Here is a 55,879-nt window from a genome sequence, read left to right on the forward strand (position 1 = left end):
CCGCTCCACCACCAGTTGCCCGATCTTGGCGTGCAACTTCTCTACCTCGCTCTCGCTGGCAGCCTTGACCGCATCGCCGGCTCCGGAGAACGTGCTTGCCATCCCGTCAATGGCCTGCCGCTTCCACGCCGCGATCATCATGTGGTGGACGCCATGCTTGGCTGCCAACTCCGCCAGCGTCAGGTCACCCCGGATCGCTTCCAGCGCCACCTTGGCTTTGAAATCGGCGCTATAGCGCTTTCTCGTCGTCTTCATTCCCGTACCAATCCATCAGGTCGGGATTAACTTAGCATCCTGTCCAGAAAAGCGGGACCACCTCAGACCACCTCAATGGTGCGGCTGAAGGCGGAGGCCGATTGCCTACAGGTCCGCATGGATAAGCTGTATGTTGACCACCTCGAGGGGAGGATTCCTGTGGCCATGTACGACCGGCTAGCCTCTGAATGGCGGGACGAGCGTATGCAGAGCTTGGAGCGGCTGGAAGGATTTCGCGAGGTTGATGATGCCTTGATAGGCGATGGCATCGAACTGCTGGATTTGGCTCGAAAGGCCCATAGAACCTTCGTTTTGCAGTCTCCAAGTGACAAAATCAACGTTCTGAAACTGCTACTTTCGAACTGTACATGGGCCAACGGCGAACTCACCGTCGAGTTCCGTGAACCTTTTGCAATGCTTGAGAAAATTTCCCCTGGAGCATCGGCTTTCAGCGCCCCCACCGGGGGCTCTGAAGCTGGTTGTCCAAATTGGCTCCCCGAGTAGGATTCGAACCTACGGCCATTCGATTAACAGTCGAATGCTCTACCGCTGAGCTATCGGGGAGCGACCCGGCTTCCGCTGGGCAGGCCGCGCCTATAGCAGCGCTTTTCCGAAGATGGCAAGCGCCAATTGATGGAAATTTATGCGATGAACTGTTCGGCAGCGATGCGGTCGTCCAGCGTGTGTTCGGGATCGAACAACAGGGTCAGCGGGGTCGCGCGGTCGATGCCGACATCCACCTGCGCTACGTCGCGCACTTCGCGTTGGTCAGCTACGGCGCTGACCGGACGCTTGACCGGATCAAGCACGGTGAAGCGGATGGCGGTATTTTCAGGCAGGATCGCGCCGCGCCAGCGGCGCGGGCGGAAAGGACTGATCGGCGTCAGGGCGACCAGCGCTGATCCCAATGGCAGGATCGGCCCATGAGCGGACAAATTATAGGCGGTCGATCCGGCCGGAGTGGCGACCAGCACGCCGTCGCACACCAGTTCGGGCAGCACCGGGCGACCATTGACCTGTACTTCCAGCTTGGCGGTCTGGCGGGTTTCGCGCAGCAGCGACACTTCGTTGATCGCGGGGATGGAGAATCGCTCGCCGTCGACCGTGTCGACCGTCATGCGCAGCGGATTGACCTTGAAGCTCTTGGCCTTTTCCAGCCGTTGCTCCAGCCGCTCCAGCCGCCATTCGTTCATCAGGAAGCCGACGGTGCCCAGGTTCATGCCGAACACGGGAACGATCCGTCGTCCCTCCAGCATGGAGTGGAGCGTCTGAAGCATGAAGCCGTCGCCGCCCAGCGCTATGATCATGTCCGCCTGATCGACGGGCACGAAATCATAGGAGGCGCGCAGCCGCTCTTCCGCCGCCCGTGCGGCTTGGGTGGGGGACGCGACCAAGGCGCGCCGGGGTTCGTCATTCATCCGCCGGTGACACTCATATGACGATGGGTGGCAGCGCGGGCGCCCGCGCCGATGCGGAAATCATGGGCGGCGGGTTTCAGGCGCAGCGCTCGATCGATCAACGGTTGAACAGCGGCCAGGCCGCCATTGCGCAGCGCTTCCTTGAAATCGACATGATCCTCATGGCCCAGGCACATGAAGATCTTGCCCTCGCAGGTCATGCGGATGCGGTTGCAATCGGCGCAGAAATTGCGGGTGAGCGGCGTAATCAGACCCAGTTTAGCGGCCATGCCTTCCACCGCGAAATAGCGGGAAGGGCCGCCGGTGCGATAGTCGATCGGCGCCAGGGCATGGTGGGCGCCGATCTGGGCGGCGACGTCCGTCAGCGGCAGATAATGGTCGGTGCGATCCTCGCCGGTTTCGCCCAGTGGCATGGTTTCGATCAGGGTGAGGTCGAAACCCTGATCATTGCACCAGTGCAGCATGGGGATGATTTCATCCTCGTTCACACCTTTGAGCGCTACCATGTTGATCTTGACCGCGAGGCCTGCCTTTTGTGCGGCGTCGAGGCCACGGAGCACCTGATCGATCTGGCCGCCTCGAGTGATGTGCGCAAAGCGATCGGCATCGCGGCTGTCCAGGCTGACATTGATCCGGCGGACTCCGGCATCGACCAGCATCTCGGCATGCTCGGTCAGGCGTGTGCCGTTGGTGGTGAGCGTGAGTTCGCGCAGCCCGTTGCCCAGATGGCGACCGATCCGGTGAACCAGATCGCCGATATCACGTCGGACAAGCGGCTCGCCGCCGGTCAGGCGGATTTTGTCGATACCCCGTGCAATGAAGAGATCGGCTAGCAACGCGATCTCTTCCAGCGTCAGAACCTGATTCTTCGGCAGGAACTGCATCCGCTCGGCCATGCAATAGCGGCAACGCAGATCGCATCGGTCGGTGACCGATATGCGCAGATAGCTGATCCGGCGGCCCAGGCCGTCAGTCATCAGCATATGCTCAGGATCGGCCATGACCATGACGCTTAGCTAGGCGATGGACATGGCCTGTGCAAGCGCCCCCGTTGCAGCGAAGGCAAGAGGTCGGTAACGCCTTGTTGTTAAGGCGATGCAATGCGCCGCGCCGGGGAACGAAATTTGTGAGTGGGGATCAGAGCACCGATGGGCAGCGGAGCCTGTTCATCCTGTCGCCGGGGGACCGGGACGGGCTGCGTCAGGCTGCGCAGCGCGTGGGCTGGCGGGCCATCGGTGCGCGGCGCGCCAAGGATGCGCCGCAACGCTATCTGAACAGCGAGGCGCAGGTGGCGCTGGTGGATCTGCGCAAAGGCGGTGCGGCGGAATTGCTGGCGCCTTTGGTGCCGGCAATGGAGGCGGGTGGTGGCGCCTTGCTGGTGCTGATCGATCCGCAGGATGAAGCGCATATCCCCACGTTGATGACGGCGGGGGCAACCCATTATCTGGTCGCGCCGGTTAGTGACGCACGGCTGGGTGCGGCGCTGGCCTCCGCCTATCGACTGGTGGAGCGATTGGGCGGCGGCGCCCAGCATAGCCAGCGGGCGCAGCGCATCCGGCGCGGTGACGCGCTTTATTGGGATCTTGCGCGCGGTCATCGCCTGTTGCGGTTGAGTGACAATCTGGCGCGGCATCTGGGGCTTGCGAATGTCCAGGTTGCGCCATCGACGCTGCTGCGGCGTTTGCCCCGGTCCGAGCGGCGCAGCATATTGACCGCATTGAAGGCGATGCGCAGCACCGGGCATCCTGCCGCGCTGGCGCATAGTGTGCCGGGACGACCGGGCCAGCGACTCGTCCACCATTTGCGCGCGGGGACAGGGGCCATCGCCGCTGATGTGGAATGGCTGTCCGATGGGCATGAGCAGGAAGGCGCGAACCGGGATTATCTGACCGGCCTGCGATCGCGGCAGGCGGCGCTCGAATGGCTGGATCGGCGGGTGGGATTGCCGACTACGATCCTGCTGCTGTCGATCAGCCAGTTCGACCGGATGAATGCGGCCTATGGGCAGGTTGTGGGCGACGCGCTGCTGGGCCGGATCGCCCGGCGGATCGAGCGGATGGTCGACGATGTCGCGCCCGGCGCCATGGTCGCCCGCATCGCCGGGACGGAGTTTCTGATCGGCCTGACTGGCGAGACGGCGGGCAGCGACCGGGCGACCTTTCTGGCGCGACAATTGATCGGCGCGGTGGGGCAACCGTTCAGCGCCGGCGACCATCTGATTCGCCTGACCGCCCGTTGCGGCATTGCGCAGGCACGCACCGAGGATGACGCTACCCAATTGCTGCGGCGGGCCGGGACGGCTTTGTCCGATGCACGACAAGGTGGCGGGGAGGGCATCCGCATCCTTTCCGCCGAGCGACAGAGTCGGCAGGTCGATGGCGACCGGCTGGAAACCGACCTGCGCCTCGCGCTGGATCGGGGCGAGATCGGCATCGTGTTCCAGCCGCAATATCCGGTCGATAGCGACAAGATCAGCGGTGTCGAGGCGCTCGCCCGGTGGAATCACCCCCATTATGGGCCGCTGGGCGCGGGTATCTTGTTCGCTACGGCGGAACGGTCCGACTATATGTTGCCGCTGTCGGCGCATATTCAGGCGGAGGCCTTGCGACAGGCAGCTGCCTGGCCGGGTGCCTTGTCGGACCTGCGCCTGTCGATCAACGTTACAGCGGCGGACATTGCCCAGCCCGGTTTCATGGGCAATTTGCTGGGGCTGGTCGACGGCAGCGGCTTTCCCCGGTCACGCCTGACGGTGGAGATTACCGAGAGCGGGCTGATCGAAGATGTCGGCGCGGCCGGTGCGCTGTTGACGGCGCTGCGGGCCGAGGGGCTGGCGGTAGCGATCGACGATTTCGGCACGGGCTATTCCAGTCTCGCTTATCTGAAAAGCCTGCCGCTCGACTATCTCAAGATCGATAGCGGGCTGGCGCAGGATATTGCCGGAACGGCGCGGGACCGGATCATCGTGCGCGGCGTCATTCACATGGCCAAGTCGCTGGGCCTGAAGGTGATTGCCGAAGGCGTCGAGACGGAAGAGCAACTCGACCTGCTGGCGCGGGAAGGGTGCGATTATTATCAGGGCTTCCTGCGATCGGCAGGGGTCGCTTCCGCCGACCTGATCAATCTGGTGCTGCGGGGTTAGAAACCCAGCAGCGGCCAGAGCGCGATCAACAGACCGACGAGGCTGGCCATGAACATGATCGTGCGGACGACGGGCACGCCAGCGGCATAGAGCGGCAGATAGACGATCCGCGCGCCGAGCCAGATCCAGCCGCCGAGCGCCGTCCATTCGCTCGTCTTGCCGGCCAGCACCACGCCGATCAGCGCGACGATCGCGATGGGCAGGGTTTCCTTATAATTGGCTTCCGCACGCGAGAGGCGACCCGCTATGGGGTTCAGCGGCGGCAAATGCGCGTCGCGCGCGCCCATATTCCATTTCGCGCCATATTGCTTGGTCTTCACATGGGCGGCGGCAAAGATATGGACGAGGAGCAGGATCATGCCCCAGGCTAGGATTTTGATTTCGACGGGCATGATCATGTTCTCCCCTTTGACGGACTGATTAGCAAATCCGCATGGGATAGGACAGGGCTGCCTATAGGGTGAAGCCGACCCGCGCTATCAGGCTGGCACCGGCATGGGTGTTATCGGCCGCATCGATATCCGTGTCGGCGTAGCGCAGCCCAGCGGACCAGCGCCCGCGATACCAGTCGATCGCGACGCCATGGTCCCAATAGCTGCCGCCTGGACGCAGGCGCGCAGCCTGAACGGGATCGCTTACGTCGCCCGACGAATGACCGACATGGGCGGACAGGGTGAAGGGCGTGGCCGGTATGGCAAAGGCGCCGCTGGCCGAGAGATAGAGATTATCGCCGCCGATTGCGGACTGGCGCGGGGCATAGCGGGCGCCAAGATCGACATTGGCCGGGCCGAGGGCAAAACCGGCGATGGCGCCGACCTCTCCATAGCCCTGTCCGGCAGCGCCGGGGAACAGATGGTAGCGGCCCTCTGCGGTCAGGCGCCAGCCGCCCAGTTGCTTCGCATAGGTGGCGCCAAGGTCCAGCACGGCGTCTGCGCCGCCATGCCGATCGCTGCCCCAAAGCGTCGTGGCGGTGCCGTCAAGACTGAGGCCTTCCGTAAGGGGCACGGACAGACTGCCGCGCAGGACGGGATCGCCATCGCTCCAGCTAAGGCCACGGCGGCGTTCGTCGCTGGCGGCTTCGAGCGTGACGGTCGTGCCGGCGGCATATTGGGCGGTGGCCGGAACGGCATGGCCAGCGAGCAGCAATGCTCCCAGCCATGCCACGCGGCAGAGACGATCAGTTGGATGCAAGATTACGTACCGAGTCCAGTTCAGCGAGAAGGGGCGCACGATCGGCCTGTGCCACCGCGACCAGATGCGCTTCTATCTTTTTCTGATGCTGGGCAAGGTTGCGGGCGCCCGAATTGCGGCCGGGCGTGCAGGCACCGGCTTCGCTGCCCGAAAAACGCTTGTCGGTGGCGATGGTGCGAGCGAGCGCCGGACCATGGTCCAGCTTGCGGTCGACGACGACGGTCGCGGTCCACTGGCAACGCTGGCCATCCATGCGGTTGGGCGTCTTGGCGCCGATCGTCTTTGTGCGCATTTCGGCGCGGGCGGTGTAGGTGGCGCCGAGTTGCTGGCCGTGATGCTCGACAGTGACGCTGTGGGTCGCGGCGGCCGCCGCGAGGGCGATGATCAAACTCATTTGCATTCTCCTGCTTGTGACGCCGGACTTTGCTGCCCGGTCGTCTTCGCTGGATTTAGGTTTCCACTGTTGCTGCTTGTTTGCTGGTTGATGAGGAATGGCGACATGGAGGTCGGGTGGTAGGGTCACGCCAGCGCGTCTACGGCGAAGTTCACACCGTCGCTGGAGGCCAGTTTTCTGGATTTTTCGGGCATGATGCGCCTGTGACGCGTCAGCAAAGTTCCTGTGGCGAAACAGGGACGCGCTGATGGCGCACCGTCGGGTCATCCTGACGCGCCGCCCACGCGCCTTGCAGGTCATGGTCCGGTCACGGATTGGACGTGCTGGGCGGGCGAATGAGGGGCGGCGGAGCGGGGGCATCCAACAGGATAGATCAGACAAAGACGGAATAGGACAGCGGAAGTTCGCTGCGCTCGCTACCCACCCCTGACCCCTCCCGTAAAGGGAGGGGATAATGTGGCGTCATCCCGCCGCCTTCATCAGTCCCTTCGATAGTTGCAGCGCGCCGTTGAGGCGGGCCTGCGGGTCGGGCCAGGCGCGTTCGACCACGATCTTGCTGTCGGGGCGCAGGCGAGCGACGCCGTTGAGTTTCTGGACATAGGCGACGAGGCCGACGGGCTTGGGGAAGCGATCCTCGAAGAAGCTGACCAGCGCGCCCTTTGGCCCGACGTCGATTTTCGAAATGTTCGCGATCAGGCAGTTCTGCTTGATCTCGATGATCTTGAGCAGGTTTTGCGTGGGCAGGGGCAACTTGCCGAAACGGTCGATCAGTTCGGCGGCGAACGCCTCCAGACCCTGACGATCCTCAAGCTCGTTGATGCGGCGATAGAGGCCCATGCGCAGGTCAAGGTCCGGCACATAATCGTCGGGGATCAGGATCGGCGCGTCGACGGTGATCTGGGGCGAGAAGCTGTCGCTGCGCCGCTCGATGCCGACGCCGCCGGCCTTGGCGTCCATGATCGCGTCTTCCAGCATCGACTGGTAGAGTTCGAAGCCGACTTCCTTGATATGGCCCGATTGTTCGTCGCCGACAAGATTGCCTGCGCCGCGAATGTCGAGGTCGTGGCTGGCGAGTTGGAAGCCTGCGCCGAGCGTGTCGAGGTCGGACAGGACCTTCAGACGCTTTTCCGCCGTTTCGGTGATGATGCGATTGGCTGGCGTGGTGAAATAGGCATAGGCGCGCGTCTTGGAACGTCCCACGCGGCCGCGCAGCTGGTAGAGCTGGGCAAGGCCGAAGCGATCGGCGCGGTGGATGATCAGCGTGTTGGCGCTGGGGATGTCGAGACCGGATTCCACGATCGTCGTGGAGAGCAGCACATCGTAGCGTTTGTCGTAGAAGGCGGACATGCGTTCTTCGACATCGGTGGCCGACATCTGGCCATGGGCGACGATGGGTTTGATTTCGGGGACTTCGGTGCGCAGGAATTCCTCGACTTCGGTGAGGTCGGCGATGCGTGGCACGACGAAGAAGCTCTGGCCGCCGCGATAATGTTCGCGCAGCAGGGCTTCGCGGATGACGACGCCGTCCCATGGCATGATGTAGGTGCGCACGGCGAGGCGATCGACCGGCGGGGTCTGAATGACGGACAGTTCGCGCAGGCCCGACATCGCCATTTGCAGCGTCCGCGGGATGGGCGTGGCGGTGAGCGTCAGGACATGAACGTCGGTCTTTAGTGACTTCAAGCGTTCCTTGTGGGTGACGCCGAAACGCTGTTCTTCGTCGACGATGACCAGGCCGAGGCGCTTGAATTCCAGCCCCTTGGCCAGCAGCGCGTGGGTGCCCACGACGATATCGACGGTGCCGTCGGCAAGGCCGGCCTTGGTCGCCTTTGCTTCCTTGTCGGGGACGAGGCGGGAGAGGCGGCCGATATTGACCGGGAAGCCGCGGAAACGCTCCTCGAAATTCATGTGATGCTGGCGCGCGAGCAGCGTGGTGGGGCAGATGACCACGACCTGCATTCCCGCCATGGCGGCCACGAAGGCGGCGCGCAGGGCCACTTCGGTCTTGCCGAAGCCGACGTCGCCGCAGACGAGCCGGTCCATCGGTTTGCCCGCGCCCAGATCCTCCACCACGTCGCTGATGGCGCGGTCCTGATCCTCGGTTTCCTGATAGGGGAAGCGATCGACGAAGGCAGGATAGCCCGCCTGATCCGGCTCCGCCACGGTGGCGTTGCGCAGGGCGCGTTCAGCGGCGGTCTTGAGCAATTCACCCGCGATTTCGCGGATGCGCTCCTTCATTTTCGCCTTGCGCCGCTGCCAGGCTTCGCCGCCCAGCTTGTCGAGGCTTACGCCGTCGCTGTCGCTGCCATAGCGGGAGAGGACTTCGAGATTTTCGACCGGGACATAGAGCTTGTCGCCCCCGGCATAGGAGAGGGCGACGCAGTCATGCGGGGCTTTCGCCACCGGAATCTGCATCAGCCCTTCATAACGGCCGATGCCGTGATCCATATGGACGACAAGGTCGCCGGGCGAGAGGGTGGCCAGTTCCTGGAGGAAGGCGTCCGCGCTCTTCTTGCGCTTGGCGCGGCGGACGAGGCGGTCGCCCAGCATATCCTGTTCGGTGAGGACGGCGACGTCGGGCGCGGTGAAACCATGGTCGAGCGGCAGGACGGTGAGCGTGACGCTGCCGCCCGCCGCGATGCCAAGCGCTTCCTGCCAATTGTCCGCGGCGGCGAGACGGGACACGCCATGGTCAGCGAGCAGGCCCGACAGGCGTTCGCGCGCGCCGCCGGAATAGCTGGCGATGACTACCTTTTTCTTGTCGCGGCGGAGCGTGGCGATGTGCTTGCCGACGGCTTCGTAGATGTTCGTGTTCTGCGCGCGTTCGGGGGCGAAGTCGCGGGGGCCATCCACCGCGAAGTCGAGGACGGTCGCGCTGTCGGGTTCGTGGAAGGGCGTCGTGCCGTGCATGGGGAGCGTCGCGACGGCGGCGTCCCATTCGGCGGCGTTCAGGTAGAGCGCGTCGGGTTTCAACGGGCGATAGGAGCCGGGGTCGGACGACTTTGCCTGCACCCGGTTGGCGTGATAGTCGCGGATCGCCTCGAACCGGCTCTCCGCCGCGCCGGCGACGCCATGGTCGCGGATGAGGACGGTGCCTTCGCCGAGGTGATCGGTCAGGGGAACCAGCTTTTCCTCGAACAAGGGCAGCCAATGTTCCATGCCGGCCAGGCGGCGGCCATCGCTGACCGCCTGATAGAGCGGGTCGCCGGTCGCGGTCGCGCCGAATGTCTCACGATAGCGGCCACGGAAGCGCTTGATCGTGTCTTCGTCCAGCAGGGCTTCGGACGCGGGGAGGAGGGTGAAGCCGTCGACATTCTCGATCGTGCGCTGGTCGGACGGGTCGAAGCGGCGGACCGTCTCGATCTCGTCGCCGAAGAAGTCGAGGCGCAACGGCATCTCCTCGCCGCCGGGGAAGAGGTCCACGATGCCGCCGCGAATGGCGAACTCGCCCCGGTCATGTACCGTGTCGGTGCGGACATAGCCGTTCGCTTGCAGCATTTCGGCCAGCTTCTGGATGGCGATCCGTTCTTTGGGTGCGAGCTTCGCGACCAACTGGCGCACGCGGAAGGGCGTCAGGGTACGCTGGGTCATCGCCGCCAGCGTGGTGACGACCAGTTGCGGGCCTTTGGGCTTGGCCTGCAACGCGTGGAGGCCTGCGAGTCGGGCGGAGGCAGCGCGGAGCGAGGGGCTGGCCCGGTCATAGGGCAGGCAGTCCCAGGCGGGGATTTCGATGATCTCGATCTCCGGCGCGAAATAATGCGCGGTGTCCGCGACGGCACGCATCAACTGCTCGTCCGATGCGATGAAGACCGCGCGGCCACCCGCAGCGCCTGCCGCGCGGGCGATGTCTGCCAGCAGCCATGGCTGGAAACCGGCGGGCACGCCCGACAGGGTGAGCGGCGCCTTCGCCTTCAGGATTTTCTGGAGATCGGTCATCTTGCTACTCATCCCCCTCCCGCTTGCGGGAGGGGTTAGGGGTGGGCCTTATGCAACAGAGGTGGCGCAGGCCCACCCCCGGCCCCTCCCGCCTACGGGAGGGGGGATTTTGTCAGTTCTCGATCTTCACGAAATCGAGTTTCAGGAACTTGTCCATCATCGGGCCTTTCCACTCTTCGGGCACCGGGATGGTGCCGACTGCCCAGCCGATGATGTCGGCATCCTGTTCGTCCATGAATTTTTCGAACCAGGCGATTTCTTCGTCATTCCATTGCGCATGATAGCGTTCGAAGAAACCGCCGACCGTATAGTCCGCTTCCCGCGTGCCGCGATGCCAGGCCCGGAATTTGATGCGGCGCATCTGGGGATTGTCGTTGGTCGTCATCAAGAAAATCCGTTCGTCCTGAGTAGCCGTTGAGCCTGTCGAAACGGCGTATCGAAGGATCAGGCGAAGCGCGGATGCTTCGATACGGGCCTTCGACAAGCTCAGTCCCTACTCAGCACGAACGGTGAAAATGAGCATGGCCATTCAACCGATCAGGTGTTTGAACCACCGTCCCGGTTGGTCTAGATGCCGTCAGATAGCCATGCGACCCGATATTCTCAATCCGCTCTTTGCCGAAATATCCCTGTTCAAGGGGATCGGCCCCGCGCTTGCCCGTCCGCTGGAGCGGCTCGGGCTGGCGCGCGCGGTCGATGTGGCCTTCCATATCCCGCTCAGCTGGGTGGACCGGCACCTGACCGACGAACTGGATATGGCGGATGCGGGGCGGGTGATCGGCACGATGCTGACGCCGGTGGATTATCGCGCCAGCAGCAGCCCGCGCGCGCCCTTTCGGGTGCAGGCGATCGACGGGCGGGCGAACGTCGTCTCCCTCGTTTACTTCGGAAAGAATAGCGGCTGGCCGCGCAAGCTGCTGCCGCTCAACGAACCCAAATTCGTGTCGGGCAAGCTGGAGGCCTATGGCGACAATCTCCAGATGGTGCATCCCGACTATGTGCTGCCGCCCGAAGAAGCGGACACGGTGCCGGCGCGCGAATCGGTCTATGGATTGTCGGAAGGGCTGACCAACAACCGGATGCGCGATATTGCGGCGCAGGCTTTGGCGCGGGCGCCGGAACTGCCGGAGTGGATCGAGCCAAGCCTGCTGGCGCGCAAGCAATGGCCCGCGTGGCGTGAGGCGCTGGGGCGGGTGCATGCGGATCCGTCCGACGCAAAGGCGCGCGAGCGGCTGGCCTATGACGAGATTTTCGCAGGCCAATTGGCGCTGATGCTGGTGCGGCAATCATCGCGGCGGCGGCGGGGCGTGTCGATCCAGGGCGATGGGCGGCTGCGCGATATGCTCAAGCTGCCCTTCGCGCCGACGGGTGCGCAGCGGCGGTCGATCGGTGAGATCGAGGGGGACATGGCGCAGGCGACGCCGATGTTGCGCCTGCTTCAGGGCGATGTCGGGTCGGGCAAGACTTTGGTGGCGCTGATGGCGCTGCTGAACGCGGTCGAGGCGGGGATGCAGGGCGCGATGCTGGCGCCGACCGAAATCCTGGCGCGGCAACATTATGAGACGTTGCGGAAAATGGCGTCGGGCCTGCCAATCGAGATTGCGGTCCTGACGGGCCGCGAGAAGGGCAAGGTGCGCGAAGCGACGCTGATGGGGTTGGCGGACGGGAGCATCGACATTCTCGTCGGCACCCACGCCATTTTTCAGGAAGCGGTGCAATATAAGGCGCTTGGTCTGGCGGTGATCGACGAACAGCATCGCTTCGGCGTGGCGCAGCGCATGATGCTGGCGAGCAAGGCGGAGCGATCGCCGCATCTGCTGGTGATGACGGCGACGCCGATCCCGCGCACGCTGACGCTGACCTATTATGGCGAGATGGACGTCTCGCGGCTGGACGAGATGCCGCCGGGCCGTCAGCCGATCCAGACCTTGGTGATGGCCGCAAGCCGGCTGGACGAGGTGGTCGATGCGCTGGCCCGCCATGTCGAGGGCGGGGGGCAGGCCTATTGGGTGTGCCCGTTGGTCGAGGAGAGCGAAACCAGCGATCAGGCGGCGGCCGAGATGCGGGCCGAGACGCTGCGTCAACGCTTCGGCGACCGGGTCGGGCTGGTGCATGGCAAGATGAAGGGGACGGACAAGGATGCGGCGATGGAGGCCTTCGCCGCCAATCGCACGCAGATATTGGTCGCGACCACGGTGATCGAAGTGGGCGTGGACGTGCCCAACTCCAGCCTGATCATCATCGAGGGGGCGGACCGGTTCGGCCTCGCCCAGTTGCACCAGTTGCGCGGACGGGTGGGGCGCGGCGACAAGCCGTCGACCTGTTTGCTGCTGCGCGGCAATTCGCTGGGCGAGACATCGCGGGCGCGGCTGGCGCTGATGCGGGAGACGAATGATGGTTTCCGCATCGCCGAGGAGGATTTGAAGCTGCGCGGCGCGGGCGAAGTGCTGGGCACGCGCCAGTCCGGCGAGGCGGAACTGAAGGTCGCCACGCCGGAGCATGTCGCGGCTTTGGTGGACGCGGCGCGGGACGATGCGCATTTACTGATCGAGCGGGATGGCGGGCTGGACAGCGCGCGCGGGCAGGCGGCGCGGACCTGCCTCTATTTGTTCGAGAAGGATGCGGCGGTGGGGTTGCTAAGGGGGGGATGAGTGGTTGCGGTCAGATGGGGGCTTATGGCCTCGAATTTGCATCAGCCGACATCAGCCTCAGGCTGATGACTTTGTCGGCGATTATTTCATGGTCAAACGCCCCCATATGCCCGTATTTTCCTTTATGAACTGTTTGTTTGCCTACAAATTCAATTGCGTAAAGGCCGTCATCATTCCCCACGTAAACCGGAGCCTTTCCTGAGAGCCAGATACGATCGCCATCTGTTTCATAAGAGCAAGCAGAGGCCGGGGCAGGACAAAAGCGAGAAACTTCGAACGCCTTGCGCCATATCCCTTTCCACCTTTTTTCAGTGGTCATTTCAAAGCATTGATCCGTTTCGGGCATAGCTAGGATGCCTCCATATTTAATCGTCTCAAGACATTGCTCGCTAATGCCGGGCATCCCCAGCCTCAATTCTTGTATTAGATTGTCTGGTAGAGAGGCTGGTTGTCGTTGGCATGCCTGTGTCATAAGAAGTATGGCAGGAAAGAGTTTGATTAGGTGGTAGCGCATGATGCGATGATGGTCGCACGAGTGGCTGTCTGCAACGTCTACTTACCAACCTGTCCCACGGTGAGCAGGCCTTCCACTTCCCACCCTATGCCGTCATTCGTACAGAGAAGGGAGTCTATCTCCTGACCCAGCAGCAAGGGGAAATGTCGGGAGATGGGTCCCCGCCTTCGCGGGGATGACGGTGAGGATTGGGCGGCGTATGGCGTTTCTAGCCCTCCCCAAAAACATCTCGCACTTGCGAAACAAAACCGCGCTTGCCCGCGTTGCCCCCGCATGTCCGATATCAGCCTGACCCACATCACGCCGATGGCGGTGATGTCGATCGCCATTTCGGTGGCTGCCGCTTTCCTGATCCACTGGGCGCTCTACTGGATTGCGCTGCGGGTTGCGAAACATTCCCGGATCGAGCCTGTGCTGCTGCCCGCCATCTATCAGCCGACGCGATGGCTGGTGGTGTTGCTGGCGCTGGGCGCTGGCCTCAAGTCCATCGAACTGGGCGATCAGGTCGAGGATATCTGGTCGATCGGGGCGCGGATGGTCTTTGCGCTGCTGGTCGGCTGGCTGATCCTGCGGGTGATGCATGCGGGCAAGGCGATGATGGAGGCGCGGGCCGACATCAGTGTCGAGGATAATCTGAAGGCCCGGCGGCATCGCACCAGGATCAGCATCCTGTATCGCATCTGCCAATGTATCGTCGGCTTTCTGGTGATCGCGATGATGCTGATTGCCATTCCGGGTGTGCGGACGATCGGCGTGTCGCTGATGGCGTCGGCCGGCCTGGCGGCACTAGCGGTGGGTGCGGCGGCGCAGCCTGCGCTCAAAAATCTGATCGCGGGCATCCAGATGGCCTTTTCCGAACCGATCCGGCTGGACGATGTCGTCATCATCGAGGGCGAGTGGGGGCGGATCGAGGAGATCAAGCTGACCTATGTGATCGTGCGCATCTGGGACGATCGACGGATGGTGGTGCCGGTATCCTATTTTCTGGAAAAGCCGTTCCAGAACTGGACCACGAAGACGTCGGACCTGCTGGGCACAGTCTTCTTCCATGTCGATCCAGCCGCCGATGTGGCGCGTATCCGGGCCAAATTTGTCGAGGCGGTGCAGGCCAACAGCCGCTGGGACGGGCGGGTGGCGATATTGCAGGTGACGGAGCATCGGCCCGAGGCGCTGGAACTGCGCGGGCTGCTATCCGCGCGCAATGCGGGTATCGCCTTCGACCTGCGCTGCGAAGTGCGCGAGGTGGTGATGGATTTCCTGCGTACCGACATGCCCGATGCGCTGGTGCGCGTGCGGCAGCGTCTGGAGGCTGGGGAAGGCTTTACCAGGCTGTCCGACGCGGCGGAATGAGGGCCAGCATCGCATCATAGACATGGGGCGTGATGGGCTCGGCAAATTCCATGCCGATGCGGCCATCCTGCACCCAGCGGATATCGGCCGCATAGTCCTGCACGACCGGCAGCCAGATGCTGACCCGTGTGCCGGGCGTCAGCGGCGCGTCGCTGCGGCACATGAGGCCGAGGATGGAGATGTTGATGATCTGCGCGGCGTGGCTGCGATCCTGCGCGGTAATGTGGCTCACCATGTCGACCAGATCGCGGCGTGCGCGGCGCTGTTCGACCGAAGGATCGCGCGAGCGCAGAACATGGCCGAGATTGGCAAAGACCGAGGGGGACATGGCCCCGAGTCTAGAGCGCCGAAGATGGACGCTTTGTTAGGAGGGAGCGTTAATCGGTCGCTAACGCTCCCTTCTAAGGATCAGTCGATGACCAGACCGTGCTTCTTCGCGCCGAAGCTGAGCTTGTCGCCGGGCTTGAGCGTGACGTTGGGATCGGTGACGGTTTCGCCATTCACCTTGATCGCGCCTTCGGTCAGCTTGCGACGCACTTCCTTGTTGGAGGTGGCGAAGCCCAGGCCCGTGGTGGCCTGCACCACGGTCAGGCCTTCGGCGCCCAGACTGACGGTCGGCAGATTGGCGTCCGACGCGCCTTCCTCGAAGGTCAGCCTCGCGGTTTCGGCCGATGCCGTTGCAGCGTCGAGGCCACGGCAGAGCGCGGTGGCTTCATTGGCGAGGATCTTCTTGGCTTCGTTGATCTCCGCGCCTTCCAGCGCAGCGAGACGGGCAACTTCATCCATCGGCAGGTCGGTGAAGAGGCGCAGGCGATTGGCGACGTCGGCGTCGGCGGTGTTCCGCCAGAATTGCCAATAGTCGTAATGCGACAACTGGTCTTCGTTCAGCCAGACGGCGCCGCCCACGGTCTTGCCCATCTTCGTGCCGTCGGCATTGGTGAGCAGGGGCGTGGTGAGGCCGAAGACCTGCTGGCCGTCGACCCGGCGGGCGAGTTCGACGCCGTTGACGATATTGCCCCACTGATCCGATCCGCCCATCTGGAGACGGCAGGCCGAACGGCGCGACAGTTCCAGAAAGTCATAGGCCTGAAGGATCATATAGTTGAATTCGAGGAAGCTGAGCGACTGCTCGCGGTCGAGACGCAGCTTCACCGAATCGAAGCTGAGCATCCGATTGACCGAGAAATGCTGGCCGATGTCGCGCAGGAAGGGGATATATTCCAGCTTGTCGAGCCATTCGGCATTGTCGAGCATGATCGCGTCGCTGGGGCCGTCACCGAAGGTCAGAAAGCGTTCGAACACGCGCTTGATGCTCGCCACATTCTCCTGAATGAGGTCGTGGGTCAGCAGCTTGCGGGCTTCGTCCTTGAAGCTGGGATCGCCGATCTTGCCGGTGCCACCGCCCATCAGGACGATCGGCTTGTGCCCGGCCTTCTGCAACTGGCGCAGCATCATGATCGACACGAGATGACCGACATGCAGCGAGGGCGCCGTCGGATCGAAGCCGATATAGCCTGGCACCACCTGGCTTTTGGCGAGGGTATCGAGCCCTTCCGCATCGGTCAGCTGGTGGATGAAGCCGCGCGCTTCGAGCAGGCGCAGGAGATCGGACTGATAGTTGCTCATGGCGCGCGCCTGTAGCATTGGGACAGCCAGTGTAAAAGAGGTGGAGTTTTCGATCATGTTAGCAATCGGCCTGATGTCCGGCACATCGCGCGACGGGATCGACGCGGCCCTGATCGAGACGGATGGCGAGGGGCAGGTCGAGGCGGTCGCTTTCCATGCCATGGAATATGATGATGGCTTTCGCCTGCGGCTGGCCGAGGCGTGCCAGCGGGCGATGGCGATGGACAAGCCGGGGTTCGAGCCGCTGATCGCATCGGTCGAGGCGGAACTGACCGAACGGCATGTGCAGGCGGTGGCGGACCTGCTGGGGCGCAGCGGGCATATTGCCGAGGATGTGGGCGTGATCGGCTTCCATGGCCATACCGTCGCGCATCGGCCCGAATGGGGATGGACCTGGCAGATTGGCGATGGCGCGGGGCTGGCCGGGGCGTTCGGCATCGATGTGGTGGCGGACCTGCGCAGCGCGGATGTGGCGGCGGGCGGGCAGGGCGCACCGCTGATGCCGGTCTATCATCGCGCGCTGGCCGATGCGCTGGTGAAGCCGGCGGCGATACTCAATCTGGGCGGGGTGGCGAATATCACCTTCATCGGGGCGGACGGAACGCTGATTGCGTTCGACACCGGCATGGCGAGCGGGCTGATCGATAACTGGATGCAGACGCATGGGGATGCGGCCTATGATGCCGGGGGCGCCTGTGCTGCGCGGGGGCAGGTGGATGAAGCGCGGCTGGCGACGATGATGGCCGATCCCTGGTTTGCCGCGCCGCCGCCCAAGAGCATCGACCGCGAGCAGTTCAGTATCGAGGCGGTGCGAGGGCTGTCTCTGGAGGATGGCGCGGCGACGCTGACAGCCTTCACGGCGGCAGCGGTGGCGCGGGGCGTGGACCATTTGCCGGAGCGGCCTGCGCAAATCCATGTCGCGGGCGGCGGTCGGCATAATGGGACGCTGATGGCGATGCTGGCGCAGCGGACCGGCGCGGAAGTGCTGAGCGTCGATCGGCTGGGATGGGATGGCGATGCGCTGGAGGCGCAGGGTTTCGCCTATATGGCTGTGCGGCATCTCAAGGGGCTGCCGATCAGCTTTCCGGGGACGACCGGGGTGCCGGAGGCGATGATGGGCGGCGTGCTGTTCCGCGCTTAACTTCGCATATTTCCCGCAAGTTTCGACATTTTATTGCGCTGGCCTGATCCTATCGGAAAGGCACGAGCGCAGAATAGCAAGGCGGTCCGCCATAGGATAGCGGGCCGCCCTTTCGGCGTTACCAGCGGCGATGCTGGCCATCATGCTTCTGAACCTTAACCCGTGCGCTGAGCGCATCGAAGCGGCGGTCGAGATCGGCGCGTTCGCGGTAGCTGAGGCCACCCGACCGGCGATAGTCGGCTTCGCGGGCGGACAAAGCGCGGAAATCGGAGCGCAGGCGATAGGCCTCATTCCGGTTGAGCGCGCCGGAGCGGATGCCCTGATCGATGCGGGCGTCGATGCGCGCCTGACGGGCATTGATGGTCTGCCAGGGAGCGGCGCTGGCAGCCATCGGCGTGGCAACGGCCAGCGTGGCGGCGGCAGCGGCGACCAGGGTGGTGATCCGGTTCATGGCGACTTCTCCTTCTTACTCTTTCGATGGACCAAGGAGTAAAAGCCGCCTGTCGCAGGATTGTGCCACGGCGGGGGCGATTTTGTCGCGAAATGTATCCTGTTCGAATCAGGCGATATTCAGGGGACGCCGATCACCGCTTCGGGCTGTGCGGGATATTGGCGCAGCAGCGCATTGCACAGGTCGGCTGCGGTAGTGCCGGGGGTTGCGGCCGATCGGACGGTGAGGGCGGTGCCGTGCCAGACGATCTCTTCCGAGCCGCGCTTACGCAATGTCATGTCGAGTTGGGTGCGCTCCAGCGCGACGAGGCGGGATTTACCCGAGGGCATGGGAATGTTGAACGCCGATCCCACGGCACCGGACACGCCGCCCTTTGCGACCTTCGAACCGGAGGTCGCGACCTGTGCCTCTCCGGTTCCGGCTTCGGACGTGGAAACAGCCAGTTGCATCGTGAAGGCGGCATGACCGGCGCCTTCCAACAGGGTGAAGCCCTTGTCCGCCAGAGCGCTGGCGGCGGCGTCGCGGTAAATGTCGGGGGACGGTGCTGATCCGCCGTCGACCGTGGTGGCTTCGACCGACATGGTGCCTTCGACCGGAGGCGTGGCGGCCAGCGCGATAGTCGGCAGGATCAGGGTGATCGCCAGCGTCAGACGCGGGATGATCGTGCCGGCCTGTTTGGCCATAAGTGACAGGCGCGGGCCATGCGGCGCAGTTGTGCGGGAAGACGTGGCGATGCTCCTATGGGCTATGGTGCCAGCGAAGCTAGGCCATCGAGCGGCGTTCAGCCAGCCCCTTACTATCGCTTCCGCGTCAGTTCCCGCATGGCCGCGTCGATGCCTTCGATCGTCAGCGGGTACATGCGGTCGCTGATCAGGTCGCGGATCATCTTCGTCGACTGGCTATAGCCCCAATGGGCCTGGGATGCCGGATTGAGCCAGACGGCGGCAGGATAGGTCTGGAAGGCGCGCTGGAGCCAGACGGCGCCCGCCTCCTCATTCATATGTTCGACCGATCCACCGGGCTGGATGATTTCATAAGGGCTCATGGCGGCGTCGCCGACGAAGATCAGCTTATAGTCATGGCCATATTTGTGGAGGATATCCCAGGTGGGGATACGTTCGGAAAAGCGGCGGCGATTATCCTTCCACACGCCTTCATAAAGGCAGTTATGGAAGTAGAAAAATTCCATATTCTTGAATTCGCCGGTTGCGGCGGAGAAGAGTTCCTCGCACAGCCGGATATAGGGATCCATCGATCCGCCGACGTCGAGGAAAAGCAGCAGCTTGACCGCGTTATGCCGTTCGGGCCGCATGCGGATATCTAGCCAGCCCTGTCGCGCGGTGCCACGGATGGTTTCATCGAGGTCCAGTTCGTCGGCCGCGCCCTCCCGCGCGAAGCGGCGCAGGCGGCGCAGCGCGACCTTGATATTGCGGGTGCCCAGTTCCCGGCTGTTGTCCAGATTGGCGAATTCGCGCTTTTCCCAGACCTTGATCGCGCGCTTGTGACGGCTTTCCCCGCCGATACGGACGCCCTCGGGATTATAGCCGCCATGACCGAAGGGCGAGGTGCCGCCCGTGCCGATCCATTTGTTGCCGCCCTGATGCCGTTCCTTCTGTTCCTCCAGCCGCTTTTTCAGAGTCTCCATAATCTCGTCCCAGTCGCCCAGCGATTTGATCTTCTCCATCTCCTCGGCGCTGAGATATTTTTCGGCGACGAGGCGCAGCCATTCCTCCGGAATGTCCGCCTCCACCCCATCCTGACCGAGTACGCCCTTGAAGACCTTCGCGAAAATCTGGTCGAAACGGTCTAGTAGGGCCTCATCCTTCACATAGGTCGCGCGGGCGAGATAATAGAAATCCTCCGGCCGGCGGGCGATGACGTCCCGGTCGAGCGCTTCGAGCAGCAGAAGATGCTCCTTGATGCTGGCGTTGATGCCGGCGGCGCGGAGCGCGTCGAGGAAGTTGAGCAGCATGGCCCCTTGTCGGACAGGACAGGGCACGGCGCAAGATCGGGTTATTGGCCGAATATTAAGTGTTGCAGTGCAAGGTTAATGCGTCACTATCCAGACATAATCGATTTTGCGGGGCGCAATTGGAAAACGGGGATTTGCTGGCCGATCTGGGAGAGAGGTCCAGCGACATAGCATTGCAGTGCAGCGAGACGGCCGGATTTCTGGGGGAACTTAATCGCCGCATTCAGGGCGATTCGTCGCGTCTGAGCAATTTGCAGAGCAATATGGACATGCTGGTCGCCAGCCAGAGCGAAAGCGTCGCGGCTGCGCAGGAACTGAGCCTGACGGCGCGGCGGGCCGGGCATATCATCGCGGATGGCCATGACGTGATCGGCCTGTCGCTGGGGGAAGTGGCGGGGCTGGTCGAGCATGTCACCGGGCTGGAAGGGCATTTGCGCCGCTTCCTGAAAGTGATCGAGGCGGTTGGCGATATTTCCGAGGATCTGGGCGCGATCGCGCGGCAGACGCGGTTGCTGGGCGTCAACGCTGCGATCGAGGCGGCACGGGGCGGCGCGGCGACCCAGGGCTTTGCGGTGGTGGCTGACGAAATCCGGCGGCTGGCGGGGCAGGCGGGGGAGTCCGCTGCGTCCGTGGGCGACAAGCTGGGGCAACTGGACCGCGATGCACGCGCGCTGATCGGCGGGGTGGAGGCGAATATCGTGCGGGGGCGCGACGTCGGCACGCATATCGACCGATTGCGGCTGAGCATGGCGGAAATCGCGTCGCTGGTGACGCAATTTGGCGAGCGATCCGATGCGATCGTGACCTGCACCGATGCGGCCGATGGCGATGTCTCGGCTCTACGGCAGGGACTGTTCCTGTTCAGCCGCTCCTCCAGCGAAAGCGCGGCGCGGGTGGATGTGGCGCGCGAACAGGTGGAAGGGCTGGAGGGGATGGCCAATGCCATGCTCAACAGTGCCGCCCATGGGCCGCAAAAGACGCGCAACAGCAAATATATCGCCCTGGCCGAAGAGGGCGCGGAGGAAATCGGCGCGCTGATCGAGGCGGCGGTAGCGGAGGGGCGGATCAGCCTGAGCGACCTGTTCGATACCGGCTATCGGCGGATCGACGGATCGGAGCCGGCGCAATATCTCAATGGCTTCACCCATTTTGCCGACGCCACGTTGCAGCCTTTGCTGGACCGGCATACGGCGCAGGACGGGGCGATCATCGGCTGTTGCCTGATCGACATGAATGGCTATCTGCCCACCCATGTCAGCGCGCGCAGCCAGCCGCAGCGGCCCGGCGCGCATGACTGGAACATGGAACATGCCCGCAACCGGCAGATTTTCATGGACGCCCAGACGCGGCGGGCGCTGGATGAGGAGGGGGACTTCTTCCTGTTCACCTATCGGCAGGATCTGGGCGAGGGGCGCTATCGCGCTCTGCGCAGCGTGTTCGTGCCCCTGGTCTTCGCGGGACGGCGCTGGGGGCTATATGAGGTGGGCTATCTGATCTAATCCTTGTCCGTGCGGATGCCGTGGATCAGCGACACGAGTACGAAGGAGATGATCATCAGCAGATACCAGCTTCCCAGCTTGGCGAGGCCGACCATGTGCCATGTGTGTCGCTGATCGGGATAGGTCCAGGCATTGGCGAAGGTGCCGATATTTTCGGCGAACCAGATGAACAGCGCAACGAGAAGGAAGCCGAGCAAGAGCGGCATCCGGCGTGGTTCGCGCCAGGGCGTGAAGGTGATCCAGCTTCGCCCCAGCAGCAGGATCGCCGCTGCGAAGAGCGCCAGGCGGATATCCGGCAGCCAGTGATGGGCGAAGAAATTCACATAGATGAGGCAGGCCAGCAGGACCGTCGTCCAGACCGGCGGATAATGGGTGAAGCGGAAGTCGAAGATGCGCCAGATGCGGGCGATGTAACTGCCAACTGCGGCGTACATGAAGCCGGAGAAGAGCGGTACGGGGCCGATATGGAGCAGGCTGGCCTCCGGATAAAGCCATGATCCGGCCTGTGTCTTGAAGAGTTCCATGATCGTGCCGATCAGGTGGAAGGCGAAGATCACCTTCGCCTCCGCCCAGCTTTCGAGGCGAAAGGCGAGCATGCCGGCCTGAATTGCGAGTGCCGCCAGCGTCAGGAAATCATAGCGATGGAGCGGCGCGCCGGGTGGATAGAAAAGGTGGGTGACGAGCAGCAGCGCCAGCATCAGGCCGCCGAACAGACAGGCCCAGCCCTGTTTGAAGCCGAAGAGCAGAAATTCGAAGGCCCAGGCCGTGGGGCCGGGCGGAATGCGGATAGCTTCGAGATCGGCGCGGATGCGCGCGAAGCGGGTCGCGCCCGGTAGTCGGATCATGGCTATGTCATAGCATCATAATAGCATCATATAAGACTGTGGCGACCTTGATCTTTGCAAGGTCTTGCTATTAACTCCGACAAATGACGAGGATGACATGGAAGGCAAGCCGCCGCGATATGATCGCGGGCGGTGTGGCGGGGCTTGCGGCTGCGGGAGCGGTGCGCGCCGGGGCAACATCGACGGAAGCGGGCAAGGCGCTGTTGGCGCCGCGTCCGCCGATGGGGTGGAATAGCTGGAACAGCTTTGCCACGACGATTACCGAGGCGCAGGCCCGCGAAACCGCCCGGATCATGGCGGATAAGCTGCTGCCCTTTGGCTATGACATCTTCACCGTGGACATTCAGTGGTATGAGCCCGAAGCGTCGAGCTATACCTATAATGCGAAACCCAAGCCCGCGATGGATGGCTATGGCCGGATGATTCCGGCGCCCAATCGCTTCCCCTCCAGCGCCGGCGGCAAGGGGTTCACCCAGTTGGCCAAAGAAGTGCATGCGTTGGGGATGAAATTCGGCATCCATGTGATGCGCGGCATCCCGCGCGCTGCGGTGGAGCAGAATCTTCCCATATTGGGCGCGAACTATCGGGCGGCGGACATTGCCGACCGGACAAGCATCTGTAGCTGGAATCCGGACATGTATGGCGTCGACATGACGCGGCCGGGTGCGCAGGCCTATTATGACAGCATCTTCCGCCTCTATGCCGAATGGGGCGTCGATTTCGTCAAGATGGACGATATGAGCCGGCCCTATGACGCGCATGCGCCGGAGATCGAGGCGGCGCACAAGGCGATCGTTGCGACGGGGCGGCCGATCATCCTGAGCCTGTCGCCGGGTGAAACGCCGGTGATCCGGGGCGATCATGTGCGCAAATATGCGCAGATGTGGCGCATCTCCGACGATTTCTGGGACGACTGGACGATGCTGGAGGCGCAGTTTACCCGGCTGGAGAATTGGACGCCCTATCGCGGGCCGGGATCATGGCCGGATGCGGATATGCTGCCATTGGGGCGGCTGGCGCTTGGCGAGCGGGATACGCGCTTCACGCCGGACGAACAGAAGACGCTGATGACATTGTGGGCGATTGCTCGGTCGCCGCTGATCATGGGGGGTGATTTGCGGCATCTGGACGCGGCGACTTTGGCGCTGCTGACCAATAGAGAGGTGTTGGCGGTCAATCAGGCGAGCCAGGGCAATTGCCCGCATTTCGTGGAAGACGGTGTGCGGATCTGGTCGGCCGTGCCGGAGGATGGGAAGGGGCGCTATATCGCTTTGTTCAACACCGGCGACAAGGCGCGGGAGGTTGGCGTGAAGCTGCGCGATCTGGGGATTGGCGGGTCGGTCGCCGTGCGGGATTTGTGGGAAGGCAAGGCGCTGGGGCCGCAGGCGGAGCGGGTGAGTGCGATGCTGCCGCCGCATGGGGCTGGGCTGTATCGGTTGAGCTAAACCGGGATAAAGCCCCTCCCTTAAAAGGGAGGGGAGTAGAAGGGATTACTTCCGTACCGCCGCGCTCTTGTCGCGGATGGCCTTGAATTCGGAGCCGGCCTTCCATTCGGGCCAGCGGGTCGAGAAGGCGAGGTCGCGGCCGATGTCGTACATCAGGTCCACGTCCTGCGCGGCACCGTCCAGTTTCCATGTGTCGTCGACCGCGTCGCAGGCCTGATGATAGCATTTTCCGGTATAGGCATCGATCCACGCCTGGCCGGCGGCGCGGCCGCCCTCGACCATGTCGGATGCGCCGGCAAGGCCCATCATGAGCAGCACGGGCACGCCGCGCTTGGCCATGGAGAAATGGTCGGCGCGGTAGAAGAGACCGCGTTCGGGCAGGCTTTCCTGCGTGATGACACGGTCCTGCTTTGCCGCGAACCTGGCGAGATCGTCCTCCAGCACATTCTGGCCCTTGCCGATCAGGATCACGTCCTTCGCCTTGCCGGCGGTCTGGAGCACGTCGATGGTGAGGTTGGCGACCGTCTTGTCGAGCGGATAGACCGGGCTCTGGGCATAAAATTCCGATCCTAGCAGGCCGCGTTCTTCGGCCGTCCAGGCGGCGAAGACGATCGAGCGGTCGGGGGCGGGGCCGGTCTTGAACCCGCGGGCGATTTCGAACAGGCCGGCCATGCCGAGCGCGTCGTCATTGGCGCCGGCGCGATAGATGCGGCCCTGCGCGTCGGGTGCGCCCTTGCCATAGGCGTCCCAATGGGCGCCATACATGACCGTTTCGTCCGGCCGCTTGGCGCCGGGGATGCGGGCGAGGACGTTGGCGCTCTTGACGACTTCCTGCGTCACCGGGAAAGCGGCGGAGAAGGTCGCGCCCTTGAGTTCGACCGGCTTGAATTTGGCGGAACGGGCCTGCTTGCGCAGCGCGGCCAGATCCTGACCGGCGCCGGTGAAGAGGGCCTTGGCCGCATCCCCCTCGACCCAGCCCTGTACTTGCAGGCTGGTCAGTTTGTCGGTGGGGCGAACGAGGTCGTAATTTTCGCCGCTCGGGCTGGTGACGACATTCCAGCCATAGCCCGCGCCCGGCGTGTCATGGATGATCAGCGCGCCGATCGCGCCGCGGCGGGCCGCTTCCTCGAACTTGTAGGTCCAGCGGCCATAATAGGTCATGGTCTTGCCGCCGAACTTGCCGAACGGGTCTTCGCCCTTCGCGGCTTCAAAGTCCGGGTCGTTGATCAGGAAGACGGCGATCTTGCCCTTCAGGTCCACGCCCTTGAAATCGTCCCAGCCGCGCTCGGGCGCGGAGACGCCATAGCCGACGAAGACCATGGGCGCGTTGGCGAGCGCGACCTTGTCCTTGGGCTGGAGGGTCGAGAGATAGACCTGCTTGCCGAAGGTCCAGGGGGTGGCAGTACCGTTCTGGGCGACCTGCAACCCTTCGGCCTGGCCGAGGCGGGTGTGGAGCAGCGGCACGGTCTGCACCCACTGGCCGTCCGGGCCGCCCGGCTCCAGCCCCAGTTGCTCGAAGCGGGCGACGAGATAGCCGATCGTGCGTTCTTCGCCGACGGTGCCGGGCGCGCGCCCTTCGAACAGGTCGGATGCCATGGTGCGGACGGACTGTTCAAGTCGCTTCGGATCGGTGGTCTGGGCATGAAGCGCGGGGGCGGTGAGGGCGGCGGTCAGGCCAAGGGCCAAAGCAAGGGTGCGGATTGTCATCCGAACGCCTTACGCCCGGCCCCGCGCAGGGGAAAGAGGGATCGGAGTCTGTTTGAAAAATGCGCGAAAGAGCGCATTTTCGACGGATGCGCCAGAGGCGCATTCCCGAACAAACGCTCAGAATTCGATTTCGAGTTCGGCCATCTCTTCCGGTTCGGCGCGCGCGGCATCGATCCATTCGCGCATCAGCGGCCAGTTGTTGATCGTCTGGCAATAGGCGGCCGAGGTCTGCGTCACCGGGACGGCATAGGTCAGGAAGCGCTGCGCCACCGGGGCGAACATGGCGTCCGCGACAGTTGGCGTATCGCCGAATAGCCAGGGGCCGCCATAGCTGTCCAGACATTCCAGCCAGATGGTTTCGATCCGCTCGATATCCGCTTTCGCACCGGAGAAGATCGGGAAGCGGGCGTGGCGCACCTTCAAATTCATCGGCAGGGCGGACCGCAGATTGGCGAAGCCCGAATGAATTTCGCCCGACACCGACCGGCAATGGGCGCGGGTGATACGGTCGGCCGGATACATGGCGGCCCGCGGATAAAGCTCATGCAGATATTCGGCGATCGCCAGCGTGTCCCAGACGCTCGCCCCTTCATGGGTGAGGCGCGGGACCAGTACGGAAGGGGAGAGGAGGAGCAGTTCGGCCCGGTTCTCGGGATCGTCGAGCGCGACCGGTTTTTCCTCCACCTTCAGCCCCGCAAGGCGGCACAAAAGCCATCCGCGCAGCGACCAGGACGAATAATTCTTACTGGATAGAGTGAGTTCCGCGACAGCCATGGCTACCCTCCCGCTTTAGTCCAACGTCCCATTAATGGTGATGCAGTGCAACACAAAAAGCCTGTATAGCGTTTCAGCAAAATACCGATTCGGTTCGCGCACACAGATCAAGGCTTTTTTGTTATCATGCGTATGCTTTACAGTGGTTATCAGGCCTGGAACGACATGCTGGCTCCCGCTCGTCTGGGCGCGCAATGGGCACTGGGCATGCGGGACAAGATGGGGCCGATGGCCGACTGGGCGATGCCGCGGCGCATGTTCGCGCTGATGGATGTGTTCGAGGGCGCCAAGCTGACCCACAAGCGGCCCGCCTACGCCATTCATACTGTGACCAGCGGCAATGCCGAGGTGTCGGTGCGCGAGGAGATTGCGCTCGACCTGCCGTTCGGCGACCTGCTGCACTTCGTTAAGGATGATGTGGAGGCGCACCAGCCCAAGGTGCTGGTGGTGGCGCCGATGTCCGGGCATTTTTCGACGCTGCTGCGTAGCACCGTGGCGACGCTGCTGCGCGACCATGATGTCTACATCACCGACTGGAAGAATGCGCGCGACGTGCCGCTGGAGGCCGGGCGCTTCGGCTTCGACGACTATGTCGACTATGTGATCCGCTTCCTGCAGGAACTGGGCGAAGGCGCCCATCTGGTGTCGGTATGCCAGCCCTGCGTCCCGGCGCTGGCGGCGGTGGCGCTGATGTCGGAGGACAAGGACAAGGCGACGCCCAAGTCGATGACGCTGATGGGGGGGCCGATCGATCCCAATGCGGCGCCGACCGTGGTTAATGATCTGGCCAATGAAAAATCGATCAAATGGTTCGAGGAGAACCTGATTTCCGTCGTGCCGTTCCGCTATGCCGGGCGCGGGCGCGAAGTCTATCCGGGCTTCCTGCAACTGTCGGCCTTCGTATCGATGAACATGGAGCGCCATGGCGCGACCCATCGCGAGCTTTACCAGTTGCTGGCCGATGGCAAGACGGTCGAGGCGGATCGGATCAAGACTTTCTACGAGGAATATTTCGCGGTTCTGGACATGACCAAGGAATTCTACCTCGAAACCGTGGACATGGTGTTCCAGCGCACCTTGCTGTCCAAGGGCGAACTGACCGTCCGAGGCCGCACGGTCAATCCGGGCGCGATCCGCAAGACGGCGCTGCTGACGGTCGAGGGCGAGAAGGACGATGTCTGCGCCGTTGGCCAGACCTCTGCCGCGCATGGCCTGTGCACTGGGCTGCGCCCGCATCTCAAGCGCCATCACCTTCAGCCGGGAGTCGGCCATTATGGCGTCTTTTCCGGTAGCAAATGGGAAAAGCAGGTCTATCCGCAGGTGCGGAACATGATCCTGGCGATGAACTGATCGGCGGCAATCCGCTGCCAATCAGATCAGGCGCGATAGGAAAGCTACGCCTTAACTTCGCATATTTCCCGCGAAACGTGACATTTTCTGGCGCGTGTAGGAAATCATGTTGCGTGGATAGATAGAGGTGGACGATGGGAAAGAGCCGTTAGGCATTGCCGCTTATCACCCTTTGTAGGACAGGATGGCCGCGGCCGCCCGGCAGGATGATCCGATGCGCATAGCGGTTCTTTCCGACATTCATGGCAATCTTATTGCGTTGAATGCCGTACTGGCGGACGTCGCCGCGCGCGGTGTCGAACGGATCGTCAATCTGGGCGATATCCTGTCGGGGCCGCTCTGGCCCTGCGAGACGGCGGATCGGCTGATGGCATGGGAACTGCCGACGATCCGGGGTAATCATGAGCGGCAATTGCTGACGCAGCATCGGGACAGAATGGGCCTGTCTGATGGCTATGCCGCGTCGGTGCTGGAACCCCGGCATTGCGACTGGATCGCCAGCCTGCCCGATAGCCTGTGGATCGCGCCGGACGTGCTGATGGTCCATGGCGCGCCGGGCGATGACCTGTGTTACTGGCTGGAAAGCCTGGAGGGCGGGCAGGTGTGCGCCGCGACGACGGAAGAGATCGAGGCGCGGGCAGGAGGCGTGGATGCGCCGTTGATCCTGTGCGGCCATACCCATATTCCGCGCGTCCACCGGCGGCCGGGTGGTGGCCTGATCGTCAATCCGGGCAGCGTCGGCCTGCCGGCCTATGGCGACGATCATCCCGTACCGCACAAGGTGGAGACGGGTTCGCCACATGCGCGCTATGCCATCGTCGAACGGATCGGCGATGAATGGCAGGCCGAGTTGATCGCCATCGACTATGATTGGGAGGCGGCGGCGCAGGCAGCGGAGCTGCGCGATCGGCTCGATTGGGCTGTCGCCCTGCGGACAGGCCGCGTCTAAGCGCATTGCGCCGCCGGTCTGGCCGTCTATATCGGCCCCATGGACAGCGCGACCCAGATTCCGCCCGAAGCGGCTCCGTCCCCTTTTTCCATTCCGGTTTTTCGCGGTATCTGGACCGCCAGCCTTGCCTCCAACTTCGGCGGCCTGATTCAGTCGGTCGGCGCGGCGTGGATGATGACGTCGCTGTCCGCTTCGCCGGTGCTGATCGCGCTGGTGCCGGCGGCGACCACATTGCCGATCATGCTGCTGTCGCTCTGGGCTGGCGCGGTGGCCGACAATCTGGACCGGCGCAAGGTGATGATCCTCTGCCAGTCGGCGATGCTGCTGACATCGGCTTTGCTGGCGGCGACGGCCTGGGCCGGGCTGATCACGCCCTGGCTGCTGCTGGGCTTCACCTTTGCATTGGGGTGCGCGACCGCGATTAACGGCCCTGCCTGGCAGGCTTCGGTGGGGGATATGGTGCCGCGCACGATCTTGCCCAGCGCGGTGGCGATGAATTCCATGGGCTTCAATCTGGCGCGCAGCGTCGGGCCGGCACTGGGCGGCGTGATCGTCGCGGCGGCAGGCGCGGCGGCGGCCTTTCTGGTCAATGCGATCAGCTATGTCGGCTTGTTGTTCGTGCTGGCGCGCTGGCGGCCGGACCTGCCGCCCAAGCTGCTGCCGCGCGAACGGCTGGGTGTGGCGATGGTGGCGGGCGTGGGCTATGTCGCTGCATCGCCCAAAATCAAGCTGGTGCTGCTGCGCGCAGGCGCCTTCGGTATTGGCGCTGCCGCCGTGTCGGCGCTGATGCCGCTGGTCGCGCGCGATGTGCTGGGCGGCGGGGCGCTGACATTCGGTGTGACCAGCGGTGCGTTCGGCATCGGGGCGGTGATGGGCGCGCTGTCCAGTCGGACGCTGCGCGCGCGTTTTTCGATCGAGACGATCGTGCGGTCCGCCGCGCTGACTTTGGCGCTAGGGACTGCGTTGACGGCGGCAAGTCCCTGGCTGGCGCTGGCGATCCTGGGCTATATGCTCGCCGGGGCCGGCTGGGTGCTGGCGCTGTCGACCTTCAACGTGTCGGTGCAGATGTCGGCGCCCCGCTGGGTGGTGGCGCGCGCGGTCGCGCTCTATCAGATGATCGCCTTTGGCGGGATGGCGGGCGGCGCCTGGCTGTTCGGCTGGATATCGGAACATCATGGTGTGGTCGTCGGCCTGTATGCGGCCGCGTCGACGCAATTTGTGGCGGCGATGCTGGGTTTCTGGCGGCCGCTGCCGCAGGTGGGCGACGATAATCTGGACCCGCGCGGCGACTGGCATGAGCCGGACACGATCATCCCGATCGAGCCGCGCAGCGGGCCGGTGGTCATCACCATCGAATATCATATTCCGCCCGGTTCTATCGTGCCGTTCCTGACGGCGATGAGCGAGCGTCGCCGCATCCGTCGGCGCGATGGCGCCCATGGCTGGCAATTGCTGCGCGATCTGGGCGAGCCCGACCTGTGGGTCGAGCGCTATCATGTGTCGACCTGGCTGGATTATGTGCGCCATAACCAGCGGCGCACCGTGGCCGACATCGCCAATAGTGAGGCGATTGCCGCCCTCCATGCCGGGCCCGACGCGCCGGTCGTGCATCGGCGGCTGGAACGGCAGACCGGATCGCTGCCGATCAGTCGCGCGCCGGATGCCCGCGAAATGAGCGATGCCATGACCGACCCCACCCGCTCAAGCTGATCAGTCGGGCGTTACCGATTTCCGGCCGGTCAGGTCTTCGGGCGTATCGATATCGTGCAGGATGGCGCCGGTCGTTTCGATCTGAAGCCCGTGGCTGAGCAAGGCGCGCGCACCCTGATCGCCCTTTAGCGCCAGCAATTCGGGGAAATGCTTACGCCCGATGAAGGCGGGGGGCGAGGAGGAGAAACTGTCGGTACTGGCGACGACGGAGCGTATGTCCTCAGCGGCCAGGCAGATGCGATTATAATGACTGGGCGGCACATCGGGCATGTCGGCCAAACAGATAAGGATGCCGCGTATCTTCTCGTCGGGCAGCACATGTTCGACCGCGCGGACGATGCTGCCCGATATGCCATCTTCGGGCCGGTCATTGACCAAAATCGTATAGCCGCGCCGGTCGAGCTTGCGATGGAGGACCGGCGCAAATTCGATCGGCCGCACCACGGCGACCAGTTCGGCAAAGGCCATGGAGGCGACGGTTTCCAGCGTATGCGCCGCCACCGGCTTTCCCCGCAGGTCGGCCATCAACTTGTCTTCCTCACCGAAACGGGATGAGGTGCCGGCTGCCAATAGGACGGCAGCGATTTTTTCTGTGCGCATGAATATCTTACGGCGTGACTTATAGTTGTGGCGATCCCTGTGGGAGCGATGTGCCACCGCAGCGATCTTGTGTCCAGTCACCCCGAAAGGGCTGGCCATCGCTGGGGCGAGACGCCATATGCGGACCAATTGATGGAAGGAGCGCCTGTTCATGGCATGTGAACTCGAAGCCGAAAGCGTCGGCGTAAGCAAGGAACCGGTCCCGGCGGAGGTCCAGGACGCGATCCGCACGCTGATCCGCTGGTCCGGCGATGCTCCCGAACGCGAAGGGCTGCTGGAAACGCCCGAGCGCGTCGCGCGGGCGTGGAAGGAATATTGCCGCGGCTATGGCGACGATCCGGCCTATCATCTGTCGCGCATCTTCCATGAGGTGGGCGGCTATGACGATGTCGTGCTGCTCAAGGATATTCCGTTTCAGTCGCATTGCGAACATCATATGGCGCCGATCGTGGGGAAGGCGCATATCGCCTATCTGCCGGGCCAATATGTGGTGGGCATTTCCAAGCTGGCCCGCGTTCTGCATGCCTTTGCCAACCGGTTGCAGGTGCAGGAGAGGCTGACGTCCGAAGTCGCCAACTGCATTCAGGAGCATCTGAAGCCGCAGGGCGTGGCTGTGGTGATCGAGGCGACCCATGGCTGCATGACCGGGCGCGGCGTGCGGACGCCCAATGTGATCATGAAGACCAGCCGGATGCTGGGCGTGTTCCGCGACGATGAAAAGTCGCGCGAGGAAGTGCTGAAGCTCATCGCTTCATGAGTGAAGCGGAAGAACCTGCCTATCGGCCGCTGGGCAAGGCGCGGAGCGATGCGGTGCCGGTCGGCGCGCCGCTGGCGCCCAAGCGGCTGGCGCTGGTCACGGGCGGGCACCGGCGGCTGGGCGGCATCATCGCCGCGACATTGGCGAAGGCGGGGCATTCGCTCGCCATTCACGGCAGCCATGACACGCGGCTCGATTCTCATCTGGCGCTGACGCTGGAAGAGGAAAAGACCGAGTGGGATGGCTTCGTCGTCGATTTCGCCGATCCCGAAGGAGCGGAGGAACTGATCGCCAAGGTGGCGGAACGCTTCGGTCGTCCGCCCGACATATTGGTGAACAGCGCCGCCATTTTCGGGCAGGATCGGCTGGAAACGGTGACGGCCGACGATCTGATGCGTCATTATGCCGTCAATTGCGCGGCGCCGACGATGCTGACCAAGGCCTTTGCGACGATCCCTGCTGGTGCAGGGGACCGGTGCATCGTCAACATCCTGGACCAGCGGATCGACCATCCCCATGCCGACCAGTTCGCCTATACCCTGTCCAAGCTGGCGCTGGCGGGGCTGACTCGGACCAGCGCCGCCAGTCTGGCGCCACGAGTGCGGGTCAATGCGGTCGCGCCGGGGCTGACGATCGCGACGCCGGATTATGACGAGGCGCAGATGGAACGACTGGGCGAGATGATGCCGCTCGCCCGTCTGCCGCAGGCGGAGGAGATTGCGCAGGCGGTGCTCTATCTGACCAATGCGACCGCTATGACCGGCCAGACCCTCTATGTCGATGGCGGCGCGCATCTCAAAAGCTATGATCGCGATTTCATGCATTTGTGCCGATAGGCGCGGCAGTTTTGCGCGCTGGATGGGGGCTGGCGCAGCGTCGCCGACGCCCATAGAGCGGTTGCCAACGGATAAAGGGAGATGGCTATGACCTATGAAACGATCCTGGTCGAACAGCGCGACGCGGTGACGCTGATCACGCTCAACCGGCCGCAGGCGTTGAACGCGCTCAACAGTCAGGTACTCAAGGATCTGAGCGCCGCCTTTGCCGCCTATGACGCCGATCCGGCCCAGCGCTGTGCGGTGCTGACGGGCAGCGGCGAAAAGGCGTTCGCGGCAGGCGCGGACATCAAGGAAATGGTGGAGAAGGACGCGGCCGACTTCTTCCTTCAGGATTTCTTTTCCGGCTGGCAGACGGGCGTGGTCGCGACCCGCAAGCCGTGGATCGCAGCGGTGCAGGGTTTTGCGCTGGGCGGCGGGTGCGAACTGGCGATGATGGCCGATTTCATTCTGGCGGGTGACACGGCGAAGTTCGGCCAGCCTGAAATCAAGCTGGGCGTGGCGCCGGGCATGGGCGGATCGCAGCGCCTGACCCGCGCGGTGGGCAAGGCCAAGGCGATGGAAATGTGCCTGACCGGCCGGATGATGGACGCGGCCGAAGCCGAGCGGGCTGGGCTGGTGAGCCGGGTGGTGCCGGCAGCGGAATTGCTGGACGAGGCGATCAAGACCGCCACCAGCATCGCCGCGATGCCGCCCATGGCCAGCATGATCAACAAGGAACTGGTCAATGTCGCGTTCGAGACGGGGCTGGCGCAGGGCATCCTCACCGAACGCCGCCTGTTCCAGATACTGACCGCGACGGAAGACAAGAAGGAAGGCATGACCGCCTTTGTCGAGAAGCGGCCGGGCGTCTGGAAAGGGCGCTAAGCCTTTCATAATATTTTGATTATCTCGCCACGGACTGAGAAATTCTCATTGGTCCGTGGTGGAGTTGCCCGGCACTCTCGTTTCACAAGAAAACGCGACAAGTCATGGGGAGAGGCGCACCGTCCGGTGCGACCTCTCTGCCATCGCGTTGTGAAACAGGGAGCCTTTGAATGTCCGTATCCTCGTCCATCCGTCTTTCCGCGCGCGCTGCGCTGCTATTGGCTTGCGCCTCTGGCGCGCTGAGCACCGCCCATGCGCAGGAGGCCGCTGGAGGCGATGAGAGCAGCATCACCGTGACCGGCCGCCGCATCTCGCAATCGGCGGAGGCGATCGGTCAGGACAAGGTGACGAATGTCGTCGCCGTGACGCGCGAGGCTTTGCTGTCCGCGCCGTCGGGTATCTCCGGCCTGAAGATGCTGGAGCAATTGCCGGGCTTCAACGTGCAGACCGATGGTGCACTGGGCCTTTATGAATTTGGCAACAGCGTGCAGACGCGCGCCTTCAATCTCGACCAGATCGGCTTCGTGGTCGATGGCATCCCGACCGGCCGCAGCGACGCCTTTGGCGGCAGCCCCGTCTTCCGCTATGTCGACAATGAAAATCTGGGCGTGGTGGAAGCGGCCGTGGGTGCGGGCGATGTTGGCCTGCCCAGCTATTCGACGCTGGGTCCGGTTGTGCAATATAACAGCATCAACCCGCAGGAAGAAATGGGGCTGTTCGTCTCCCAGAGCTTCGGCGACTTCAACATGAAGCGCACCTTCATCCGCGCCAGCACCGGGCAGGTTGGTCCGTTCCGCGCCTATGTCAGCCGTACCAAGCTGAACACCGATCTGTGGCGTGGGGACGGCACGGTGGATCGCGAACATTGGGAAGGCATGGTGCATGCGGACCTTGGCGGGGATAGCTGGGCGCGGTTCAAGTTCGTGTCGAACAAGTTCAACGACTTCGATTCCCCGACGCTGAGCCGCAGCCAATATCTGACCGGCACCGATGTCGGCGGGAAGAGCGGCCGGGATCGCGGCTATATTTCGGTCGTGCCGAACACCACGCCCGGCTTCGCCCCGATCGCCGGTGGCCCGGCCTATAGCAACGCCAACTATGCCTATACAAATACGCTGGCGATTAACGTGCGCGACGACAAGCTGTATGGCGGCACCGTCCATGCCGGTATCGCCGATGGCGTGTGGGCCGAAGCGACGGCCTATTATGAAGACAAGGGCGGCTATGGCGTGTCGCCGGATACCTATGCCAACAGCCTGCTCTATTACACGCGCGAGACGGCGGCCGGCATCGCGTTGACCGCGCCGAAGGGTACGCAATATGGCCTGTCGACCGTGGGTGGCGACCGTTATGGCCTGACCACCAAGCTGCACTGGGAGTTGGGCGCGCACACGCTGGAAACCGGCCTGTGGGCGGAGGTCGATACCTATAATCGCACGCAGGCGCGCTACAACACCACCGACGGGTCGCCCGCCAGCGCGCCGAACCTGAACGAACTGGTCTATGTTCGCCGCGACTATCAGTCGCAGCGCAACACGACGCAGGCCTTCGTCAAGGATCGCATCACCCTGCTGGACGACAGCCTGATCTTCGATCTGGGGATCAAGGCGCTGCACATCGACTATCGCTATAATGGCTATCGCGACTTCAACGATTATTACCGCAATGCGGGGACCACCGCTTCGCCGGTCTGGGTGGCGGGCTGGGGTCCGCAGACGCTGCGTACCAGCTATAGCGATGGCTTCCTGCCGCAGGCGGGCGTGCTCTACAAGCTGAACAACCAGAGCCAGGTCTTTGCGTCCTATTCGGAGAATATGGCGCTGCCCAAGGGGCTGGACGATATCTTCTCGGTCTCGCTCGCCAGCACGTCGGCCGGGGTGCCTGCGCCGGCGCCGGAACGCTCGCAGAATTTCGAGGCGGGCATCCGCACCAATCAGGGGCAGTTCTATGCCTCCTATGCGGTCTATTACACCAAGTTCAAGAACCGCATCCAGTCGATCGGGTCGATCCTGCCCGGCACGACCAACGTCATCGAAACCTTCTATCAGAATGTCGGCCGGGTGACGGCCTATGGCGCGGAATTCAGCGGCACCTACAAGCCGAGCTATCTGAACGGCCTCGCTTATTTCAACCTGAACGCCACCTATAATATCGCCAAGTTCAAGGACGATATCGTCACCGCGACGACCACCTATCAGACCGATGGCAAATATATCCCGGACAGCGCCAAGTGGATCGTCAATGGCGGCGTGACGATCGAGCCGGCGAGCTGGCTGGTCGGCAACATCTCCGGCAAATATACCAGCCGGCGCTGGTCGACCTTCGACAATTCGGCCGGTTCGAGCGTGAAGGGCTTCACCGTGTTCAGCGCCTATGTCGACATTGGCGATGGCTTCACCCTGGGGCCGGTGAAGGGCGTGAAGGCGCGGTTCAATATCGACAATATCTTCGACAAGGATACGCTGTCCTATATCTCGGCATCGGTGACGGGCGACGGCAATTTCCGTCCGCTCAGCCCGCGCACCTTCCAGTTCACCATTTCGGGCGAAATTTGATGCGGACTGTTTTGATGATGGGGGCAGCGGTCGTCGCGCTGCTCCCGCTGACCGCGCAAGCGGAGGCGCCGGTTGTCACCAAGCAGGTCTATCAGCTGCACCAGAAGCTGATCACGCTGGACAGCCATCTCGATACGCCCGCTTCGCTGGATCTGCCGGGCTGGTCGATCGAGGAGGAGCATGGCGTCCATAGCGACTTCACCCAGGTCGATCTGCCGCGGATGAAGAAGGGCGGTCTGGATGGCGGTTTCTGGGCCATCTATACGGGGCAGGGGCCGCTGACGATCGAAGGGTTCCGCAAGGCGCGCGACTTTGCGATCCTGCGCGGGCTTTCGATCCGCAACATGGTGGCGGCGGACCCGGCGAATTTCACGCTGGCGCTGGAAGCGAAGGACGCCGCGCCGATCGCGGCGTCGGGCAAACGTATCGTCTATATGTCGATCGAAAATGCCTATCCGCTGGGCGAGGACGTGTCGCTGATCAAGACCTTCTACGACATGGGCGTGCGGGTGTCGGGCTTTGCCCATTTCGCGCACAACCAGTTCGCCGACAGTTCGACCGATCCGTCGAAGAAGCCGCGCTATGGCGGGCTCAGTCCGCTGGGCAAGGAATTGCTGAAGGAAATGAATCGCCTCGGCATCGTGCCCGATGCGTCGCACAGCAGCGATCAGGTGCTGGACGATCTGCTGGCGCTTTCCACCACGCCTGTCCTGCTGACCCATTCGGGGTGCAAGGCGGTCTATAATCATCCCCGCAATATCGATGACGAGCATCTGAAGGCACTGGCGGCCAAGGGCGGGGTCATCCAGATGAACGCCTATGGCACTTACTTGCGGGCTTCCAAGCCCAATCCGGAGCGGCAGAAGGCGCTGATGGCGCTCTACGGCCAGATGCGGGAGGACGCCAAGCTGTCGCCGGAGAAGCGGGCCGAACTGCTGGCCCAGCGGCAGGAGATCGACAAGCTCTATCCCGATACCGACCGGCCGACCTTCGACGATTTCATGGCGCATATGCTGCATGCGCTGAAGGTCGTGGGGCCGGAGCATGTCGGCATTGGCCTCGACTGGGACGGCGGCGGTGGCGTGGTCGGCATGGAAGATGTGGTCGACCTGCCCAAGATCACCGCCGCGCTGCTGAAGGCGGGCTATACGCAGGCCGATCTGGAGAAGATCTGGTCCGGCAATGTGCTGCGCGTGCTGGCTGCGGCGGAGGCGGGCAAGGGGAAGTAACCTTTATCCGTTCGCTTCGAGCGAAGTCGGGAAGCTGCCAGCGCAGCGCTTGACGTTTCTCGACTGCGCTCGAAACGAACGGCGGTTGTGTTATTTTCCTTCCAGCATCTCGATCATCAGGGAGAAGTCGCGGGTGGCTTCGCCCTGATTGGCGAGGAGCTGGTAGAGGGCTTCGGCGGTATTGCCCATGGGGACGGAGGCGCCGACCAGTGCGGCGGCTTCGGTCGCGAGTTTCAGATCCTTGAGCATCAGGCCGACGGCAAAGCCGCCCTGATAGCCATTGTCGGACGGCGATTGCGGGCCGACGCCGGGGACGGGGCAATAGCTGGTCATCGACCAGCTCTGACCCGACGACACGCTGCTGATATCATAGAAGGTCTGCGGATCGAGGCCGAGTTTCTTGGCCATGGCGAAAGTTTCGCAGGTGGCGACCATGGTGGCGCCCAGCAGCATATTGTTGCAGATCTTGGCCGCCTGACCATTACCTGCGCCGCCGGCATGGATCACCGCCCGGCCCATGGCGCTGAGGATCGGCTTGGCGCTGGCGAAGGCGGCGTCGGTGCCGCCGACCATGAAAGTGAGCGTGCCGCCATTGGCCGCCGCGATGCCGCCCGAAACCGGGGCGTCGACCATCTCGAACCCCTTGGCGACGGCGGCTTCGATCACGCGGCGGGCGGTGGCGACGTCTATGGTGGAGCAGTCGAGGAAGAGGGCGCCGGGCTTTGCCGCGCCGAAGACTTCGGTGCCATAGACGCTTTCGACATGCTTGCCGGCGGGCAGCATCGTGACCACCGCGTCGGCCCCGGCGATCGCATCGGCGGCGCTGGTGGCGCGGACCGCGCCATGGCTTTGCGCCTTGGCCAGCGCCTCCTCCGACAGGTCGAAGGCGCGCACGGCATAGCCGTTCTTGAGCAGGTTGGCGGCCATGCCGCCACCCATATTGCCAAGGCCGATGAAGGCGATCGTCTGGGTCATGACTATATTCTCTCCCGCTTAGCTTCGCATATTTCCCGTGAATTTTGACATTTTATTGCGTGGGCCTGATCCTATCGGAAAGGCGGGGAAGTCGTGCCGAGCATAACCCTCACCCGCCAGATAGGACAGGTCAGCCCATCCCCGGCTCCACGCCCGATAGCGGGGTCCATTGCTTCTCCGGTGGCAGGGGCGCGAAGATGGCGTCGATCATAGCGTCGCTGGTGTCCTCCAGCGTCGCCGGGGACCAGAGGGGGGCATTATCCTTGTCGAAGATCACCGCGCGCACGCCCTCGACAAAATCGGGGCGGCGGATGATCGCGCAGGCAAGGCCATATTCCATCGCCATATTGTCGGCGAAACTGGCCTTGCTTCCGCCCTCGACCAGTTGGCGCAGCGCGACCTTGATCGTCTGGGGGGATTTGGTGGCGAGCACGGCCAGTTGCTTGGTTGCCCATTCGCCGCCATCGGCCTTCAGCGCGGCGACGATATCCTCCGCCCGGTCTGAAGCGAAGAGGCGATCGATCTCGGCGCGATGGGCTTCCAGCTTCGAGGGGGGCGGAACTTCGGCATTTTCGTCCAGTATCTCGCCCAGCCCCAGCGGATCGGCGAGGATACGGGCCTTGATCGCTTCCAGATTATCAGAGGCGATATAGTGGGTGGCGATGCCGATCGCCGCGCAATCCGATCCGTCGATGCGCGATCCGGTCGCCGCCAGCCAGGCGCCGACCCGGCCGGGCAGGCGCGGCAGAAACCAGCCGCCGCCCACATCGGGGAACAGGCCGATGCCGGTTTCGGGCATGGCGAAAGTCGTGCGCTCGGTAGCGACGCGGAAGCGGGCGGGGAGGGATATGCCGACGCCGCCGCCCATGACGATGCCGTCGATGAAGGCGACGATCGGCTTGGGGTAGACGAACAGCAGATGGTTCATGCGATATTCTTGCATGAAGAAGCGTTCCGCCTCGACACAATCGGCCTTCGCGCTGTTGGCGATCAGGGCGATGTCGCCGCCAGCGCAGAAGCCGCGCGAGAGTTTGGGATCGCCGTCGGCGGCGGGCAGATGATCGATCATGACCGCGACGACGCTGTCATCCAGCGCCCAGCCGAGCAGGGCTTCGTTGATCGCTTCGCACATGACCGGCGTGAGGGCGTGGATCGCCTTTGGTCGGTTGAGGCGGATGCGGCCGACACCGTTTTCGATTATGGTCAGGACTTGGTCGGTCATATCGGCTCCTTGTGCCGTTCGTCCTGAGTAGCCCCTTCGACTGCCTGCCAAGGCAGGCGCTCAGGACAGGCATTGAGCGAAGTCGAAATGGCGTATCGAAGGATCGGTGCTTCGATACGGGGCTTCGACTTCGCTCAGCCCCTACTCAGCACGAACGGATTTTCTTTCCTGCAAAATTACTGCCGCAACATGTCCCGCGCGACGATCATGCGCATGACCTGATTGGTGCCTTCCAATATGGAGTGCACGCGCAGGTCGCGCCAGAAGCGTTCGATGGGATAGTCCATCAGATAGCCATAGCCGCCATGCAATTGCAGCGCGCGGTCGACCACGGATGATCCGGTGTCGGTGGCGAAGCGCTTCGCCATGGCGGCGAAGCGGGTCTTGTCCGGCGCGTTTTCCGTCACCTTGACGGCGGCGGCATAGAGCAGGGTGCGGGCGGCCTCCAATTCGGTCTGCATGTCGGCCAGGGTGAACTGGGTGTTCTGGAAGTCCGCGATGGACTGGCCGAACTGTTTGCGATCCTTGGTATAGGTGACGCTTTCATCGATGCAGCGCTGTGCGCCGCCCAGCGAGCAGGCGCCGATATTGAGGCGGCCGCCGTCCAGCCCCATCATCGCGATGCGGAAGCCTTCGCCCTCCGCCCCCACCAGATTTTCGACCGGCACGCGGACGGCATCGAAATTGACCTGGGCGGTGGGTTGCGAATGCCAGCCCAGCTTGCGTTCCTGCGCGCCGAAGCTGACGCCCGGCATGTCCTTTTCGATGACGAGGCAGCTAATGCCTTTGGGACCATCCTCACCGGTGCGCAGCATGACGACATAGAGGTCATTTTCGCCGCCGCCGGAGATGAATTGCTTGGAGCCGGTGACGACATAATGGTCGCCGTCCCTGACCGCCTTCGTCTTCAGCGCAGCGGCATCCGACCCTGCGCCCGCTTCGGTCAGGCAGTAGCTGGCCATGCGGGTCATGGGGACGAGATCGGGGAGATATTTGTCCTTGAGCGCTTGGCTACCGAAACGGTCGATCATCCAGGCGCTCATATTATGGATCGAAATGAAGGCACTGGTCGAGGGGCAGCCATAGGCCATCGCCTCCATGATCAGCGCCGCTTCCAGCCGGCCAAGACCGATGCCGCCCGCTTCCTCCGACACATAGATGCCGCCAAAGCCCAGTTCCGCCGCCGCGCGGATCGTGTCGCGGGGGAAGATATGCTTTTCATCCCACTCGCCGGCATGCGGCGTGATCGCGTCGGCGGTGAAGCGCTGCGCCATTTCCTGGATCGCCCGCTGATCGTCGGTCAGGTCGAATTGGGTCATGCTCTCCTTCCGTCCTGCCGCGCGACAGGATCTGTCTCTTGCCTCTCTCTTAGCAATCTAGCGATATTGCCAGCAATGGGGAAGTTGTGCATGAACGCGCTGCAAATTTGCAGGGTGGGCCGATGTTCGACTGGGACGATCTGCGGGTATTTCTGGCGGTGGCGCGGGCCCGCAAGGTGGCGCCGGCAGCGCGAACGCTGGGGATCGACGCCACGACTATCGCGCGGCGGTTGGCGCGGCTGGAAAAGGCGCTGGAGGCTGACCTGTTCGAAATGGCCGGGGGCGAGCGGGCGCTGACGCCACGCGGGCAGGCGCTGCTGCGCCATGCAGAGGGCGTGGAAAGCGCGGCGCTGGCGGCGATGGAGGAAGTGCAGGGGCAGGGGCATCGCTTAAGCGGGCAGGTGCGGCTATCGGTGGCGGAGGGCTTTGGCGCCTGGGTACTTGCGCCGGGCATGGGCGATTTCAACCGGCGGCATCCGGGCATCAGGCTGGACCTGATCACCGCTTCAGGCTTCCTCAATCCGTCGAACCGGGAAGCGGACATGGCGGTGATGCTGGCGCGGCCGCAGCGTGGGCGGCTGACCGTGCGGCGGCTGGGGGATTATCGGCTGCATCTTTATGCCTCGCCCGCCTATCTGGAGCGGGTCGGGCGGCCGGGCAAGCCCGCCGATCTGCGCGATTGCACGCTGATCGGCTATGTGCCGGAATTCATCTTCTCGCCCGAACTGGATTATCTGGACGAGGTGGAGGCGGGGCTGGAGGCGCATCTGCGATCGACCAGCATCATCATGCAGCATCGGATGATCGTGCAGGGCGCGGGCATCGGCGTTTTGCCGGACTTTATCGGGCGGCGCGACCCCGGCCTGATGCCGCTGATGACCGACAAGGTGGAGATTATCCGCAGTTTCTGGCTGGTGATGCAGGATGATATGCGGCGGCTGGCGCGGATCGGCGCGGTGGCCGATTGGTTGCAGGAGAGGGTGGAGACGTTAAAGTCAATCGACGTGGCCCTTCCGTCTCGCTAAGGGAGTCGTAATGGATAGACGGTCGCATCTCGCACATGCAGCATAAGCCCAAGCGCAGCCGCGTGATCGCCTTGCAGAATGGCGAATTTCGCGCGCGCGCCACCGAATATCTCGATTTTCTGGCCGCCTGGGTGAAGAAGCCGCGCCAGACCGCATCCGTGGTGCCGTCGAGTCGGCATCTTGCGCGGTTGATGGTGGCGCAGATCGATCCGCAGGATGGCCGCGTGCTGGAACTGGGCGGCGGGACCGGGGTGTTCACCCGCGCGATCCTGGAAACCGGGCTGCCAGCCGAGAAGCTGGAAGTGGTGGAGATCAATCCGGCCTTCGCGCGCGGATTGCGCCGGCATTTCCCGCAGGTGGCGGTGCTGGAAACGCCTGCGCAGATCGTGTCGACCGCGACCGCCGGAGAGCCGGGCGACTATCAGATCGTGGTGAGCGGCTTGCCGTTGCTGGCGATGGACCGGGACATGCATCGCGACATATTGTCCGAATCCTTCCGCATGCTGAAGCCGGGCGGCAGTTTCGTGCAGTTCACTTATTCGATGCGCCCGCCGGTGAGCCGCGAGATTATCGACGCGCTGAACCTGGATGTGGAGCGGGTCGGCCAGACGGTGCGGAATTTCCCGCCCGCGACGGTTTTTCGCTTCTTCCGGCGTGGTGAGTAGGAACGGGCGAATAGGAACAGATGATCGAAAAGGGGCCGCATCGGGTGATGCGGCCCCTTTTTCGTTTCGGTCAGTAGAAGGCGCCGTAGATCACGTCGACCACCCGGCGCGTCCTGATCCGCACCAGCAGCAGGTCCGGGCCATAGCGCACCCAGCGATAGCCATAGGGCGGCGCGCCGATGCCGAGGCGGACATAATCGTCATAATAATAGCGCGACGACAGGAAGAGCGACGGCAGCAGCAGGCCGATCGACCAGCGGCGATAGCGATAGCCGTGCGGATAGCGGAAGACGGGGCCGGGCATCGGCCGGAAATTGGGCGGGCGTCCGGCGCCGGGGCGATGCGGCGGCTGCGGCTTGACCGGGCGCGGTGGCTGCGGGCGGCCGGGGCGAGGTGGCTGGATAGCCGGACCGCCTGTGCCGGGCCGGGGCGGCTGAATGGCGGGGCCGCCCGTGCCGGGACGGGGTGGTTGTGGTCTGGAAGGTTGGGGTCTGGAAGGTTGGGGTCTGGAAGGTTGGGGTCTGGGTGGCTGAACCGATGGCCCACCGGGGCGAGGCGGTTGGGGTTTCGGAGGCTGTGGAGCCGGGCGGGTGGTCGGCCGGGGCTGGTTGCCCTGATGCTGCTGTTGCTGGGCGAGGGCGATATCGGGAGCGATGACGAGCGCAATCGAGAGGAACAGCAACGGCTTTTTCATGATGCCTACTCCGCATGACGGGCGGCGATGCTAGACCCGCGCCGTTATGGCGGCAATGGGCTTTGCTTTTGATGGCGGCAGTGCGCGCGGCGGTTGCATAGCGGGGTTGCCGCCCTATCTTTGCCGCAACGCAAAAGGGGCAGAGCCATCCATGGCATCCATCATAGAAATTAAGGGCCTGACGAAACGCTATGCGTCGGGCTTCGAGGCGCTGAAGGGCGTCGACCTGAATATCGAGGAAGGCGAGATTTTCGCGCTGCTGGGGCCGAACGGCGCGGGCAAGACGACGATGATCTCCATCATCTGCGGCATTGCGCGGGCGAGTGGCGGCAGCGTGACCGTGGCCGGGCATGATATCGTGCGCGACTATCGCGGCGCGCGCACCGCGATCGGGCTGGTGCCGCAGGAATTGCATACCGACCAGTTCGAGCGGGTGATCGACACGGTGCGGCTGAGCCGGGGGCTGTTCGGCCTGCCGCGCAATGACGCCCATGTCGAGAAGGTGCTGCGCGACCTGTCGCTGTGGGACAAGCGCAACAACAGGATCATCGAATTGTCGGGCGGCATGAAGCGGCGCGTAATGATCGCCAAGGCGCTGAGCCATGAGCCGCGCGTGCTGTTTCTGGACGAGCCGACCGCCGGCGTCGACGTGGAATTGCGCCGCGACATGTGGAAGCTGATCGGCGGACTGCGCCAGACCGGCGTCACCATCATCCTGACCACCCATTATATCGAGGAGGCCGAGGAAATGGCCGACCGGGTGGGGGTGATCAATGGCGGCGAACTGATGCTGGTCGAGGAAAAGACCGCGCTGATGAAGAAGCTGGGCAAGAAGACGCTGACCGTCGTGCTGGCCGATCCGCTGGCGGCGGTGCCGGCCGAACTGGGCGAATGGCATGTCACGCTGGGCGCGGACGGGCATGAGATGGAATATATTTTCGATACGCAGGCGGAACGGACCGGCGTGTCGTCGCTGCTGCGCAGGCTGGGCGACCTGGGGATCGGCTATAAGGATCTGAACACAAGGCAGAGCAGCCTGGAAGATATTTTCGTGGAACTGGTGCATCAGGAGAAGGCGGCATGAGCCTCCAGAATTTTCGCGCCATCGCCGCGATCTACAAATTTGAGCTGCATCGCTTTCGCCGCACCCTGCTGACCGGATTGCTGGTGCCGGTGATCACCACGACGCTTTATTTCGTGGTGTTCGGCGGGGCGATCGGATCGCGCATGACGGAGGTGGACGGCATCGCCTATGGTGCGTTCATCGTGCCGGGCCTGATCATGATGTCGATGCTGACGGAGAGCATCTTCAACGCCAGTTTCGGCATCTATATGCCCAAATATAGCGGCACCATCTATGAACTGCTGTCGGCGCCGATCTCCGCGACGGAGACGGTGATCGCCTATGTCGGCGCGGCGGCGACCAAATCGCTGATCGTGGGGACGATCATCTTTGCGACGGCGCATCTGTTCGTCGATATCCATGTCGCCCATCCGGTCGCGATGGCCGGCTTCATGCTGCTGATCGCGATCAGTTTCTGCCTGTTCGGCTTCATCCTGGGCATCTGGTCGCAGGGATTCGAGCAGTTGCAGGTGATCCCGCTGCTGGTGGTGACGCCGCTGACCTTTCTGGGCGGCGCCTTTTATTCCGTGCATATGCTGGCGCAGCCGTGGCAGACGATGACCTTGTTCAACCCGATCGTCTATCTGATCTCCGGCTTCCGCTGGACCTTCTTTGGCCGGGGCGATGTGGCTATCGAATATAGCCTGTTGTTCGTCGCGGGGATGATAGCGCTGTGCCTGGGGATCATCGGCTGGATATTCCGCACCGGATACCGATTGAAGAAATGAAAAGGGCGGCCATTGGCCGCCCGCTTTTAACCACCGGTCAGGCTGTACCCTTTCAGGCGGCCTGGCTTTCGGGGGTGACGGCAAACAGGGTCACATTCTTATATTTGTCGTCGGTTTCATTATAGAGGCCGTACATCGCCTCGAAATTTTCATCGAGCACCTGAATGTCCGACAGCCCGACCAGCTTGAACGTGCCCAGCTTCAGCTCGCGCGGGGGCGTGCCGTTCCGGTCAGTGGTCACGGCGTCGATGAACAATTCATCGTGGCGCGTATAGAGGATGTGCGGCGCCAGCGTGACGACCATTTTATTATAGGTCACCTTCAGGCACTTCTGGAGCGCGATGGCTTCAAAAATCTCGGTCGGGGCTTGCATGATTGGCTTTCCCTGACCGATTTTGCTGATTCTTTCAATTGCTTTGTGCGCCGCACCATGTTCCTGTTGTGCAATCAATAGGATGAACCGTTCAGCCGGGCAGCAGGCCCAGCCGTTCGCGCAGACTCCAGCGGGTGATGAGCAGCAGGGCGACCGCGCCAAGGCCGCTGGCAAGGCCCAGCCAGATGCCGACTCCCTCCATATGCAGCGGAAAGGCGAGCAGGGTGCCCACGCCAATGCCCACGACCCAATAGCCGATCAGGGCGAAGATCATCGGTACGGTCGTATCCTGTACCCCGCGCAGCACGCCGGCCCCTACGGCCTGCGCCGCGTCGACAAGCTGGAACAGGGCGGCGATGGCGAGGAAGCTGACCGCCAGACCGGCGGTGCGGGCGTTCGCCGGATTGGACAGGTCGAGGAAGGCCGATACCAAAGTGCGCGGCATCAGGATCAGCAGCGCGGCGGCACAGCAGGCAAAGCCGGTCCCGATCATCAGCGCCAGCCAGCCGGCCCTGGCGATACCGGCATGATCGCGACGGCCATAGGCGATGCCGACGCGGATGGTCGCAGCCTGACCGATGCCCATCGGCACCATGAAGACCAGCGCCGCGATCTGGATCGCGACCGCATGGGCGGCGAGCGAGTCGCGGTTGATGAGGCCCATGAGGAACGCCGAGGCGTTGAACACGGTGGTTTCGAAGCCCAGCGTGATCGCGATCGGCAGGCCGAGCGCCCACACCTGCCGATGCCGTTCGCGATCGCGGGTCCAGAAGCGGCCCATCAGGCGATAGCGGCGGAAACGGCGATCGATCAGGATGACTGTCAGCAGGCCGAAGAAGAGGAAGCAGGAGGAGAGGGTGCTGGCAAGGCCCGCGCCGAACAGGCCGAGCGTCGGGAAGCCGAGATGGCCGAAGATCAGCGCCCAGCCCATCAGCACATTGACCGGGATCGCCGCCAGCATGATGATGAGGCCCCAGATCGGCCGTTCCAGCGCGGCGATGAAATTGCGCAGCGTGGTGAAGCCGAGGAAAGGGAGCAGCGCCCATTGCAGGCCGTGCATCAGATGCCCGGCCTCCCGCGCCAGATCGGCATCCTGACCCATGGCGAGCAGGATCGTTTCGCACTTCCAGAGCAGCACCCAGGCGGGGAGCACGAAGAAGAGGGCGGCGCGCAATGTCTGTTGCACGGTGCGGCGCACGTCGCGCACGCTGTGGCGGCGGCGGCCCCGTTCGCTGGCGATCAGCGGTGACGCGGCGGTGACGAGGCCCATGCCGAACAGCAGCAGCGCGTGGAACAGGTTGATGGCGAGCGCGCCGGCGGCCACGCTTTCTGCGCCCCGGCGGCCGAGCAGCAACAGGTCGCTGGCGGCGATGGCCGACCAGGCGATATTGCCCGCGATCATCGGCAAGGCGAGCGCGATCAGCGCGCTGGCCTCTATGCGCCAGGGGGAAGGGTGGGTCACGGTGCTGGTCCAGACATGTAATTCACACGTCATTGCGAGCGAAGCGAAGCAAGCCATGCTCGCGCGGGTGGATTGCTTCGCTTCGCTCGCAATGACGAATATTGGCGCGCCCTAGTAAAGGCGTCAGTGCTTCTTGAACAGATGCAGCGCGGCGACGATGATGCCGCCGACCACCAGTCCCACGATCGCGCCGCCGATGGCTGTCACCAGCCAGTGCAGGATGCTGCCGATTGCGGGCACGGCATGGGCCGCGCCCTGCGCGACATGCTCGATCGTGCCGGGGATCAGGTCGATATGGAATTCATGCAGGCCGTGGACGATGAGGCCGCCGCCGACCCAGAGCATGGCGGCGGTGCCGACCACGGCCAGTATCGACATGAGGACCGGCATCGCCTTAACCAGGCTGCGGCCGATCGCCTGTGTGCCTGCCCCATCCTTCTTGGCCAGATGCAGGCCGATATCGTCCATCTTCACGATCAGGCCGACGACGCCATAGACGCCCGCGGTGATCAGGATAGCGACGACGACGAGGATCAGCGCCTGTTCCCACACTGGCTCGCTGGCTACGGTGCCGAGCGAAATGGCCATGATCTCGCCCGACAGGATGAAGTCGGTGCGGATGGCGCTGGATACTTTCTGATTTTCCAGTTCGACCGAACTATGCGTCTGGGTCGCTTCCTCCGCGACGTCATGGCCGCCCTGAAAGGCTTCGAGCAGCTTTTCCGCCGCCTCGAAACAGAGGAAGGCGCCGCCCATCATGAGGAGCGGCGGCAGCAGCCATGGCGCGAAGGCGCTGAGCAGCAGGGCGGCGGGCAGCAGGAAGACCAGCTTGTTGCGGATCGATCCCTTCGCGATCTTCCAGATGATCGGCAGTTCGCGATCGGGGGTGAGGCCCATCACATATTTGGGCGTCACGGCGGCGTCATCGATCACCACGCCGGCGGCCTTCGACCCGGCGCGGCCAGCGGCGGCGGCGACATCGTCCAGCGAAGTTGCCGTCAGCTTGGCAATGCCCGCCACATCATCGAGCAGCGCGATCAGACCCGAAGGCATAAATTTCAATCCCCTGTTGCGGCCCCTGTTGCAGGTGATGAGGCCCCTGGCCCTGCCTCATAGATGGCGTGCATCGGGGGAGCAATGGATTGCGACGATTGGACAAATGTCAGTAGTTGCCGGGTGGATCGCTGGCGGGGAAGCTCTCGTCAGACTGTTCGTCGACCTTGTCCCACTGGCCCGGCCTGATACCCTGCTGCGGACCGGCGTCGCGGATATAGCCGCTGAAGCCTGCGGCCTCCATCTCATCCATATCCTTCGTTTCGCCTTCGCCCATCCATTCCCGCCAGCCCTTGAACGCCAATGCGCCAAGGCCGGTGACGATGGCCAGCTTTACCAGCCCTTTCATGACTTTCTCTCCTGCCCGTGATGGAGGTGGACCCAGTCGGCGCGATCATGGCCGACCGCTTCGGGGGAAAGGCTGATTTCGCCTTCCTCGTCGGCGCCGTCCGCCGCCGCTTCCGTTCCGGACGGCTGGGGAAGCGACCAGCGCTCGCGCAGCGCCGCGTCGATCATCGTCGCCCAGATGGCCGGATCGCCTGCCATGCGCATCGCGCTATCGGGTTCTTTCATGAGCGCAAGGATGCTGCCGGCATCCTCGACACGGGCGGGCCAGTTGTCCGGTTGCGACGCCGCGAGGTGGCGGGCCAGTCGCTCGATCAGGGAACGGTCTTCCATGCGGGTGAAACGCATGCCGGGGGCGGCCGTTCCCAGGCATCGTGACGATGGCGCATCGATATGAACATAGGTGAGGGCGAGGGGTTTTATAGGGGCATGATCAAAGGAGGCATGGGATGCCGCAGGGTGACAAGAGCCGCTATACCGACAAGCAGAAGCGCAAGGCTGCGCATATCGAGCAGAGTTATGAAGAGCGTGGCGTCGACCATGAAGAGGCGGTGGCGCGGGCCTGGGCCACGGTGAACAAGGATTCGGGCGGCGGCAACAAGTCCGGTTCCGGTCGTGGCAAGCCGGATAGCCATGCGTCTGCCCGGAAAGGTGGGCGCAAGGGTGGTGCGGCTTCGGCCCGCAGGAGCGCGGCGGATCGGTCGGCTGCGGCACGCAAGGGATGGGAAACCCGGCGGAAACGGGCGGCGGGATGAGCTGTGGCAATAAGGTGACTCTGCGTAGCTTTTGATATTGCGACGCTTGAAATTCTAAACCTAATATTGCGAAACATTATTATTAGCACTAATGCCGCGCCCGAAAGCGGGCTGGCCCCTTGCCACGGTATCTGACCGGCAGGGGATGAGGGCAGCCCGTTCGCCATCTTAGAACGGGGGTTGCAATGGTACGGAAATATTTCCTTCTCTTCGGTGCGTCGCTGGGCGCGATCACGGCCATGCCGGCAGCGGCGCAGACGCCGGCTGACGCCGCGCCGACGGAAGATGAGATCGTCGTCACCGGCACCTATACGCTGCCCAACAAGATCGACACGGCGACGGGCCTGGGCCTGACCGTGCAGGAAACGCCGCAGTCGGTCAGCATCATGACCGCGCAGCGCATCCTCGACCAGAATCTGATCAGCGTGAAGGACGTGATCGTCAACAGCGTGGGCGTGTCCGCCAACGAATATGACGATGTCCGCAACGGTTTTTATGCGCGCGGTTTCGAAATCCGCAACACGCAGGTCGATGGCGTTCCGGCGGCCTGGACGCTGGCGGGCGGCAATGGCGAAACCAGCATCGACGTGTCCATCTATGAACGTGTCGAGATCGTGCGCGGCGCGACCGGCCTGCTGTCGGGCGTGGGCGATCCGTCGGCTTCGGTCAATCTGGTGCGCAAGCATGCCGACGCCACGGACCTGACCGGCTATGTGAATGCCAGCATCGGTAGCTGGGATACCTGGCGCCTGTCGGCCGATGTCGGCGGTGCGCTGACGTCGGACGGCCGTATCCGCGCGCGGCTGGTGGGCCGCTATGAGGAAGGCGACAGCTTCATGGACGTCCAGCACAAGAAGAAGTGGGTTCTGTATGGCGTGGTCGACGCCGACCTGACCGACACGACGCTGGTGCGTGCGGGCATCAGCCATCAGGACACCAAGCCCAAGGGCGCTAGCTGGGGCGCGTTGCCGACCTTCTTCAGCGACGGCACGCGCACCAACCTGCCCCGGTCGCAGGCGACGGCGGCGGACTGGACCTATTGGAACTCCACCAACCAGAATATCTTTGCGTCGGTCCGTCAGGAATTTGGCGATCGCTGGAACCTGACCGTCAATTATAACCGTCTGAAGAACACCAGCAGCACGCAGTTGCTCTACCTCTATGGCACCGTCGACAAGGCGACCGGGACCATGGACGGCACCAACCCCTATAAGTCGGAGGGGATGAGCATCCAGAACAGCTTCGACGCGCAGTTGAAGGGTGACGTGTCGCTGTTCGGTCGCGATCATGAGGTTGTGCTGGGTGCGCTGCACAGCGTCCTGAAGCGTCATACCGACAATTATGTCGCGCCGCTGCCCTGGCTGACCGACCTGCCGGTGATCGGTCAGGAAGGCGTGCCCTATCCTGAGCCGGAATGGGGCACCACGCCGGTTCGCAACGAGCAGGAACGCATCAAGCAGACCGGCTATTATGGCGCCTTCCGCCTGAACGTCGCCGACCCGTTCAAGGTCATCATGGGCGGCCGTATCGCAAGCTGGAAGCAGAAGGGTTTCGCCTGGGGCACGACCAGCGACTATGGCGATGACAATGTGTTCATCCCCTATGTCGGCGCGCTTTATGACGTCACGCCGCACCATCGCGTCTATGCGAGCTTCACCAAGATCTTCCAGCCGCAGAACCTGTACACCAAGACCCGCGAACTGATCGACCCGCTCAAGGGCAATGCCTATGAAATCGGTCTGAAGAGCAGCTTCTTCGGCGATGCCTTGCAGACGTCGGTCGCGTTGTTCCGGATCGAGCAGGACAATGTCGGTCAGACCGATGGCGAGCAGATCGAGGTGAATGGCGTGATCTTCCAGCCCTATCGTGCGGCCCAGGGTGTGGTCAGCAAGGGCTTCGAAGTGGAAGCCACCGGCCAGCCGCTGCCGGGCTGGAACCTCAATGCCAGCTACAGCCAGTTCAAGGCCGAGGATTCGGATAATGTGATCGCGAACCCGGAACAGGCCCGCAAGCTGCTGAAGATCTTCACGACCTACACCTTGCCGGTGATGGGGCAGGACTTCACCTTTGGCGGTGGCATCAATTATCGCGGCAAGACCTATAAGGATGGCACCAATCCGGGCACGGGTCTGGCCGAGCGTTTCCAGCAGAATGGCTTTGCTCTCATCAGCCTGATGGCGCGCTATGCCGTGACCGAGCAGCTTCAGTTGCAGGGCAATATCGATAATCTGTTCGACAAGACATATTATAGCAATGTGGGCTCGTTCAGCCAGTATCGCTATGGCGCGCCGCGCAACTTCACGATCAGCGCGAATTATAAGTTCTGATCGCTGCGCGGTTGATCCGACGTTGAAGAGCGCCCTCCTCATGGGAGGGCGCTCTTTTGCGTTTTGGGTGTTGGCTGAGTGGTGCGGATATCCGCGCCCTTCAACGCCGCATAAAACGGATAGAGGAAGCGGAGAAGCCGAAGTCATCCCCGTTCAAGACCCTGTTCAGTTCCTTTGACGCATGGGTCGAGCGCGATGTGCTTCCCGGCATTAAGAGCGGGGCGCTGGACCGGCGGGATATGGTGGCGGTCGTCGCTGCGCTCCGTAGCTGGGAAGCGGACGGGACATGGGAGCAGGCACATGCTCACTGAATCAGCCCAGATATTTTCCGATCCATGATTTGGTAAAGTTATGAGCTTACAAACAGCGCATGTTCGGTTTTGTTATATTTGTTAGGATCATCTTGATCCTATTGACGCCAATCGCGCTCATCGGAGGCGCTCTCTTTCTGCTTCGCAAGAGGTGGCGGCGCACAAATCCCGAGCAGCGGATTAGGCGCGTCGCCATTGTTCTGGCTGGCCTACTGGTCGTCGCATCGCCCTATCTTCTATTTAAGGCCTACGAGCTTCGCTTTGTGCTAGCGAGAGTTCCAAGCCCGCTGCATGTTGCGTGGATTGAATATCGCCTCGAAGATTCCTTTGGCGGCATCGGTCTGCCGGGTGACAATGAAACCGGCCTTGTCGTTTATCGACTTACAGAGGCAAGTGCCCGATGGGCGCGCAGTATGGGGCCGCGACTAGGTGAAGCGTTGCCTGGCGGAGCAAGCCGTTGGCACGCAACGCCCGTTGATGAGAGTGGGGAGCACAACACTTGGCATCACTACGATAGCGAGGCGGACAAGCATGGCCATCCGGCCACCATCTCGGAATATCTCGATAAATATGGATTCTCGATCCCGATTGAAAAAGGTCGTGATGATGAAGCCAATCGCGCGATTCGAGCGCCGGGATCGTTCTATTCATATGGACGCGGGGGCAGCGTAACGATCGTCGATCCCGCGCGAGGGAAGGTATATTTCGCCTACGCGGGATAGATCGGATATTAAAGGCTGGCGGAAGAGGTGGGATTCGAACCCACGGACGGGTTGCCCCGTCGCCGGTTTTCAAGACCGGTTCCTTAAACCACTCGGACACTCTTCCACGCCGTTTCGGGGCTGGCAGCTTACGACAGGCTTATGGGTGAAACCGCCCGGCAAACTGAACTATACCAACCCCTTGTAACCACACTCCTAATTCCGCACTCAGGTCGGAAGCTCCGGTAGCTTTCAAGACCGCTGCCTTAAACCACTCGGCCACACTTCCGTTGCCCGCTTCCTAGCGTGCCGCGCTGGCTTGCCAAGTGTTAATTCACGTCCGCTCGGTTCATCGTCTTCCATGACCCGACGGCAAGAAGGGGTTTCATCTGTCACGCACCCTGTGCCACAACGGGCCTATGGGAGATTCTTTGCGTTCGTCTTTTCTGTCCTTGTTGCTCGGCATGGCCGCAGTCACGGGTGGCAGCCTGTTAGTGGGGCCTGCTCAGGCGCAGGATAGTGGTGATTTCCGGTCCTATCTGGAAAGTCTGCGGCCCAAGGCGCGGGCGATGGGGATCAGGGACGCGACGCTGGACGGCGTGTTCCCGACGCTGACCGCCAATCCGCGCGTGATCCAGCTTGATCAGAGCCAGCCGGGCGGCGGCGCCTATTCGCCGATCCCCAATTTCGAGCCCTATCGCCGCCAGCATGTCGATGCGGCGCGGATCAGTCGCGGACGTGTCGCCTATCAGGCGAACCGGGCGCGGCTCGCCCGGATCGAGGCGGAAACGGGCGTGCCCGAAGAGATCATGGTCGCCATCTATGGCCATGAAACCAATTATGGCAGCTATACCGGCGACTTCGATCTGATCCGGTCGCTGGCGACCCTGTCCTGGGAAGGGCGACGGCGCAGCCTGTTCGAGCCGGAATTGCTGGCGACGCTCAAGATGCTGGACAATGGCGTGCCGCGCAGTCGGCTGGTCGGCAGCTGGGCGGGGGCGACCGGCTATCCGCAATTTCTGCCCAGCGTCTATCTGCGCATCGCCAAGGATGGCGATGGAGATGGCAAGGCCGATATCTGGACCAGCGAGGCGGATGCACTGGCATCCATCGCCAATTATTTCGTGCAGTCGGGATGGCGCAAGGGCCAGCCCTGGGGTGTGGCGGTGAGCGTGCCGGCGAGTTTCAACCGGGCATCCGTTCTGGCCAAGACCGAGCCGGCCCGCTGTCCGCGCGTGTTCAACCGGCATAGCCGTTGGCTGTCCATGGCGGAGTGGCGCAAGCTGGGCCTGTTCCCCAATAGCGGCGTGTGGCCGGCGGACGGGGTGATGGCGACGCTGCTGGAGCCGGACGGACCGGGCAAGACCGCCTATCTGCTGACCAGCAACTATCGGGCGATCCTGGATTATAATTGTTCCAACTTCTATGCCTTGTCGGTGGGATTGCTGGCGGATGCTGTCAAACAATAAGGGGATGGCGGTGATCGCCATGCTGATGGCGATCGCGACTGGCGGACGATTGGCGGCGCAGCCTCAAGGGCGGGCGATGGTCGAGGATGGCACGCCGATATTGGGTGCGCCCTATGCCATTGCAGGCACGCGCTATACGCCTGTAGATCCGGTCTATTATGACGAGGTCGGCTATGCCGGGACGGTCGAGGGTGGCAGTCAGGGCGGCACGACCGCAACGGGCGAGGCTTTCATTCCGTCCGCCATCACCGCCGCGAGCAAGACCTTGCCCTTGCCAAGCTATGTCGAAGTGACGGCGCTGGATAGCGGGCGGACGATATTGGTGCGGGTGAATGATCGCGGGCCGATGCGTAATGACCAGTTGATCGCCCTGTCGCCGGGCGCTGCGGCGCAACTGGGCATCGCCGGGCAGGGCGCTGCGGCGGTGCGCGTGCGGCGGGTCAATCCGCCCGAACAGGAACGCGCAGCCCTGCGCAGCCATGGTCAGGCGGCAGAGCGGCTGGAAACGCCAGCGGCGTTGCTCAAGGTATTGCGGGGTAAGCTGGTGCCGGTTCGTGCTGCTGCGTCTTCGCCCTTGGCGCAGCCGACAAAGCCCAAGCCCGCGATAGCTCAGGCGAAACCGGCAATCGCAGGCCGACTGGGGGCGGATTTCGACAGGCCTGCCGCCGCGCCAAAGCCCGTAACACCACCTGCCAAGGCTCCGCCCAAAGCCGTGGCCACACCGGCCAAGGCGGTTCCCGCACCCAAGCCAGCGCCTGCACCGGCAACCGCGCCTGTAAAGGCGGGCGGCTATGTCGTACAGGTTGGCGCCTATTCCTCCCAATCGCGGGCTGATGCGCTGGCGAAGAGCCTTGGCGGGCGGGTCGAGGCAGCGGGCGGGGTATGGCGTGTAAGGCTTGGCCCCTATACCACGAAGCAGGCGGCCCAGGCCAGCGTGCGCACGGCAGCGGGCAAGGGCTTTGAGAATGCCACCATCATGGCTAATGACGCGCGATAGAGATCGCGGACTACGAGCGATTCCATTCCATTCGAAGGCAGTGTTCCGATGAAGAAAAGCGTTGCAGTCCTCCTCGCCGCCGGGCTGCTGGCCCAGCCGCTGATCGCGGCCGCGCCGCCCTACACCAGCGAAGCGCCGATCGCCTATATGAAGGATCTGTCGTCGGGCGCAGTGCTCTATGACAAGGGCGGTGAAACCCGGATGCCGCCGGCATCGCTGGCCAAGATGATGACCGTGCATGTCGCCTTCCGTCTGATCCAGAAGGGCGAACTGAAGCTCGACACCAAATTCACCGTGCGCCCGGAGACGTGGAAGCAGTGGCACGGTCCGCAGGCGGGATCGACCATGTTCCTGTCCGTGGGTGAGCAGGTGTCGGTCGAAAATCTGCTGCATGGCATTGTCACCCTGTCCGGCAATGACGCTTGTGTCGTGCTGGCCGAAGGTATTGCCGGGACCGAGCAGGCTTTCGTCGCGGCGATGAATGAGGAAGCCAAGCGGCTGGGCCTGAAGAATAGCCATTTCGGCACCAGCAACGGCTGGCCGGATGAAGGCGTTACCTATGTCACGGCCGAAGATCTGGCCAAGCTCGCCGAAGCGACGATTGTTGAGACGCCCGATCTCTACAAGCGCTTCTATGCTACGCGCGATTTCACCTGGGGCAAGACCATGGGTGGGTCCGCGATCAATCAGGCGAACCGCAATCCGATCCTGGGCAAGATCCCCGGCGCGGACGGCCTGAAGACCGGCCATACCGAGGAAGCCGGTTTCGGCTTTACCGGTTCGGCCGAACAGGATGGCCGCCGTCTGGTGATGGTGGTTGCCGGCCTGCCGACCTTCAACGGCCGCATCACCGAATCCGTGCGTTTCATGGATTGGGGCTTCAAGGCGTGGAAGGCCCAGCCGCTGTTCAAGAAGGGGCAGACGGTCGAGACGGCCGAAGTGCAGTTGGGCAGCGCGACGAGCGTGCCGCTGGTCGCGCCGCAGAATCTGGCGGTCACCCTGCCACGCACGGCGTCTGCCAATGTGCAGGTGAAGGTGGTCTATACCGGCCCGATCAAGGCGCCGATCGCCAAGGGGCAGCAGATCGCCCAGTTGATCGTCCAGACCCCAGGCACCCCGCCGCAGATCATGCCGCTGGTCGCGGGTGAAGATGTCGCCGAAGCGGGCATTTTCG

Annotated in this window: 53 protein-coding genes and 2 tRNA genes (1 of these 55 cut by a window edge); 26 read left to right on the top strand and 29 right to left on the bottom strand. The window is 63.3% G+C overall.

Translation table 11 applies throughout. The features are described from left to right. Positions 1-255: transposase (locus BMY84_RS11900; protein ID WP_143075031.1), on the bottom strand; the 255-nt coding region annotated here is incomplete at its 3' end. Positions 256-414: 159 nt separating this feature from the next. Between BMY84_RS11900 and BMY84_RS11905 the strand changes: the two genes are divergently transcribed. Then, entirely contained in the window at positions 415-759 is a 345-nt protein-coding gene (locus BMY84_RS11905; RefSeq protein WP_177203994.1) for a hypothetical protein, read from the top strand. On the opposite strand, the gene BMY84_RS11910 is transcribed toward BMY84_RS11905, so the two are convergent. The 3 genes from BMY84_RS11910 to moaA form a co-directional block, all read right to left on the bottom strand. Continuing rightward, a tRNA-Asn gene (locus BMY84_RS11910) sits at positions 745-819 on the bottom strand. The genes BMY84_RS11905 and BMY84_RS11910 overlap by 15 nt on opposite strands. Before the next feature lie 77 nt (positions 820-896). Further along, positions 897-1,673, bottom strand: coding sequence for an NAD kinase (locus BMY84_RS11915; RefSeq protein ID WP_093084099.1), 777 nt, complete (start codon positions 1,671-1,673; stop codon positions 897-899). Further along, positions 1,670-2,680 (bottom strand): GTP 3',8-cyclase MoaA, encoded by a 1,011-nt coding sequence (gene moaA, locus BMY84_RS11920; RefSeq protein WP_093084101.1) that lies wholly within the window; start codon positions 2,678-2,680, stop codon positions 1,670-1,672. Before moaA ends, BMY84_RS11915 begins: the two co-directional genes overlap by 4 nt. Before the next feature lie 119 nt (positions 2,681-2,799). On the opposite strand from moaA, the gene BMY84_RS11925 reads away from it, so the two are divergent. After that, entirely contained in the window at positions 2,800-4,812 is a 2,013-nt protein-coding gene (locus tag BMY84_RS11925) for a putative bifunctional diguanylate cyclase/phosphodiesterase (RefSeq protein ID WP_093084102.1), read from the top strand. Here BMY84_RS11925 and BMY84_RS11930 read toward each other — a convergent pair. From BMY84_RS11930 to BMY84_RS11950, 5 genes are all read right to left on the bottom strand, one after another. Continuing rightward, positions 4,809-5,204, bottom strand: coding sequence for an MAPEG family protein (locus tag BMY84_RS11930; RefSeq protein ID WP_093084387.1), 396 nt, complete (start codon positions 5,202-5,204; stop codon positions 4,809-4,811). The genes BMY84_RS11925 and BMY84_RS11930 overlap by 4 nt on opposite strands. A gap of 61 nt (positions 5,205-5,265) precedes the next feature. Then, positions 5,266-5,976, bottom strand: coding sequence for a TorF family putative porin (locus tag BMY84_RS11935; protein WP_256215223.1), 711 nt, complete (start codon positions 5,974-5,976; stop codon positions 5,266-5,268). Between the two features lie 13 nt (positions 5,977-5,989). After that, positions 5,990-6,397, bottom strand: a complete 408-nt coding sequence (locus BMY84_RS11940) for a hypothetical protein (protein ID WP_093084105.1) — start codon at positions 6,395-6,397, stop codon at positions 5,990-5,992. 462 nt (positions 6,398-6,859) lie between these two features. Next, on the bottom strand, positions 6,860-10,333 hold the full coding sequence (gene mfd / locus BMY84_RS11945; RefSeq protein WP_093084107.1) for a transcription-repair coupling factor: 3,474 nt from the start codon (positions 10,331-10,333) through the stop codon (positions 6,860-6,862). A 112-nt stretch (positions 10,334-10,445) separates the two neighbouring features. Next, positions 10,446-10,718: a succinate dehydrogenase assembly factor 2 gene (locus tag BMY84_RS11950; RefSeq protein WP_093084108.1), complete on the bottom strand. Its 273-nt coding sequence runs from the start codon at positions 10,716-10,718 to the stop codon at positions 10,446-10,448. Positions 10,719-10,920: 202 nt separating this feature from the next. Here BMY84_RS11950 and recG point away from each other — a divergent pair, with 202 nt between their 5' ends. Continuing rightward, a complete protein-coding gene (recG, locus tag BMY84_RS11955) occupies positions 10,921-12,984 on the top strand; it encodes an ATP-dependent DNA helicase RecG (protein WP_093084110.1) in 2,064 nt (687 codons plus the stop codon). A 22-nt stretch (positions 12,985-13,006) separates the two neighbouring features. Here the strand turns inward: recG and BMY84_RS11960 are convergent, their stop codons facing one another. Further along, entirely contained in the window at positions 13,007-13,387 is a 381-nt protein-coding gene (locus tag BMY84_RS11960) for a hypothetical protein (protein WP_093084111.1), read from the bottom strand. A gap of 384 nt (positions 13,388-13,771) precedes the next feature. On the opposite strand from BMY84_RS11960, the gene BMY84_RS11965 reads away from it, so the two are divergent. Next, on the top strand, positions 13,772-14,848 hold the full coding sequence (locus BMY84_RS11965) for a mechanosensitive ion channel family protein (RefSeq protein ID WP_093084113.1): 1,077 nt from the start codon (positions 13,772-13,774) through the stop codon (positions 14,846-14,848). Here BMY84_RS11965 and BMY84_RS11970 read toward each other — a convergent pair. Next, positions 14,820-15,176 (bottom strand): PilZ domain-containing protein, encoded by a 357-nt coding sequence (locus BMY84_RS11970; protein WP_093084114.1) that lies wholly within the window; start codon positions 15,174-15,176, stop codon positions 14,820-14,822. The genes BMY84_RS11965 and BMY84_RS11970 overlap by 29 nt on opposite strands. Positions 15,177-15,256: 80 nt before the next feature. Continuing rightward, a complete protein-coding gene (gene tyrS, locus BMY84_RS11975) occupies positions 15,257-16,474 on the bottom strand; it encodes a tyrosine--tRNA ligase (RefSeq protein ID WP_093084115.1) in 1,218 nt (405 codons plus the stop codon). A 55-nt stretch (positions 16,475-16,529) separates the two neighbouring features. Here tyrS and BMY84_RS11980 point away from each other — a divergent pair, with 55 nt between their 5' ends. Then, positions 16,530-17,615, top strand: coding sequence for an anhydro-N-acetylmuramic acid kinase (locus tag BMY84_RS11980; RefSeq protein WP_093084389.1), 1,086 nt, complete (start codon positions 16,530-16,532; stop codon positions 17,613-17,615). A gap of 118 nt (positions 17,616-17,733) precedes the next feature. On the opposite strand, the gene BMY84_RS11985 is transcribed toward BMY84_RS11980, so the two are convergent. The 3 genes from BMY84_RS11985 to BMY84_RS11995 form a co-directional block, all read right to left on the bottom strand. Continuing rightward, positions 17,734-18,066: a hypothetical protein gene (locus tag BMY84_RS11985; RefSeq protein WP_093084117.1), complete on the bottom strand. Its 333-nt coding sequence runs from the start codon at positions 18,064-18,066 to the stop codon at positions 17,734-17,736. 119 nt (positions 18,067-18,185) lie between these two features. Next, positions 18,186-18,749: a hypothetical protein gene (locus BMY84_RS11990; protein WP_093084118.1), complete on the bottom strand. Its 564-nt coding sequence runs from the start codon at positions 18,747-18,749 to the stop codon at positions 18,186-18,188. Between the two features lie 113 nt (positions 18,750-18,862). Continuing rightward, the gene (locus tag BMY84_RS11995) at positions 18,863-20,038 is read right to left on the bottom strand and encodes a vWA domain-containing protein (RefSeq protein ID WP_093084120.1); all 1,176 of its coding nucleotides are present in this window, start codon (positions 20,036-20,038) and stop codon (positions 18,863-18,865) included. Between the two features lie 134 nt (positions 20,039-20,172). Between BMY84_RS11995 and BMY84_RS12000 the strand changes: the two genes are divergently transcribed. After that, positions 20,173-21,537 (top strand): methyl-accepting chemotaxis protein, encoded by a 1,365-nt coding sequence (locus BMY84_RS12000; RefSeq protein WP_177204004.1) that lies wholly within the window; start codon positions 20,173-20,175, stop codon positions 21,535-21,537. On the opposite strand, the gene BMY84_RS12005 is transcribed toward BMY84_RS12000, so the two are convergent. After that, a complete protein-coding gene (locus tag BMY84_RS12005) occupies positions 21,534-22,382 on the bottom strand; it encodes a DUF817 domain-containing protein (RefSeq protein WP_093084123.1) in 849 nt (282 codons plus the stop codon). The genes BMY84_RS12000 and BMY84_RS12005 overlap by 4 nt on opposite strands. A gap of 92 nt (positions 22,383-22,474) precedes the next feature. Here BMY84_RS12005 and BMY84_RS12010 point away from each other — a divergent pair, with 92 nt between their 5' ends. After that, positions 22,475-23,827 carry a glycoside hydrolase family 27 protein gene (locus BMY84_RS12010; RefSeq protein WP_093084124.1) on the top strand — a complete coding sequence of 451 codons (1,353 nt, stop codon included), beginning with the start codon at positions 22,475-22,477 and terminating at the stop codon, positions 23,825-23,827. Between the two features lie 45 nt (positions 23,828-23,872). On the opposite strand, the gene BMY84_RS12015 is transcribed toward BMY84_RS12010, so the two are convergent. Together BMY84_RS12015 and BMY84_RS12020 are read right to left on the bottom strand one after the other, a co-directional pair. Then, positions 23,873-25,534 carry a M28 family metallopeptidase gene (locus BMY84_RS12015; RefSeq protein ID WP_093084126.1) on the bottom strand — a complete coding sequence of 554 codons (1,662 nt, stop codon included), beginning with the start codon at positions 25,532-25,534 and terminating at the stop codon, positions 23,873-23,875. Between the two features lie 117 nt (positions 25,535-25,651). Further along, positions 25,652-26,308 carry a glutathione S-transferase gene (locus BMY84_RS12020; RefSeq protein ID WP_093084127.1) on the bottom strand — a complete coding sequence of 219 codons (657 nt, stop codon included), beginning with the start codon at positions 26,306-26,308 and terminating at the stop codon, positions 25,652-25,654. Positions 26,309-26,434: 126 nt separating this feature from the next. Between BMY84_RS12020 and BMY84_RS12025 the strand changes: the two genes are divergently transcribed. The 3 genes from BMY84_RS12025 (at position 26,435) to BMY84_RS12035 (ending at position 30,317) form a co-directional block, all read left to right on the top strand. After that, on the top strand, positions 26,435-27,658 hold the full coding sequence (locus BMY84_RS12025) for a polyhydroxyalkanoate depolymerase (protein WP_093084129.1): 1,224 nt from the start codon (positions 26,435-26,437) through the stop codon (positions 27,656-27,658). A gap of 214 nt (positions 27,659-27,872) precedes the next feature. Next, on the top strand, positions 27,873-28,607 hold the full coding sequence (locus BMY84_RS12030; RefSeq protein WP_093084391.1) for a metallophosphoesterase family protein: 735 nt from the start codon (positions 27,873-27,875) through the stop codon (positions 28,605-28,607). Between the two features lie 39 nt (positions 28,608-28,646). Then, positions 28,647-30,317, top strand: a complete 1,671-nt coding sequence (locus BMY84_RS12035; protein WP_093084130.1) for an MFS transporter — start codon at positions 28,647-28,649, stop codon at positions 30,315-30,317. On the opposite strand, the gene BMY84_RS12040 is transcribed toward BMY84_RS12035, so the two are convergent. Next, on the bottom strand, positions 30,318-30,917 hold the full coding sequence (locus BMY84_RS12040; protein ID WP_093084132.1) for a nucleotidyltransferase family protein: 600 nt from the start codon (positions 30,915-30,917) through the stop codon (positions 30,318-30,320). 151 nt (positions 30,918-31,068) lie between these two features. Between BMY84_RS12040 and folE the strand changes: the two genes are divergently transcribed. From folE to BMY84_RS12065, 5 genes are all read left to right on the top strand, one after another. Further along, positions 31,069-31,674, top strand: a complete 606-nt coding sequence (gene folE / locus BMY84_RS12045) for a GTP cyclohydrolase I FolE (protein ID WP_093084133.1) — start codon at positions 31,069-31,071, stop codon at positions 31,672-31,674. Further along, positions 31,671-32,510 (top strand): SDR family oxidoreductase, encoded by an 840-nt coding sequence (locus BMY84_RS12050; RefSeq protein ID WP_093084135.1) that lies wholly within the window; start codon positions 31,671-31,673, stop codon positions 32,508-32,510. The genes folE and BMY84_RS12050 overlap by 4 nt, the downstream gene beginning before the upstream one ends. Before the next feature lie 87 nt (positions 32,511-32,597). Continuing rightward, a complete protein-coding gene (locus tag BMY84_RS12055) occupies positions 32,598-33,377 on the top strand; it encodes an enoyl-CoA hydratase-related protein (protein WP_093084136.1) in 780 nt (259 codons plus the stop codon). Between the two features lie 170 nt (positions 33,378-33,547). Further along, positions 33,548-35,932: a TonB-dependent receptor gene (locus BMY84_RS12060; RefSeq protein WP_093084138.1), complete on the top strand. Its 2,385-nt coding sequence runs from the start codon at positions 33,548-33,550 to the stop codon at positions 35,930-35,932. Beyond that, the gene (locus BMY84_RS12065; RefSeq protein WP_093084139.1) at positions 35,932-37,161 is read left to right on the top strand and encodes a dipeptidase; all 1,230 of its coding nucleotides are present in this window, start codon (positions 35,932-35,934) and stop codon (positions 37,159-37,161) included. The genes BMY84_RS12060 and BMY84_RS12065 overlap by 1 nt, the downstream gene beginning before the upstream one ends. Positions 37,162-37,251: 90 nt before the next feature. Here BMY84_RS12065 and mmsB read toward each other — a convergent pair whose 3' ends face one another. The 3 genes from mmsB to BMY84_RS12080 all read right to left on the bottom strand — a co-directional run bounded on the left by mmsB (position 37,252) and on the right by BMY84_RS12080 (position 40,677). Next, a complete protein-coding gene (mmsB, locus tag BMY84_RS12070; RefSeq protein ID WP_093084141.1) occupies positions 37,252-38,136 on the bottom strand; it encodes a 3-hydroxyisobutyrate dehydrogenase in 885 nt (294 codons plus the stop codon). 130 nt (positions 38,137-38,266) lie between these two features. Continuing rightward, positions 38,267-39,358 (bottom strand): enoyl-CoA hydratase/isomerase family protein, encoded by a 1,092-nt coding sequence (locus tag BMY84_RS12075; protein ID WP_093084143.1) that lies wholly within the window; start codon positions 39,356-39,358, stop codon positions 38,267-38,269. Positions 39,359-39,534: 176 nt separating this feature from the next. Beyond that, on the bottom strand, positions 39,535-40,677 hold the full coding sequence (locus BMY84_RS12080) for an acyl-CoA dehydrogenase family protein (protein WP_093084144.1): 1,143 nt from the start codon (positions 40,675-40,677) through the stop codon (positions 39,535-39,537). Between the two features lie 122 nt (positions 40,678-40,799). Here BMY84_RS12080 and BMY84_RS12085 point away from each other — a divergent pair, with 122 nt between their 5' ends. Together BMY84_RS12085 and BMY84_RS12090 are read left to right on the top strand one after the other, a co-directional pair. Further along, a complete protein-coding gene (locus BMY84_RS12085; RefSeq protein ID WP_093084146.1) occupies positions 40,800-41,702 on the top strand; it encodes a LysR family transcriptional regulator in 903 nt (300 codons plus the stop codon). 35 nt (positions 41,703-41,737) lie between these two features. Beyond that, entirely contained in the window at positions 41,738-42,367 is a 630-nt protein-coding gene (locus tag BMY84_RS12090) for a class I SAM-dependent methyltransferase (RefSeq protein ID WP_093084147.1), read from the top strand. Positions 42,368-42,437: 70 nt separating this feature from the next. On the opposite strand, the gene BMY84_RS12095 is transcribed toward BMY84_RS12090, so the two are convergent. Then, a complete protein-coding gene (locus BMY84_RS12095; RefSeq protein ID WP_093084149.1) occupies positions 42,438-43,061 on the bottom strand; it encodes an RcnB family protein in 624 nt (207 codons plus the stop codon). A gap of 151 nt (positions 43,062-43,212) precedes the next feature. On the opposite strand from BMY84_RS12095, the gene BMY84_RS12100 reads away from it, so the two are divergent. Next, positions 43,213-44,145 (top strand): ABC transporter ATP-binding protein, encoded by a 933-nt coding sequence (locus BMY84_RS12100; RefSeq protein ID WP_093084151.1) that lies wholly within the window; start codon positions 43,213-43,215, stop codon positions 44,143-44,145. Continuing rightward, positions 44,142-44,912: an ABC transporter permease gene (locus BMY84_RS12105; protein WP_093084152.1), complete on the top strand. Its 771-nt coding sequence runs from the start codon at positions 44,142-44,144 to the stop codon at positions 44,910-44,912. Before BMY84_RS12100 ends, BMY84_RS12105 begins: the two co-directional genes overlap by 4 nt. Positions 44,913-44,964: 52 nt before the next feature. Here BMY84_RS12105 and BMY84_RS12110 read toward each other — a convergent pair whose 3' ends face one another. The 5 genes from BMY84_RS12110 to BMY84_RS12130 form a co-directional block, all read right to left on the bottom strand. Further along, positions 44,965-45,285: a hypothetical protein gene (locus BMY84_RS12110; RefSeq protein WP_093012206.1), complete on the bottom strand. Its 321-nt coding sequence runs from the start codon at positions 45,283-45,285 to the stop codon at positions 44,965-44,967. A gap of 91 nt (positions 45,286-45,376) precedes the next feature. After that, positions 45,377-46,780: an MATE family efflux transporter gene (locus BMY84_RS12115; RefSeq protein ID WP_093084154.1), complete on the bottom strand. Its 1,404-nt coding sequence runs from the start codon at positions 46,778-46,780 to the stop codon at positions 45,377-45,379. 90 nt (positions 46,781-46,870) lie between these two features. Next, positions 46,871-47,800 carry a DUF808 domain-containing protein gene (locus tag BMY84_RS12120; RefSeq protein ID WP_093084155.1) on the bottom strand — a complete coding sequence of 310 codons (930 nt, stop codon included), beginning with the start codon at positions 47,798-47,800 and terminating at the stop codon, positions 46,871-46,873. Positions 47,801-47,909: 109 nt separating this feature from the next. Then, positions 47,910-48,149 carry a hypothetical protein gene (locus BMY84_RS12125; RefSeq protein ID WP_093084157.1) on the bottom strand — a complete coding sequence of 80 codons (240 nt, stop codon included), beginning with the start codon at positions 48,147-48,149 and terminating at the stop codon, positions 47,910-47,912. Then, positions 48,146-48,478, bottom strand: a complete 333-nt coding sequence (locus BMY84_RS12130) for a hypothetical protein (protein ID WP_093084159.1) — start codon at positions 48,476-48,478, stop codon at positions 48,146-48,148. Before BMY84_RS12130 ends, BMY84_RS12125 begins: the two co-directional genes overlap by 4 nt. Before the next feature lie 116 nt (positions 48,479-48,594). On the opposite strand from BMY84_RS12130, the gene BMY84_RS12135 reads away from it, so the two are divergent. The 4 genes from BMY84_RS12135 (at position 48,595) to BMY84_RS12150 (ending at position 52,260) form a co-directional block, all read left to right on the top strand. After that, complete coding sequence (locus tag BMY84_RS12135) at positions 48,595-48,900, top strand: plasmid stabilization protein (protein ID WP_093084160.1); 306 nt, start codon at positions 48,595-48,597, stop codon at positions 48,898-48,900. A 185-nt stretch (positions 48,901-49,085) separates the two neighbouring features. Further along, positions 49,086-51,227 (top strand): TonB-dependent siderophore receptor, encoded by a 2,142-nt coding sequence (locus BMY84_RS12140; RefSeq protein WP_093084162.1) that lies wholly within the window; start codon positions 49,086-49,088, stop codon positions 51,225-51,227. Between the two features lie 56 nt (positions 51,228-51,283). Beyond that, on the top strand, positions 51,284-51,538 hold the full coding sequence (locus BMY84_RS12145) for a hypothetical protein (protein WP_093084164.1): 255 nt from the start codon (positions 51,284-51,286) through the stop codon (positions 51,536-51,538). A 59-nt stretch (positions 51,539-51,597) separates the two neighbouring features. After that, the gene (locus tag BMY84_RS12150; RefSeq protein ID WP_093084165.1) at positions 51,598-52,260 is read left to right on the top strand and encodes a hypothetical protein; all 663 of its coding nucleotides are present in this window, start codon (positions 51,598-51,600) and stop codon (positions 52,258-52,260) included. A gap of 16 nt (positions 52,261-52,276) precedes the next feature. On the opposite strand, the gene BMY84_RS12155 is transcribed toward BMY84_RS12150, so the two are convergent. Continuing rightward, positions 52,277-52,366: transfer RNA gene (locus BMY84_RS12155), tRNA-Ser, on the bottom strand. A gap of 337 nt (positions 52,367-52,703) precedes the next feature. Here BMY84_RS12155 and BMY84_RS12160 point away from each other — a divergent pair. The 3 genes in view from BMY84_RS12160 to BMY84_RS12170 are tightly spaced (at most 48 nt apart) and all read left to right on the top strand, a layout consistent with a single transcriptional unit that may run on beyond the window. Beyond that, positions 52,704-53,708 carry a lytic murein transglycosylase gene (locus tag BMY84_RS12160; protein WP_371262415.1) on the top strand — a complete coding sequence of 335 codons (1,005 nt, stop codon included), beginning with the start codon at positions 52,704-52,706 and terminating at the stop codon, positions 53,706-53,708. Continuing rightward, positions 53,692-54,705 carry an RlpA-like double-psi beta-barrel domain-containing protein gene (locus BMY84_RS12165; RefSeq protein ID WP_093084168.1) on the top strand — a complete coding sequence of 338 codons (1,014 nt, stop codon included), beginning with the start codon at positions 53,692-53,694 and terminating at the stop codon, positions 54,703-54,705. Before BMY84_RS12160 ends, BMY84_RS12165 begins: the two co-directional genes overlap by 17 nt. Positions 54,706-54,753: 48 nt before the next feature. Continuing rightward, on the top strand, positions 54,754-55,879 hold the 5' portion of the coding sequence (locus BMY84_RS12170; protein WP_093084170.1) for a D-alanyl-D-alanine carboxypeptidase family protein. Its footprint extends 38 nt past the window's final position; only the first 1,126 of its 1,164 coding nucleotides appear in the window; the start codon lies at positions 54,754-54,756; its stop codon lies off the right edge, out of view.

Source organism: Sphingobium sp. AP50, from assembly GCF_900109095.1.
Classification (GTDB): Bacteria; Pseudomonadota; Alphaproteobacteria; order Sphingomonadales; family Sphingomonadaceae; genus Sphingobium.

Bases quoted from the DNA above. Each gene is read 5' to 3' on its own strand.
- BMY84_RS11915 (WP_093084099.1), bottom strand. From the start codon at position 1,673: ATGAATGACGAACCCCGGCGCGCCTTGGTCGCGTCCCCCACCCAAGCC.
- moaA (WP_093084101.1), bottom strand. From the start codon at position 2,680: ATGGTCATGGCCGATCCTGAGCATATGCTGATGACTGACGGCCTGGGC.
- BMY84_RS11930 (WP_093084387.1), bottom strand. From the start codon at position 5,204: ATGCCCGTCGAAATCAAAATCCTAGCCTGGGGCATGATCCTGCTCCTC.
- BMY84_RS11940 (WP_093084105.1), bottom strand. From the start codon at position 6,397: ATGAGTTTGATCATCGCCCTCGCGGCGGCCGCCGCGACCCACAGCGTC.
- mfd (WP_093084107.1), bottom strand. From the start codon at position 10,333: ATGACCGATCTCCAGAAAATCCTGAAGGCGAAGGCGCCGCTCACCCTG.
- BMY84_RS11950 (WP_093084108.1), bottom strand. From the start codon at position 10,718: ATGACGACCAACGACAATCCCCAGATGCGCCGCATCAAATTCCGGGCC.
- recG (WP_093084110.1), top strand. From the start codon at position 10,921: ATGCGACCCGATATTCTCAATCCGCTCTTTGCCGAAATATCCCTGTTC.
- BMY84_RS11960 (WP_093084111.1), bottom strand. From the start codon at position 13,387: ATGCCCGGCATTAGCGAGCAATGTCTTGAGACGATTAAATATGGAGGC.
- BMY84_RS11965 (WP_093084113.1), top strand. From the start codon at position 13,772: ATGTCCGATATCAGCCTGACCCACATCACGCCGATGGCGGTGATGTCG.
- BMY84_RS11970 (WP_093084114.1), bottom strand. From the start codon at position 15,176: ATGTCCCCCTCGGTCTTTGCCAATCTCGGCCATGTTCTGCGCTCGCGC.
- tyrS (WP_093084115.1), bottom strand. From the start codon at position 16,474: ATGAGCAACTATCAGTCCGATCTCCTGCGCCTGCTCGAAGCGCGCGGC.
- BMY84_RS11980 (WP_093084389.1), top strand. From the start codon at position 16,530: ATGTTAGCAATCGGCCTGATGTCCGGCACATCGCGCGACGGGATCGAC.
- BMY84_RS11985 (WP_093084117.1), bottom strand. From the start codon at position 18,066: ATGAACCGGATCACCACCCTGGTCGCCGCTGCCGCCGCCACGCTGGCC.
- BMY84_RS11990 (WP_093084118.1), bottom strand. From the start codon at position 18,749: ATGGCCAAACAGGCCGGCACGATCATCCCGCGTCTGACGCTGGCGATC.
- BMY84_RS11995 (WP_093084120.1), bottom strand. From the start codon at position 20,038: ATGCTGCTCAACTTCCTCGACGCGCTCCGCGCCGCCGGCATCAACGCC.
- BMY84_RS12005 (WP_093084123.1), bottom strand. From the start codon at position 22,382: ATGATCCGACTACCGGGCGCGACCCGCTTCGCGCGCATCCGCGCCGAT.
- BMY84_RS12010 (WP_093084124.1), top strand. From the start codon at position 22,475: ATGACATGGAAGGCAAGCCGCCGCGATATGATCGCGGGCGGTGTGGCG.
- BMY84_RS12015 (WP_093084126.1), bottom strand. From the start codon at position 25,534: ATGACAATCCGCACCCTTGCTTTGGCCCTTGGCCTGACCGCCGCCCTC.
- BMY84_RS12020 (WP_093084127.1), bottom strand. From the start codon at position 26,308: ATGGCTGTCGCGGAACTCACTCTATCCAGTAAGAATTATTCGTCCTGG.
- BMY84_RS12025 (WP_093084129.1), top strand. From the start codon at position 26,435: ATGCGTATGCTTTACAGTGGTTATCAGGCCTGGAACGACATGCTGGCT.
- BMY84_RS12030 (WP_093084391.1), top strand. From the start codon at position 27,873: ATGCGCATAGCGGTTCTTTCCGACATTCATGGCAATCTTATTGCGTTG.
- BMY84_RS12035 (WP_093084130.1), top strand. From the start codon at position 28,647: ATGGACAGCGCGACCCAGATTCCGCCCGAAGCGGCTCCGTCCCCTTTT.
- BMY84_RS12040 (WP_093084132.1), bottom strand. From the start codon at position 30,917: ATGCGCACAGAAAAAATCGCTGCCGTCCTATTGGCAGCCGGCACCTCA.
- folE (WP_093084133.1), top strand. From the start codon at position 31,069: ATGGCATGTGAACTCGAAGCCGAAAGCGTCGGCGTAAGCAAGGAACCG.
- BMY84_RS12050 (WP_093084135.1), top strand. From the start codon at position 31,671: ATGAGTGAAGCGGAAGAACCTGCCTATCGGCCGCTGGGCAAGGCGCGG.
- BMY84_RS12055 (WP_093084136.1), top strand. From the start codon at position 32,598: ATGACCTATGAAACGATCCTGGTCGAACAGCGCGACGCGGTGACGCTG.
- BMY84_RS12060 (WP_093084138.1), top strand. From the start codon at position 33,548: ATGTCCGTATCCTCGTCCATCCGTCTTTCCGCGCGCGCTGCGCTGCTA.
- BMY84_RS12065 (WP_093084139.1), top strand. From the start codon at position 35,932: ATGCGGACTGTTTTGATGATGGGGGCAGCGGTCGTCGCGCTGCTCCCG.
- mmsB (WP_093084141.1), bottom strand. From the start codon at position 38,136: ATGACCCAGACGATCGCCTTCATCGGCCTTGGCAATATGGGTGGCGGC.
- BMY84_RS12075 (WP_093084143.1), bottom strand. From the start codon at position 39,358: ATGACCGACCAAGTCCTGACCATAATCGAAAACGGTGTCGGCCGCATC.
- BMY84_RS12080 (WP_093084144.1), bottom strand. From the start codon at position 40,677: ATGACCCAATTCGACCTGACCGACGATCAGCGGGCGATCCAGGAAATG.
- BMY84_RS12085 (WP_093084146.1), top strand. From the start codon at position 40,800: ATGTTCGACTGGGACGATCTGCGGGTATTTCTGGCGGTGGCGCGGGCC.
- BMY84_RS12090 (WP_093084147.1), top strand. From the start codon at position 41,738: ATGCAGCATAAGCCCAAGCGCAGCCGCGTGATCGCCTTGCAGAATGGC.
- BMY84_RS12095 (WP_093084149.1), bottom strand. From the start codon at position 43,061: ATGAAAAAGCCGTTGCTGTTCCTCTCGATTGCGCTCGTCATCGCTCCC.
- BMY84_RS12100 (WP_093084151.1), top strand. From the start codon at position 43,213: ATGGCATCCATCATAGAAATTAAGGGCCTGACGAAACGCTATGCGTCG.
- BMY84_RS12105 (WP_093084152.1), top strand. From the start codon at position 44,142: ATGAGCCTCCAGAATTTTCGCGCCATCGCCGCGATCTACAAATTTGAG.
- BMY84_RS12110 (WP_093012206.1), bottom strand. From the start codon at position 45,285: ATGCAAGCCCCGACCGAGATTTTTGAAGCCATCGCGCTCCAGAAGTGC.
- BMY84_RS12115 (WP_093084154.1), bottom strand. From the start codon at position 46,780: ATGACGTGTGAATTACATGTCTGGACCAGCACCGTGACCCACCCTTCC.
- BMY84_RS12120 (WP_093084155.1), bottom strand. From the start codon at position 47,800: ATGCCTTCGGGTCTGATCGCGCTGCTCGATGATGTGGCGGGCATTGCC.
- BMY84_RS12125 (WP_093084157.1), bottom strand. From the start codon at position 48,149: ATGAAAGGGCTGGTAAAGCTGGCCATCGTCACCGGCCTTGGCGCATTG.
- BMY84_RS12130 (WP_093084159.1), bottom strand. From the start codon at position 48,478: ATGGAAGACCGTTCCCTGATCGAGCGACTGGCCCGCCACCTCGCGGCG.
- BMY84_RS12135 (WP_093084160.1), top strand. From the start codon at position 48,595: ATGCCGCAGGGTGACAAGAGCCGCTATACCGACAAGCAGAAGCGCAAG.
- BMY84_RS12140 (WP_093084162.1), top strand. From the start codon at position 49,086: ATGGTACGGAAATATTTCCTTCTCTTCGGTGCGTCGCTGGGCGCGATC.
- BMY84_RS12150 (WP_093084165.1), top strand. From the start codon at position 51,598: ATGTTCGGTTTTGTTATATTTGTTAGGATCATCTTGATCCTATTGACG.
- BMY84_RS12160 (WP_371262415.1), top strand. From the start codon at position 52,704: ATGGCCGCAGTCACGGGTGGCAGCCTGTTAGTGGGGCCTGCTCAGGCG.
- BMY84_RS12165 (WP_093084168.1), top strand. From the start codon at position 53,692: ATGCTGTCAAACAATAAGGGGATGGCGGTGATCGCCATGCTGATGGCG.